We start from the raw sequence: 57,671 nt of genomic DNA, 5'->3' as shown, positions 1-57,671 counted from the left end.
GATTTTCCTGATCGATGGGGCTGAATCCACCCAGGTCGACTTTGATGCCCAAGCTGAGTCGACGTTTGAAGTGCTCGCCTTGACACCTCGACAATTTCCCGCCCCGGTTCCCAGCTACAAAATCGCAGTGACCTTGTTTGCCACCCTGGCAGATGGCACACACCAGGCATTCCCGTTACCCGAGGTCATTGATGAAAACCTGGGGGTTACTTACGTGACGATTGCCCGCGAGACCATCGGGTCGTTGGTGGGTGGTTCATTTCGGGTCTCGTTCCAGTGGTTAAAGCCCGACAGCTCGGCATTATCCGGCAGTACCACGGTTACCGTCATCGGTACGCTGGTGTTGATGCCGGCTGTCACTGTGGCGCCCATTGAGCTCGGGATGATCGACCCCGACCATGACGTGACCGTCACCCTGCCTCATTACCAACCGCACAACAAGGACTGGCTCGAGACGCTCGTCATCGAGTACCGGCAACCGGGCGGCGGCAGTGAACTTTACACGCAGCCCCAATTGGCGGACGTTCAGGGCGGCATTCGGACGGTCACCAAAGAAACGTTGCAGCGCTTCAATGGGCTGGGCACGGTGTATTTTTACTACCAGGTCAACGACGGCGCAGCCCGTGATGTTGGGAGCGGGACCCTGGAGATTCGCAAATCGCAGGAGTTTGCAGCTCAGGTGGGCGAGCGAATCGCCGAAATGCCCGTGCCCATCCTGCAAGGCGTCCAGGGGAATAACATCAACCCGGCAGATGTCCCGGGGCCGAGTGTACTCTTGACGTTGCCCTATACCGGCACACTTACCGGGGATTTGATCCACTGGAACTGCATCGGCTCAGGCATTGACGGCTCGCTCAGTAACACCATTCAGATCAATGGAGGTACCGCAGGCCAGCCCTTGGTGTTTCCAGTTGATCGACTCATTCTGGACAACAACCTCAACGGCAGCCTGCGCATCAGCTACAGCCTGCAGCGAACCGAACCGTTGCTGACGCTGCGCTCGGAAGTGCTCAACCTGACAGTAGGCATCGGTGTGCAACTGGAGCGCCCCGTAGTCGAGGAAGCCCAACCGTCATCGGATCAGCTTGATCCATTGGCTGCACTCGACGGGGCCCATGTGAGGGTGCAGTACCAGCCGATGCTGGTGACCGATTAGATTCAAGTCGAGTGGTTGGCCGCCGACGGTATTGGCAGCATAACGGTTCCCGTGCAAGGGGAGCCTGCCACGGGCGTCGTATCGGCGCTGATTCCTGCGCGTGTCGTTGCCCAGGGGCTTCGTGCGGGCGGTAATCAAGTGAGTGTTCTGTATCACTTCACCCGCGGCACCTTTCGGTACGAATCCGAGACCGTGGTTCTGAACTTATTGCCGCTCACAGGCCTGCCCGCGCCCTTCATCGAAGGCATAGGCGATGAGCAAGATCTGGTGCTGTCTAATCTGCTGGAAGGTGCACGCACCCTGACCGCACCCTGGGATTTCATTCACCCTGACAGTCGTGTCTGGATGGAATATCGGGGGACGTTTGCCGATGACCAACCTTACAGCGAAATGACCTATACCTCCCACAGACTGGGGGAAGACGATGCGCAGTTCGGGTTACGACCTCCTGCGCCGATTGAGGCGTTACAACGACTGAAAAACGCTTCGCCGCTGACTATTCAGGTAACGGTAGGTTTCAGTGAAAGCCAGGATATTGCGTTTGCGGTTCCCTTCCCCACCCGAACCTACAACATTCGAGTTGATTACTTCAGCGACCTGACAGATTTCTTCGGTTACAACTGGAATGGGTGGGCTAACGTTGTCGATGGACGAGGGGCGCTTGTCGTGGAGGGGGCGGAAAATGTGGTTTGGCGGGCTTCAAAGAGCGCTTCCGACAACCTGGAGCCTGGGGTGCAAAAAAGCTATATCGATTTAAAGGCAAACACACAGTATGAAGTCAGCTTTTATTGCAAGACGACGGGCGATGCCTCTCAAACCACGGCCAAGATTGAATTTGCAGGCGTGATAGTCCCTAAATCGGTGACGCCTGACCGAAATTGGGAGAAGTTCAGCCACACCTTCACGACGCCGGCAACGCCTCCCATCCAAAGCCAGACCGCGAAAATTTCCTTCTCAATCAATAGGGATACGACCTTCTTCATGGATAGAATCCAGGTTCGGGAGATACATTGAGCTCAAACGCAGCAATCCGGAGCGGTCTGACGGCCGCAGTGAGGCAAGCAGCGAACAGTTTGCCTCATTGGTAATATCACACCAGCCAAAGCCACGGTAAACAGCGACACGAAAATAACCCGCGATATACGCGGGTTATTTTTTCCTGTCGCCGGGTGAGGTGTATTATTTTGCGCTCGGATCGTAATGTTGATTATCCACATTGCCTCCCCATAGCACATAAGTGCCATCTGTTCGTCTTGCGGCGAAAGATGGGTCGATGGGCTCCGGTCTAGGCGGTGGCGGCGGTGGCGGCGGTGGAACGGGACGTGTCACGTATGGAAAACGCTTGATGGAATACAACTCCACCACACCACTGCGCAAGAATTCCGCTAGCTCAGGAGGAATCTCGCCCGCATCCTCCATTGCCAACGTTGCTCCCCATACAGAAACCGCTCCCTCGGTCCCGCCTTGAGTGGTAATGACCCCATAAGCGCCATTGGTGCAGTAAACGTCGCGAATCAGGCTGGCCATCAGTGTTTGATATAACGCCGTGTTCATCGTACCGCCATGAGTGGCATATCCCGTCAGCACAATCGACTTGGTTCGACCATCGTGATAACGGCCGAGCAGAAAAAAACTGACATCGTTTGCGTACAAGTTCAGATAGCCATCGTTAGTATTGACTCTGGAAGAGACGTTTCTGCGTCGTCTTTGCACGTTATTCTTATCACCCTTGCGGGGTGGGTAGCCGGGCGAGGGTTGGGCGGCCTGCAAGGCAGCTTTATATTCCCTTTTGGCTTTAGCCGGGAGCGGGGCGCCACCATAGAGAGGAGCCCCCCACGCTTGGGCTTGGCCACTTTCGTTGGCCATAATAAACGCCCACCGGGCAGCCTTGCAGATAACGATATTCCCTCTCGTCGCCAGCGCTTGGGCGCTGGCATGCATATCGCCCCCTTCAACCGCCCTGCCCCAGCTGACAGCCCGGCGTTTGTCACGGGTAATGGCACAAAATGCCGCGGTCGCGGCAATGACAGACTGTACGCCGCCGTCGTCGAGAATTCTTTGCAACCTGTCAGGTGGAATGGTACCCCCGCCTGTGGCTTGCCCCCACACGGCTATGTCCCCGAACTCATCTATTGCACAGAAGGAAACCGCCGACGCCACGATCCTCGTAATAAACATGTTATCCAGTTGTGCCCTGACATCCGCAGGAATGCTTCCGCCGTTGTTGGGCTGCCCCCACGCATAAACCTTGCCGCGTTCAGTTCGGACGGCAAATGCATCATCGGCGGTGTAGATCGCGGCGGGTGGGTCAAACCACAACGCTAGCTGGATATCGTCCGGAACCGTCGCGGCAGGATTATTTAATAGCCCAATGGCGCCAATCCTGTTCTCTCCGTCAGCAGGATTTTCGTAAATGAATGCAAACGCGCTTCGCGTGCTGTAGACCGACTTGACTCCCTGCAGAGGAGGCAGATTGGCCGGAACAGTATTACCCCAGCACAACAGTTGGTTGGAGGTGGCAACAGGTACAAGCGCGGCAAAGCTGACCTCTGAAGAAAACAGTTTTACCGCTTTGTTGTTTTTCAGGAAATTTATGATTTCAGGAGGGACCGGTAGCCCCCAGCCAGTTTGCCCCTCGAGATGAATATCGCCAGTAGGGGGATGAAGCAGTGCGAATACCCCGCCTGTGGAAACAAATATCCTGTCTGAAGGTTCAGGAATGTGGAAGGAAAAATTTCCGCGCTGCTTTAAATAGCACCATTCATTCTCCTCATCAGAGATACCTTGGAAACCTGAACTTATTAAATAGGCTTTCGAAAATACCTCGGGGCCCTGCTCGCCAACCGAGTTAACCGGAATGACAGAAAACTGCAATTGCTTATCAGCGTCGGCAGACTGGAGTTTAAAGTCGAGTTGCCCTTCATCCGTCAGCCGTTCGCCATTGATATGCCAATAGAACAGAGAGAGTCCCTCAGGATCACCTCCCTGGCTATCATAAGTGTAGAACCCGCGTACAGTCGAGCCCACATTGACGTCGCCCACTATTTCCACATCAAGGGCGACTGGGGCCAGGACTGAGGGAGCAGAGCTTTTGGTTTTTTTCATGTTTGTCATCTCTAGAGTGAGTTTCCTGCTGAAAACACAGTACGTATTTCCTGAAAGTCTGTGGGGTTCCATCCCATCAGACTTTCCTCACGTGTGATTCTGCACTAAGAAGAGGGGACGAATAACTCGTCAACCACATTAGTTCCACCACCCCATATGGCGTAACTACCATCGGCTCTTCTGGCTGCAAATGCCGAGGCGAGTCGTGAACTGGTCGGATAGGCCGGCGGCATAAATTTCATCGAGTAGAGCCCGCGCACGTCGTGCCGCAAATAGTCTGCCAGCTCCTCTGGAATTTCTCCGGCATCTTCGTTAGCGGTGCCCCCACCAAATGCGTTGACCGCGCCAGTGACGGAACCTTGAGTGCTGATGACCCCATAAGCGCCGTTAGTACAATATACAGCGGTTATTAAACTTGCCCTCAGTACTTGCCAGACATCGGTAGGAATAGTGCCGCCACCTGTCGGCTGCCCCCAACTGAATAATTCTTTGGTACTACCATCCGGCTCCTTTGCCACCATGAAAAAACTCGCATCATTGGCGTAAAAATTAATGGTTCCTCCATCAGGTAGTGTAATTTCAGATGGATTACTTCCAAGCATTGAGTCAGGCTCACAGATACATTGATGCAACGGCAGAGCCCTATTTCTCTCGTACCAACTTTCAACCTTCATTTCATTGAACAGCGTCTGGATACGTTGTTTTTGTCCACTCTGATCCAACACTTTGCCAGCATCATTTTCTTCTGCTGTACCATCTTCCAGTGTGCCGCCACCATAACCCGCCTGGCCCCAAGACTCGGACTCTCCGGCACTATTAACCATGCAAAACGCCCAAGCCGAGCCTCGACATAATAAAATATTGCCACGGGAGGCCAAATTCAGGGCCGCTTCACTCATTGTCCCGCCATAGTCTGCGCCCCCCCAGCTGATCGCTTTTCCCCGCTTTTTGGTGATAGCGCAAAAAGCATTGCGATTGGCGACTACCTGAACGACGCCATCTAGATCGAAGATTTGCTCAAGCTGTTCGGGTGGCAGGACCCCGCCTCCCACCGCGTCCCCCCAAACCACAGGGTGTTTTATCTCAGGATCCCCGTTGCCGTACGGTCCGATTGCGCAGAATGCACTTGCCGTGGCAACAATTTTTTCAACATTTATATTCTTTAAAGTAGTTTCAGCATCACCTATCACCCCACCGCCTGTAGCGCTTCCCCATGTATGAACACGGCCTTTAGATGTGAGTACCGCAAAAGCGTTTTCCGTTGCGTAGATTGCCCTAGGTGGGTCGAAGAATAAGGCTTGTTGAACTGTCGCCGGTACCAGGCCTCCATTCGCGGCATCGCCGATAGCGCCAATTTTATTACTTTCCTGTGGCGGACTGTCATAAATAAATGCAATGGCGGTACGGTTAGCATAGACAGATTTAACATTATTTAGATCAAGTTCTGGGGGGATATTGTTCATATTTTCGCCCCATAACAGCAGGCGCTTGGTGCTGCCTAAAACCGGAACTAACGCTGCGAAATCACGTTCGGTTGAAAACATTCGAGTGGCCGGGTTGTTTTTTAAGTACGTTTTAATTTCTTCCGGAGGCTCTCCGCCAAACGCCTTTAGGCCCTTGACATGGACGCTTTGCGTTGTGCCATCAGTGAGTGAAAATGCCGCAGCACTGGCAACGAAAACTCGATCTTTTGGATCGGGAGCGTAAAACGAGTACTGCCCTGTTTGTGACATAAAGCTATTACGATTTTCCTCTTCGGTAATATTCTGATAGCCGTTGAAAACATCAATTTCTAGAGAACATGTTTCTACCCCTGATTCACCACTGGCTGACATGGGCACAACGGCGAATCTGATTTTTGCGCCAGCCATGGCGGCAGTAATTGAAAAATCCAGTGAATCATTCGTAGTTAGATATTTTTTGCTGTTAATATACCAATGATATGTCGAACCTGATTCCGCTTGTGAGTGTTCATAAAAATAACTCCCCCGCACCGTACCTCCGGGCGTGGGCTCACCTATAATAGTCACATTCGTAGCGACAGGAGCTGCGCACATAATCTTGATTCCTTGAGTTGAGCCTTGCCAATCAAGACTCCTGCAAAACACCGCTTCCCTTTTATCAATTACGCTTAATCGTGCAGTGAAATCAGTGCGGGGATTTAGCATAAGTTCAATAGGGTATTAATAGTTGGCGCTGCAGAAGGACATGTGTCTACTGTCATATCTGACAGGTAGTGCCACCGTTTGTCTGTTTTTAACCGTTATATGATCCACGGTGGGAGGCCCGGCTGGTTGCCCTGACAGGCCGCAAGGTTCGCCAGAAAAGGCACCTGAAGCACTATCAGATTTAACCCGCTGCCATTGAATCGCCGGCGTGTGCGTCCGCGGCTCAATGCCTGGCTCAGCCCGCGTTACTTTCTTGTACGATCGTACCTAAAGCTCCTTGCTCCCAAGCCGATACTTCTATGAAGCTCTTAAAAAGCTGCGTCGATAATAAACGCTTCGCAAGGACCGTCCCATGCCCTCACTACGCTCCATTCAAGCTCGCTACACCTTGTTTCTCGTACTGTTCGTCCTGCTGTTATTCATCTTGACCGTGGTTGGCATCGGCCAACTTGTGGCCCCCAAGTTGCGTCACACCGAAGAACAGGTCGCCCTCAACCGCATTGCGGAAGTGGCCGAACAGATTCAGGGCGAATTGAACAAGGTCCAGTCTCAGCAACGTAGCATCACCCAGACCATCCCCCTGCTCGACAGCGATGCCATCGACAAGGTCCTGCCGGGGCTGGTGGACCAGTACGGCGAACAAAAGGTATTTGGTGGCGGCATCTGGCCCCTACCCGACCAGCGCACCCCGGGGCGCAATAAACACAGTACGTTCTGGCACCGTGATGCCTCGGGCAAGCTGATAGTCAACACTTTCTGGAACAGTGACGCGGCCCCCAACTATTACGACCAGACCTGGTACAAGGGTGGCCTGCAATCGCCTGCTGGCCAGTGCGCCTGGGCCGCGGCTTATAAGGATGACGCCAGCGCCCAGCCACGCACCAATTGCGCCATGGCCATTGCACGCGATGGCGTGCCTTACGGTGTCGCCACCATTGATGTGACGCTGGGATTCTTCAACGATCTGGTGGCCAGCAAGGAGAAAGACATCGGCGGGCAGATGCTGATCGTCGAGGGGGACGGCAAAATCATTAGCAACAGCTCGCGGATCAGCGGCCCGCAGGTGTTGAAAAACATCAGCGAACTGACGGCCACCTCGGCCTTTGCCGCGCAGGTCAGCGCTGGCCTGGCCCATCGTGATCAACCGTTGCAACGCAGTGAATTCGACAATCAGGGCGTAGCCAGCACGTTTTTCATGCGCCCCATTGAAGGTACGCCCTGGTTCCTGGCCACCGCCCTGCCCACCTCACTGATCACCGCCCAGCGCGATGATGTGCTGGGAACCCTGAGCTTGCTGCAAATCCCCATGGTCTTGTTGCTGGTGCTGCTGCAGGTCTACGCCATCCGTCAGTTAGTGCAGCGGATGAAAGCCCTGAAGACCAACATTGACGCGCTGTCTACGGGGGATGCTGACCTGACCCGACGGATCACCGTCCGCGCCGAAGATGAGCTGGGTGCCATTGGGCATTCAGTCAACCGTTTTATTATCTATCTGCAAAACATGATCGGTGAAGTGACCCAGGCCACGGGGGCCATGTCCTCGAGCCTGGCGCAATTGCAGCAGGCCTCGGTCCAGACCAATCAGATTCTGGTGCGCCACGCCTCGGAGACCGATCAGACCGTGACCGCTATCAACGAGATGAGCTCGACCGCGGATACGGTGGCTGAAAACGCCGCCGAGACGGCTGCCTTCACTCAGCGCGCCAATGAACACGCTGACCGTTCGCGGCTGGTGGTGGATGAGGCCTCGCGCAGTGTCGGAGCCTTGATCGGTGAAGTGTCCAGTGCCACCCAGACCGTGGAAAACATGCGCCAGGACGCCCAGCGCATCACTGAAACCCTGGACGTGATTGGCGCGATTGCTGGCCAGACCAACCTGTTGGCACTCAACGCAGCGATTGAAGCGGCGCGGGCCGGCGAGCAGGGACGTGGCTTTGCGGTGGTTGCCGATGAAGTGCGCGCCCTCGCCGCCCGGACCCAGGCCAGTACCTCGCAAATCAATGAAATGCTCGGCCGCCTGACGCTGGGGGTCAATTCTTCGGTGACCGCGATGGAAAACACCCAAGTCAGTTGTCAGTCGGCGGCGGACGCCACGGCGAGGGTCAATACGGGGCTGGATGAAATGGCCGGTTCGGTCAGTCACATCAATAACCTCAGTACCCAGATCGCCACCGCGGCCGAGCAACAAAGTGCAGTCACCGAAGAGATCAATCGCAGCATGGTGCAGATCCGACAGATGGTCGACGAGCTGGTCCAAAGCGGTCAAGCCGCCGCGCACAACACTCATACCCTGGTGCAGGCCAACAGCCAAGTGATCGCCCTGATGAGCCGCTTCAAGGTGCGCTGAAGATACCCGGCCGACTCCCGTGCGTTGTGCGGGAGTCGGTCTATCCTGAAAGTTCCTAGCCGTACAGGAGGTGTGTCATGAATTCAGTTGAGCACCCGGTTCGCCTTGAGCGGATCAGCCAGGAACGCTATATCCAGGCCCCTATAGAAGCCGTCTACGACTATGTGACCCAGCCGGATCGCTGGCAGGAGTGGCATCCGACGTCCTTGAGTGCCGATACCGGTACGACAGGCTCGCTGGCTGCTGGACAACGGTTCACCGAAATAATCGACTTGCTGGGCGTGCGTGTGCCCATGAGTCACCGGGTGCAAGTCGCGGTTGCGCCACGGGAGTTCCGGGTGGTGTTCACCTCGCTGGCCGTCGATGGCTGCATTCACTACCTGCTCCAGTCACAGGGCGGCGGCACTCTGTTCAAGCGGATTCTGACTTATGAGACCGAGTTGCAACTCACCAGCTTGCACGCGCGCATGATTGAACTATCGAATCAGGCGCTGGATCGTCTCAAACAGCGTCTGGAAACTTCCTGACCTGACACAATTGTCATCTCCACCTCAGTTTGCCGACAATCGCCCGAGGCTAAGCTGCAGGGATTTCGGGACTGTCCCACTTTCGTATGATTTCGAAACAAAACCTCCTCACCGATAACCCAAAAGCGCGGAGAATGCGTGCTCTCTGCAGTGTCCGTAATGGATGGAAACCTCTATGAAAAACCCTCTGCGCCTGACTTTCCTGTCAGCCCTGTTCATCAGCTCGCTGGCCCAGGCCGCCGACTTGATCGCTATTGATGTGCACCGTGATGCCAATTGCGGGTGCTGCAAGCAGTGGATCAGTCATTTGGAAAGCAACGGATTCAAGGTCAACGACCATGTTGAAGCAGACATGAGCCTGGTCAAGCAACGCCTGGGCGTTGTCCCGCGGCTGGCCTCCTGTCATACGGCGGTGATTGATGGCAAGTTCGTCGAAGGCCACGTTCCTGCCGACCAGGTAATGGCCCTGCGCAAACGCGATGACCTGCTAGGCATCGCCGCGCCCGGCATGCCGATGGGCTCACCCGGGATGGAAATGGACGGCATGAGTGAGGCTTATCAAGTCATTGGTTTGACCCGGGACGGCAAAGACGTCGTGGTGGCTGATTATCCGGCTCACTGATTGATGTGGGCCGGTTACGCGGGACTGTTTATCAGCGCTTTTGGCGCGGCAACCCTGTTGCCGTTGCAATCGGAGACGGTGCTGGTGGCCCTGCTGCTCAGTGGCGACTACTCACTGGGATGGTTGCTTGCGATCGCGACGCTGGGCAATGTCCTTGGTTCACTGGTCAATTGGCTGTTGGGCCGCTCCGTCGAGCACTTCAAGGAGCGCCGCTGGTTTCCCCTCAGTGCAACGCAATTGGAAAAGGCCCGCGGTCATTATCAGCGTTGGGGGCATTGGTCGTTATGGCTCAGTTGGATGCCCGTCATCGGCGACCCGCTCACATTGGTGGCTGGGGTGATGCGTGAACCGTTGTGGCGGTTTCTGCTGATCGTCAGTCTTGCCAAAGCCGCCCGTTATGCCGTGCTGGCCGTGTTGACCCTGCAGTGGGTCTAACCGGTTAATCCTCCCACACCGCCTTCAATCAACCCTCTCCGGAGACTTCCGATGCCTCTAGCTCGAACGTTTTACCTCACCGGCCTGCTGGCCACACTCGCCCTTCCCGCCCTCGCCGACACCGCAAACCCCACCTACGGCCCAGAGTTGCAAGGTTTCCAATACCCCTATCCGGTTGAGCATTTCAACTTTCAGTCCCAGGGCAAATCCTTGCAGATGGGTTATATGGATGTACCTGCCACGGGCAAAGCCAACGGCCGCAGCGTGGTGCTGATGCACGGCAAGAACTTCTGCGGCGCCACTTGGGACGCATCGATCAAGGCCTTGAGCGACGCTGGTTACCGTGTCATCACGCCTGACCAGATCGGTTTTTGCACCTCCAGCAAGCCCGATCATTATCAATATAGTTTCCAGCAACTGGCGCTTAACACGCACCAACTGCTGGAAAAACTCGGCATTCAAAAGGCCACGATTCTTGGCCATTCCACCGGCGGTATGCTCGCCACTCGCTACGCCCTGCTCTATCCAGACCAGACGGAACAACTGGTGATGGTCAACCCCATCGGCCTGGAAGACTGGAAAGCCCTCGGCGTGCCTTATCGCACCGTGGACCAGTGGTATGCGCGCGAGTTGAAGATGACGGCCGAAGGTGCGCGCAACTACCAGCGCAAGACTTACTACGCAGGCCGCTGGAAACCCGAGTACGAGCGCTGGATCGAGATGCTGGTGGGCATCAACAAAGGGCCTGGACAGAAACAGGTCGCGTGGAACTCGGCACTGATCTACGACATGATCTTCACCCAGCCGGTGTACTACGAGTTCAAGGATTTGCAGGTTCCGACCCTATTGCTGATTGGCACCAGTGATACCACCGCGATCAACAGCGACATTGCATCGCCGCAGGTCAAGGCGAAAGTTGGGCATTACGGCGTCTTGGGCAAGCAGGTGGCCAAGCTGATTCCCCATTCCACGCTGGTGGAATTCCCCGGTCTGGGCCATGCGCCACAGATGGAAGAGCCGGCGCTGTTCCACCAGACGTTGCTGCGAGAACTGCAAAAGCTCTAAAACTATAGCAGAGTGGCTGCTGAGCAGCCCAAGGACTGGCAAACCCTAAATGTAGGAGCGAGCGTGCTCGCGAAAAACTCATAGGCGCCGCGTTTATCCAGGAAGCACGCGCTATCGTTGAGGTTTTTCGCGAGCAAGCTCGCTCCTACATAACGATAAATCACTTCACATTAACTATGTAACCTGCTGTTTATAAACATATATTATCTCTTAATAAATCACTTTAACTGTTGCGCGCCAGTGCGGCGCACCCTTTTCGGGCACGGGTGTTGCGGTGCCCTGCGATCAGGCATCGACTTTCCAGCGGCGGAACCTGATAAAGAGCGCCGAAGCAGCGAGTCGAGCCCAAGCTCTCGCGTTTTGCGCTATCGCTTCCCTTTCAGCAAAATTTTTTTGTCCTACAAAAATTTCCCACACGCCTTACGGGGTCTAGCATCTGGCCTAGACTGCTGACCGATGGTTCTCCTTCAGAACAAAAACCCCGCAAAAAATCTAAACTTTCCACATCTGTCACAGGTCAGGTCTAGGGTGAGAAGCGCGCTGGTGTCCCACGTCGACGCCCGTCTATCCACTCAATTGATCACACCAGCACAACTGGCATAAGGCTTGCGGGTCTGTGTAGCGCTTGTACGTCTGGCCGCAGGATGCTGCCAATCTTCGCTGATGGCGTCAGGTCATCAGCTGAACAACACATGGGAGAGAATTATGATCAGTGCCGCTATAGATACTCAGGGAGAGCGTTTTAATCAGCCGGTGAGCGGGCCAACGTCGTTGGCTGAACTTTCCGGCACAACGCGGCCGGTATCGTCTCAAAAACCCAATCGTAAAAAAGTACTGTTTGTGACCTCGGAACTGGCCGACCTGGTGAAGACCGGTGGCCTGGGCGATGTCTCCGCCGCGCTGCCTCGCGCCATGGCCCATTTGCACGATGTGCGGGTGTTGATCCCCGGTTACCCGCAGGTGCTCGAGAGCGACAACCCCATTCATATCATCGGCGAGCTGGGTGGCCATGCCGCGCTGCCGCCTTGCAAGATCGGGCGCATGGACCTCAAGGACGGGCTGGTCATTTATGTCTTGATCTGCCCCGAGCTCTACGAGCGCGAAGGCACGCCTTACGGTGCGAATAATGGGCGTGACTGGCCGGACAACCATATCCGCTTCGCTCGCCTGGGCCTGGCTGCCGCCGATATCGCCGCCAATCTGGCGCACATCCACTGGCGCCCTGACCTGGTGCACGCCCATGACTGGCCCGCGGGCCTGGCACCCGCGTATATGCACTGGCGTGGTTCACGCACGCCGACGTTATTTACCATCCACAACCTCGCCTATCAGGGTGTGATCAGTCTGGCGTCGTGTCCGGAACTTGGCATTCCCGAGCATGCCTTGCAGCAGGAAGGCATGGAGTTCTACGGCAAGATGTCGTTCCTCAAGGCCGGCATGGCCTATTCCAGCCATATCACCACGGTCAGTGCCACCTATGCGCGTGAAATCACCACCCCCGAATTCGGTTGTGGCCTGGATGGTTTTCTCGCCAGCAAGACTCAGCAAGGTCTGCTCAGTGGCATTCCCAATGGCATAGATGAAAGCTGGGAATCGTCGACTGATCCACATCTGGAACACCCCTTCAACATTGGTGACTGGGAAGGCAAGGCCGTCAACGCCACCCAGGTGCGCGAGTTGTTTGGCCTTGAGCCCTCCACCGGCCCGCTGTTTGCCGTGGTGTCGCGCCTGGTGTACCAGAAAGGCCTGGACCTGACCGAGGCGGTGTCGAGTTATATCGTCGAAAACGGCGGTCAGATTGCGATCATCGGCCGTGGTGAGCCTGAAGAAGAGCAATCGATGCGCGCCCTGGCCCTGCGTTTCCCCGGCCGCATCGGCGTACGCATTGGCTTCAACGAAACCGATGCGCGTCGGATGTTCGCCGGCAGCGACTTTTTACTCATGCCGTCGCGCTACGAGCCTTGCGGCTTGAGCCAGATGTACGCCCAGCGTTTTGGTTCGCTGCCGGTGGCGCGCAACACCGGTGGCTTGGCTGACACCATCGAGGATGGCGTTACCGGCTTCCTGTTCGACGAATCCACGGTGTCCAGCTACAAAGCCGCCTTGTCCCGGGCGTTCAAGGTGTTCGCTTACCCCGGCCTGCTGAACGCCATGCGTTGCCGGGCCATGAGCGCACCGTTCAACTGGAGCCAGGCAGTCGAACCCTATGCCGAACTGTATGAACTCCTGGTAGCGAAAGCACAGGTAAAAACAGGAAAAAACTGACGAGGTCGCACTTAATGCCGTTACGGACTCTGGAAACATGGCCCCACGGCGCGAGGATCCTGGACGCGAAACATACCCGTTTCGCCTTGTGGGCGCCTGATGCATTTTATGTCAGCGTGGAATTGGAAGATGGAAGCTCGGCCGCCATGCTGTCCCGGGCGGATGGCTGGTTTGTTGTCGAATTACAGTGCCCGGCGGGCACTCGTTACCGCTACAACATCGATGGCGAACGCGATGTGCCAGACCCAGCATCGAGAGCGCAGGCTCTCGACGTGCATGGCTGGAGCCTGGTAGTCGACCCGCTCGCCTATCAATGGCGCCATCGCAACTGGCAAGGCCGTCCTTGGCATCAGGCGGTGATCTACGAACTGCATGTCGGTGCGCTGGGCGGTTACACCGAGGTTGAAAAACACCTGCCGCCCCTGGCTGAACTGGGTATCACCGCGATTGAACTGATGCCCCTGGCGCAGTTTCCCGGCGAACGGAATTGGGGCTACGACGGGGTCTTGCCCTATGCGCCGCAATCCACCTACGGCTCCCCCGAACAACTCAAACAACTGATCGATCGCGCCCATGAGCACGGCCTCGCCGTGATCCTCGATGTGGTCTACAACCACTTCGGCCCCGACGGCAATTACCTGGGCCAGTATGCCAAAGGTTTTTTCCGCGAAGACGTGCATACGCCCTGGGGGGCCGGGATCGACTTCGATCGCCGCGAGGTGCGCGACTTCTTCCTCGATAACGCGCTGATGTGGCTGCTTGAATACCGCTTCGACGGCCTGCGCCTGGATGCCGTGCATGCCATCGATAACCCCAACTTCCTCAAGGAGCTGGCACAGCGTGTGCGTCAGCAGATCGACCCTGCGCGCCATGTCTGGCTGGTGCTGGAGAACGAATTCAACCAAGCCAACCTGCTGGAGCAGGATTTCGACGCCCAGTGGAACGACGATGGCCACAATGCCCTGCACGTGCTGCTGACCGGCGAGACAGACGCCTATTACAGCGATTTTGCCGAAGACACCACCGCCAAGCTGGCGCGTTGCCTGAGCGAAGGCTTCATCTACCAGGGGCACGCCACGCGCCACGGCCACACGCGCGGCGAGCGCAGCGGGCATCTGCCGCCGAGTGCTTTCGTGCTGTTTTTGCAGAACCATGATCAGATCGGCAATCGCGCCCTGGGCGAGCGCCTGCACCAACTCTGCACGCCCGAGGCGCTCCGGGCGGCGACCGCCCTGCTACTGCTGTCGCCGATGATTCCCCTGATGTTCATGGGCGACGAAGTCAACGCTCGCGAACCTTTCCTGTTCTTCACCGATCACCACGGAGAACTGGCCGAGGCGGTGCGCGAAGGCCGGCGCAACGAGTTCGCCGAGTTTGCCGCATTTCAGGATGCCGAGCGACGCGAGCGAATTCCGGATCCCAACGCGGCGTCAACGTTCCACCAGTCGATACCGAGCTTTACCGAGAACCAGCACACCCGGCTCTACCGGCAACTGTTGAGCCTGCGCCAACGCCATATCGTGCCGCACTTGCCGGGCTGCGTGGCGCTGGGGGCGCAGGTACTGGGCCAGGGCGCAGTGTCGGCGCGCTGGCGCCTGGGCAATGGCGAGGTGTTGCAGATCGACCTGAACCTCAGCCCGGCCAGCTTCAAGCACCCGGCCGGCGCGCACATCCTGTTTGCCAGCGCTACCGACGACGCCTTACTCACGCCCTTCAGCGCCCGCGTCAGCCTGACGCCGGGCGACACCTCATCACCTGTTGGAGAGCACTCTTGAGCGACGCGCAATTGGAAATCCTGGCCAGCCGCGCCGGGCTGGCGGTTGATTGGATCGACGCCAACGGCCGTATGCAACATGTCAGTCCCGACGCTCTGCGCGCCGTGCTCAAAGGCCTGGGCCATCCCGCCGACAGCGATGAAGCCATCGCCGCCAGCCTGAAAGATCTGGAGCAAGTGCAGCAAGACAAGCACCTGCCACCCTTGCTCACCCTGGATGTCGGTATGTCTCTGGACCTGGCACGGTATTTCGCGCCGGGCACGCCTTGCCGGATCGACCTGGAAGATGGCAAGACCCGAACCCTGAAACTGAGCGCCGAGGCGGCGCTTGCGGGTGCTCTTCCCGTGGGGTACCACCTCGTACACATCGCCGAGCAACAGTTCACGCTAGCCGTGGCGCCGAGTCGTTGCTACAGCGTGGCCGACGCCGTTGACAGCCAGAACGCTCGCGCCTGGGGCCTGAGCGCCCAGTTATATGCCCTGCGCCGTAGCGGTGACGGCGGTTTCGGTGACACCCAGGCTCTTGAACAACTGGCCCGCGCGGCCGCTGAGCGTGGCGCCGATGCCCTGGCGATCAGCCCGATGCACGCGATGTTCAGCGCCGACGCCGAGCGCTACAGCCCTTACTCGCCCTCCAGTCGCCTGTTCCTTAACAGTCTGTATGCCTCGCCGGGTTGTATCCTCGGTGAACGCGCACTGCGCGACGCTATCCAAAGCAGTGGGTTGGCGGACGAGTTGCAAGAACTCGAACAACAAAGCCTGATCGACTGGCCTGCCGCGGCCAAGGCCAAGCAACGTCTGTTGCGTGCACTGTTCGATGACTTTCGCGCCGGGGAGCACCCGCAACACGCCGACTTCCTCAGTTTTCGCCAGGCCGGCGGTGAAGCCTTGGAAAACCACTGCCGCTTCGAAGCGATACAGGCCCAGCACGCCGCCAACGGCGAAAGCCTCGACTGGCGCGATTGGCCACAAGCCTGGCGCGACCCCGGCAGCCCGGAGTTGGCGCAGTTTGCCCGCGAGCATGCTGAAGAAATTGCCTTCTACGCCTTCAGCCAATGGCTGATCGCCCGCTGCCTGGAGCGCGCGCAACAAGCAGCGCGTGGCGGCGGTATGGGCGTCGGGTTGATTGCCGATCTGGCCGTCGGCGCGGATGGCGCCGGCAGTCAGGCCTGGAGCCGCCAGGATGAGTTGCTGGCTGAACTGACCGTGGGCGCGCCGCCGGACATTCTCAACCGTTCCGGGCAAGGCTGGGGGATTTCCGCGTTTTCCCCCGAAGGCCTCAAGCGCCATGGCTTTCGTGCCTTTATTGAAATGCTGCGGGCCAACTTCGCGCACGCCGGCGGCTTGCGCATCGACCATGTCATGGGTCTGCAGCGGCTGTGGGTGATTCCCAAGGACGCCTCGCCCAAGGACGGTGCCTATTTGTATTACCCGGTAGACGACCTGCTGCGGCTGTTGGCCCTGGAGTCCAGCCGTCACCAGGCCATCGTCCTCGGCGAGGACTTGGGCACCGTGCCCGATGGTCTGCGCGACAAGCTGATCGCCCGCTCGATACTCGGCATGCGCGTGTTGCTGTTCGAGCAGGATCATGCAGGCCAATTCACGCCGATCCTCGATTGGCCCGACAACGCCCTGGCCACCAGCAGCACCCATGATCTGCCGACGCTCAATGGCTGGTGGCACAGCCGTGACATCGACTGGAATATTCAACTCGGGCTCATCGATGCGCCGGCGGTCGAGCAGTGGAGCGAGCATCGCTTGCGTGAGCGCCAGGCCCTGCGCCAGGCCCTGAGCCAGGACCCGCAGAACTTCAGTGATGAAATACGCAACGAAACCGACCACATGATCGACGCCAGCGTGCGGTACCTGGGCCACACCCGTGCACCGCTGGTGCTGTTGCCCCTTGAAGATGCCCTGGGCATTGAAGAGCAAGCCAATCTGCCCGGCACCACCGACACCCATCCCAACTGGCGCCGGCGTTTGCCGGGCGAGGCCGCGAACGTGCTCGACGATGCAAACGCCGCCCGGCGTCTTGAGTTGCTGGCTGTCGCCCGCCAACAAGCCAGTGAGCGTGACCGATGAACGCAATACCTCTGCGCGCCACCCAGCGCCTGCAATTTCATCAAGGCTTTACCCTCGACGATGCGGTGCCGCTGGTGCCTTACTTCGCCGCGCTCGGCATCAGTCATGTGTACGCCTCGCCGCTGTTGCGCGCCCGCGCCGGCTCCATGCATGGCTACGATGTCGTCGATCCGACCACCGTCAACCCTGAACTGGGCGGCGAACCCGCGCTGCGCCGGCTGGTCGAGGCGCTGCGCCAGCACGACATGGGGCTGATCCTCGATATCGTCTCCAACCACATGGCCGTCGGTGGCAGCGACAATCCTTGGTGGCTGGACTTGCTGGAGTGGGGACGCCTGAGCCCCTACAGCGAGTTCTTCGATATTCAATGGCATTCACCCGACCCGCTGCTCAAAGGCCAATTGCTGATGCCTTTTCTGGGCAGCGATTACGGCGAGGCGTTGCAAAACGGCACCTTACCCCTGTGCTTCGATGCCCAGCACGGCAGTTTTTTTGTCGAACACTATGAACACCGCTTCCCGATCTGCCCCGGCGACTATGGCGACATCCTGCGCGCCGAGCCTTCTCTCAAAGACCTGGCCGACCGCTTCAGCGCCCTGGCCTATCAAACCGATGCCTATGCTCAGGCGCAGCCGCTGAAGCAAGCGTTGGCCGAGCAGGCCAGTGATCCGACGGTGCGCGGCGCTATCGATGCCAGCCTTGCACTGTTCGATTCGCGGCAACCCGAAGGTTTTGCGCGTTTGCATCAATTGCTGGAACAACAAAGCTATCGCCTGGCCAGCTGGCGTACAGCGGCGGATGACATCAACTGGCGACGCTTTTTCGACGTCAATGAGCTGGGCGGTCTGCGAGTCGAGCGAGCCGCGGTGTTCGAAGCGACCCATGGCAAGATCTTCCAATTGATCAGCGAAGGTTTGATCGATGGCTTGCGCATCGACCATATCGACGGCCTCGCCGATCCTCGCGGCTACTGTCGCAAGCTCCGGCGCCGGGTTGACGCGCTGTCGCCCCAGCGGCATCTGCCGATCTTCGTTGAAAAAATCCTCGGCGAAGGCGAAACGCTGCGTGAAGACTGGAGCGTGGACGGCACCACCGGCTACGAGTTCATGAACCAACTGTCGCTGTTGCAACATGATCCGCAGGGCTTTGAACCCTTGGCGCAACTCTGGTCCAGCCAGACCGAGCGCCCGTCGGCGTTTATCGAAGAGGCCTGGCTAGCCCGCCAGCAAATCCTCAACGGCTCCCTCGCGGGTGACTTTGAAAGTGTCGCCCAGGCATTACTGCAAGTGGCCCGCGACGACGTGATGAGTCGCGACCTGACCCTGGGCGCGATTCGTCGCGCCTTGCAGGCGCTCATCGTGCATTTCCCGGTGTATCGCACCTATATCAGTGCCTTGGGCCGCAGCGAGCGCGACGACAGGTTTTTCCTGCAAGCCCTGGCCGGTGCCCGCGGCACCTTGAGCGAGGGCGACTGGCCGGTGCTCGATTGCCTGCAACGATGGCTCGGCGGCCAGCCTTGGCGCGAGCGTCCAGTGGGACGCGAACGCAAGATGCTCAAGCATGCGTGCGTGCGCTTCCAGCAACTGACCTCCCCGGCCGCCGCCAAGGCCGTGGAAGACACCGCGTTCTATCGCTCGGCGGTGTTGCTGTCGCGCAACGACGTGGGGTTCAACACCGAACAGTTCAGTGCGCCCCTGGCAGATTTTCACGCGGTTAATCAGCAACGCTTGCACACCTTCCCGGACAATCTGCTGGCCAGCGCCACCCACGACCACAAACGCGGTGAGGACAGCCGCGCGCGCCTGGCGGTGCTCAGCGAGTGTGCCAGCTGGTACGCCGAGCAAGTCACCCATTGGCGGAGCCTGGCAGCGCCCGTGCGCAGCGATCCGGCCGCGCCGTCGGCCGCTGATGAGCTGATTCTCTATCAGGTATTGCTGGGCAGTTGGCCGCTCGACCTGGATCTTGATGCCGACGCCGACGCCCGTGACGAGTATCACCAGCGACTCTGGCAATGGCAGCAAAAAGCCTTGCGCGAGGCCAAGTTGCACAGCAGTTGGAGCGCGCCCAACGAGGTTTACGAGCAAGCTGTCGAGGCGTTCCTCGCACGCTTGTTGCTCGACGACTCAGGGACGGCGCTGCGTACGGCGCTGGGACGTGCCGCCCACGCCATCGCACCCGCCGGCGCCCTGAACGGACTGGCGCAATCCTTGCTGCGGATCAGTGTGCCAGGCGTGCCGGACCTGTACCAGGGCGCCGAGTTCTGGGACTTGAGCCTGGTGGATCCCGACAACCGTCGGCCGGTGGACTTCAATGCCCGGCAACGTGCCTTGCAAGCGCCGGACGAAATTGAAGCGTTGCTTGAACATTGGCGTGACGGGCACCTCAAGCAGACCTTGATCAGCGAGGCATTGAACCTGCGCAAGACCCATTCGGCGCTGTTCGCCAAAGGCACTTATGAACCGCTCGAGGTGGTGGGCAAATACGCCGAGCGGGTCGTCGCCTTTTGCCGCGAATATCAGGGCAAGAGGCTGTTGGTGATAGTGCCGCGCTGGTCCCATGGATTGCTTGAAAACAACGCATACCCACGGATTGACGCGCAAGTCTGGGGCGATACCCGGATCCAACTGCCGTTCGCCCCCGCGATGCAAAACTGGAAGGGACTTTTGCAAACAGACGCAGTCACACCCAACAAGGAGCTAATGGTCAGTGCGGCCCTGGGCGTTGTCCCGGTGAATATCTTGATTAATCCTGATGACCAAAAAAGCTGAAATTTTCTGCGAGGAGCATTGCGATGAATACCGAAGACAAACGCATTCGTGAGTTCGCGTATCAGATCTGGGAGTCTGAAGGTAAACCTGAAGGCCACGAGGCCCGCCATTGGGAGATGGCGCGCAAGTTGGTAGAAGCCGAGGCGTTGGCACCGACCAAGCCTAAAGCTGCGGCCAAAGCCAAACCAAAGGCCAAGGCGAAACCAGCCGCCGCTGTGGCGGCAAAACCTGCAGAAGCCAAGAAACCCAGGGCGCCGCGTAAACCTTCCAACTGAACCTGACCTAGGCAGGGCCGCGCAAACTCTACCTCCCGTTCGGCAAGGTTCAAGACGTATTGACTGTTACCCCCCCGGATTCTTACCTGGCCCTTGGCCGGCACGGCCTCTTGGCCCGAAAAAATTGCAGGAGCAACACCATGAGCAAACCCGACAAAGCCCAACCGACGCCCGCCAGCGAGCCGTCGCGGATTCGTGAAGGTTTGCCCTTCCCTCTGGGCGCCACCTGGGATGGCCTGGGCGTCAACTTCGCGCTGTTCTCGGCCAACGCCACCAAAGTCGAGCTGTGTTTGTTCGATGACAGCGGTGAAATCGAGCTGGAACGTATCGAACTGCCCGAATACACCGATGAAACCTTCCACGGCTACCTGCCTGACGCCCATCCCGGCCTGATCTACGGGTATCGCGTCTACGGTCCTTACGATCCGGCCAACGGTCATCGCTTCAACCACAACAAATTGCTGATCGATCCCTACGCCAAACAACTGGTGGGCGAACTGAAGTGGTCTGAAGCGCTGTTCGGCTACACCATCGGCCACCCCGATGCCGACCTCAGTTTTGACGAACGCGACAGCGCACCCTTTGTGCCCAAGAGCAAAGTCATCGACCCTGCGCATACCTGGGGCAATGACCTGCCGGTACGCACGCCGTGGGATCGCACCATCATTTACGAAACGCATTTGCGTGGTATCAGCATGCGTCATCCTTCGGTGCCCGAAGCCGCACGCGGTACCTGCGCCGGACTGATGGAAGATGACGTGCTCAAGCACATTCGCCAGTTGGGCGTTTCGTCGGTCGAGTTGTTGCCGGTGCATGCCTTTGTCAACGACCAGCACCTGCTGGAAAAAGGCATGACCAACTATTGGGGCTACAACAGCATCGCCTTCTTCGCGCCTGATCCGCGTTATCTGGCCAGCGGCAAGATCGCCGAGTTCAAGGAGATGGTTGCGCACCTGCACGAGGCCAAGCTCGAGGTGATTCTGGACGTGGTCTACAACCACACCGCCGAGGGCAACGAGCAAGGTCCGACGCTGTCGATGCGCGGCATCGATAACGCCTCGTACTACCGGTTGATGCCCGACGACAAACGCTACTACATCAACGATTCCGGGACCGGCAATACCCTGGACCTGAGTCACCCGTGCGTGCTGCAAATGGTCACCGACTCCCTGCGTTACTGGGCCACCGAGATGCACGTCGACGGCTTCCGCTTTGATTTGGCGACCATTCTTGGCCGCTATCATGAGGGTTTCGACGAGCGTCACAGCTTCCTGGTCGCCTGCCGCCAGGACCCGATCCTGCGCCAGGTAAAAATGATCGCCGAGCCCTGGGACTGCGGCCCCGGTGGCTACCAAGTGGGCAAATTCCCACCGGGCTGGATGGAATGGAACGACCGATTCCGTGACACCGTGCGTGCGTTCTGGAAAGGCGACGACGGACAGTTGGCGGATTTTGCCGGGCGCATGACGGCGTCGGGAAATATGTTCAACCAGCGTGGGCGCCGTCCTTACAGTTCGGTGAACTTCATCACCGCCCATGATGGCTTCACCCTCCACGACCTGGTGTCCTACAACGACAAACACAACGAAGCCAACGACGAGAACAATCAGGACGGCAGCAACAACAACCTCTCGTGGAACTGCGGGGTTGAAGGACCTACCGATGATCCTGAAATCAACGCATTGCGCCTGCGCCAGATGCGCAATCTGTTCGCCACGCTGTTGCTGGCGCAAGGCACGCCGATGCTGGTGGCCGGCGATGAGTTCGCCCGTACCCAGCATGGCAACAACAATGCCTATTGCCAGGACAGTGAGATCGGTTGGGTCAATTGGGATCTGGATGAAGACGGCAAAGCCTTGCTGCAGTTCGTCAAACGTCTGATCAAGCTGCGTCAGGCTTACCCGATCCTGCGCCGTGGGCGTTTCCTTGTCGGCGATTACAACGAAGACATCGGCGTTAAAGATGTGACCTGGTTGGCGCCGGATGGCAACGAGATGGCCACCGAGCAATGGCATGACAGTCACGGTCGCTGCCTGGGCATGTTGCTTGACGGCCGCGCCCAGGAAACCGGGATCCGCCGCCCGGGTGCGGATGCCACGCTGTTGCTGGTGGTGAATGCACACCACGACGTCGTCAACTTCCGCCTGCCACCGGTTCCGGATGGCGGCTTCTGGACATGCCTGGTCGATATCAATCAAACGGCGGTGCGCGGCCAGGAACGCTTTGACTTTGATCACGAATATGCGGTGACCAACCGCTCGTTACTGTTGTTCGAGCTGCAACAGGAAGACGAGGTGTGAAATGGCGCTGCACGCATTTCTGCAGCTTGATCGCCAGGCACCTGTGGATGCCGAGGGCCTCGGGCAAACCCTGAGGGCGATGGCCCAGCAGCGGTTGGACCAGTTGCCGCTGCCCGGTGGCGGGCAAACGCTGCAGCGTTTCAACCAGTTGGCGCGCGTGGCGGGCCATGATCTTGGGCTGTGTAAGTTGTTTGAAGGGCACACCGATGCGCTCGCGATCATGGCGGAACTCGACAGCCCCGCTCCAGCTACTGGCAGTACGTGGGGCATGTGGGCGGCTGAACCACCCACGGAGCGGGTTCGAGTCACGCGTGTGGGTCAGCGCTGGGTGCTTGAGGGGTGCAAGGCCTGGTGTTCAGGCGCCGGCGTGGTCAGCCACGGTCTGCTAACCGCCTGGGATGAACGGGACCGCCAACAACTGATTGCCGTGCCAATGCACCAGGCAGGCGTCACGGTAACGGGTGAAGGCTGGGAAGCGGTCGGCATGGGCGCCACTGCCAGTGTGCAAGTGCGGTTTTGCAACGCCGATGGCGTGGCGGTGGGCGGCCCCGGCGACTACTTGCAACGCCCTGGCTTCTGGCACGGTGGGGTCGGCATAGCGGCCTGTTGGTATGGGGCGGCACGCTGTCTGGCAGAGGTCTTGCGCGAACACTGCGCGCGCCGTGAAGAACCCCATGCGCTGGCTCACCTGGGCGCTGTGGACGTGGCCTTGTCTGCCGCGGCCGCCGTGTTACGGAGCAGCGCTGAAGAGATTGACCGGCATCCGCAGGCCAATGCGCAGTTGCTGGCGCGGCGGGCAAGGGGCGTTGTGGAGGCGGCGGCGGACCAGGTTATCGGGCATGCGGGCCGCGCCTTGGGGGCTGGGCCTTATTGCAAGGATCGGCACTTCGCCCGCTTGATCGCGGATCTGCCAGTGTATCTGCGTCAAAGCCATGCCGAACGTGACTTGGCGGCCCTGGGTCAACAACTGATCAGCCAAACCAACCAGACGTGGGCACTATGAAAGCCAATCCGATTGTCGGCCAAGGTACCCCGCTACGCCTGTGGCAAGATTCCGCCAGGCTGGCCAGCCTGCCCGTGATCAGCGTCGCAGAGCTTGTGCCGGAAGGCAGCCGCGCGGTCATCATCGCGCCCCATCCCGACGATGAAGTACTCGGCTGTGGTGGCTTGCTGCAAGGCTTGGCCGCGCTGGACCGAACACTGCAATTGATTTCCGTGACCGATGGCAGCGCCAGTCATCCCGGCTCACGCCGTTGGCCGGTGCAACGCCTGAGCGTGATCCGCCCTCAAGAGTCGGCCCAGGCCCTGCACCGCCTGGGGTTGCCACTGCATAGCCTGAAATGGCTGCGCGCCGGTTTTGCCGACAGTCAGGTGGCGGCGCGGGAGGATGAGCTGGGTGAATTCATCCAGCGTCACCTCAAACCCGCTGATGTGGTGTTCACCACGTGGCGCGAGGATGGGCATTGCGACCATGAAGCCGTCGGACGCGCCAGCGCCAGGGCCGCCCTGGCGGTGGGCGCCAGGCTGGTCGAGCTGCCAGTATGGACCTGGCATTGGGCGACGCCCGAAGATCAACAGGTGCCCTGGCACCGCGCCCGCAAGATTGCACTGACAGCCGAAGCAATCGCTCGCAAGCGCCACGCCATGCATGCCTTCGCCAGTCAGTTGGAGGGCGATCCACTGATCGGTTTGCCTCCGGTATTGGCGCCCTACGTCATCGAACGTCTGTTGCAGCCTTTTGAAGTGGTTTTCCTATGAGTGTCGCGACCGCCTACTTCGACCATTTATTTACCGAGAGCGATGATCCTTGGGACTTCCGCCAGCGATGGTACGAGCAACGCAAGCGTGCACTGACCCTGGCGGTGCTGACACGCCCCCACTATGCCTCGATTTTCGAACCTGGCTGTGCCAATGGCGAACTGAGTGCAGCGCTGGCAACGCGTTGTGACCGGCTACTGTGCTGCGATACCGCAGCGGCAGCGGTGTCGTTGGCCGAATCGCGTTTGCAGGGGTTCCCCCACGCGCAGGTGCAACAACGGCGGTTGCCGGAAGAATGGCCTGCGGGCTCGTTTGAGCTGATCGTGCTCAGCGAGTGGTGCTATTACCTGGACCACGATGATCTGGGTGCAATGCTCGATCGCGCCCTGGCCTCTCTGACGGATGATGGCCAGGTATTGGCCTGTCACTGGCGCCCGTCTATCGAAGGCTGCCCGCTCAACGCTGAACAGGTTCATGGATTGCTGGAGCAGCGGCTAGATATGCCTCGTCAGGCGCAGATGCACGACAACGATTTTTTACTCGATCTGTGGGGTCGCCAAAGCGCCTCGGTCGCCACGCTGGAGGGCCTGCGATGATCGGCATTCTGATACCGGCACATAACGAAGAAGCGCTACTACCCGAATGCCTCAAAACGGCGATTATTGCGGCAAACCACCCAGCGTTGCTGGGGGAAGAGGTGCGGATCCTGGTCGTCCTCGACAGTTGTACGGATCGCAGTGCAGCCATCGCACAGGGCTATCAAGTAGAAAGTCTCACGGTACAGGCGCGCAATATCGGACAGGTGCGCGGCATCGGTGCCCGTCACTTGCTCAACCAAGGCGCGCGCTGGATTTCCTGTACGGATGCCGACAGTCGGGTTGCGCCTGACTGGCTGGTGGCGCAATTGGCGCTGGGGGTGGATGCGGTCTGTGGAACAGTCAACGTCGACGCCTGGAGCGAGGACTTTGATTGCAACGCGCAAATGCGCTACCAGCAAGCCTATCAAGCGTGTGACGATCACCGGCACATCCACGGTGCCAATCTGGGATTCAGCGCGAGTGCCTACCTGCGCGCAGGCGGTTTTGAACCCTTGGCTTGTCACGAGGACGTGCTGTTGGTACGGCAACTGGAGCGCAGTGGCGCGACGATTGCCTGGAGCCACGACCCTCAAGTAACGACCAGCGGTCGTCTGGAGTGCCGCGTTCAGGGTGGTTTTGGCGATTATTTGAAAAGTCTGACGCAGGTTTCCTGAGCACCGCCCGAGGCTGCTGGAGCGGATGCGCGAGCCCAGGACAGTGTTTTCGTGCAATACGAACTCACTCGTCCATAGCTGTCAGCCGCTACGAACGGTTACTAACGTGGTGAGGGGGCGCCTTTTTGTAGGAGCGAGCTTGCTCGCGAAAAACCTCAACGACACCACGTGCATTCAGGCTAAACGCGGTGCCTTCGAGTTCTTCGCGAGCAAGCTCGCTCCTACAATGTGTGGGGGACACCCCCCCAGCTATTGGGTATTCAAGCTTCTGGAGTCTCAGGTCGCAAGATCAGTACCCCCAGCGGTGGCAGGTTGAGAGACAGTGACACCGCTTGCCCATGGTTCGGCTCATCGACGGTAAATACCCCGCCACTATTGCCATAGTTGGAACCGGCATACGTATCGGCATCACTGTTGATCATCTCGCTCCAGCGACCGGCAAACGGTACGCCGACCTTGTAGGCTGCACGCGGCACCGGCGTAAAGTTGGCCACCACCAGCACCGGCCTGCCCTCCTTGCTCCAGCGCAGCCAGGCGTAAACGCTGTTGATCGCGTCGTCGCCGATCAACCACTGGAAGCCCTGCGGCGCATCATCTTGATCGTGCAACGCCGGCTCTTCGCGGTACAAGCGGTTAAGGTCACCCACCAGTTTCTGCACGCCCTGGTGTTCAGGGTATTGCAGCAAGTACCAATCCAACTGCTGGTCGTGATTCCACTCGCGCCATTGGCCGAACTCGCAGCCCATGAACAACAGTTTCTTGCCCGGATGCGTCCACATGAAACTCAGGTAGGCGCGCAGGTTGGCGAATTTCTGCCAACGGTCGCCGGGCATCTTGTCAATCAGCGAGTGCTTGCCATGCACCACTTCGTCGTGGGAAATCGGCAGGATGAAACGTTCTGACCAGGCATACACCAGGCCAAAGCTCAGTTCGCTGTGATGATGGGCACGGTACACCGGGTCTTGCTGCATGTAGTGCAGCGAATCGTGCATCCAGCCCATGTTCCACTTGTAGTTGAAGCCCAGACCGCCCTGCTGGGTACTTTGGCTGACGCCGGGCCAGGCGGTCGATTCCTCGGCAATCACCAGCGCGCCAGGCGCCTCCAGGGCGACCACGTCATTGAGATGACGCAGGAAGTCGATGGCTTCGAGGTTCTCCCGACCGCCGTGGCGATTGGGCACCCATTCGCCGGCCTTGCGCGAATAGTCGCGGTACAACATCGACGCCACGGCATCCACCCGCAGACCGTCAATGTGGAAGTGTTTCAACCAGTGCAACGCCGAAGCGAGCATGAACCCATGGACTTCGGTGCGTCCCAGGTTGTAGATCAGCGTATCCCAGTCCTGGTGAAAGCCTTCCAGCGGGTTGCCGTATTCGTACAGGGCGGTCCCGTCAAATTGCGCCAGGCCGTGGGTATCGGTGGGAAAATGCGCCGGTACCCAGTCGAGAATCACCCCGATGTCGGCCTGATGACAGGCGTTGACGAAGGCGGCAAAGTCATCCGACGAGCCATAGCGGGCGCTCGGGGCGAATTGCGACAGCAACTGATAGCCCCAGGAACCGCCGAAAGGGTGCTCCATGATCGGCATCAGCTCAATATGCGTGAAGCCCAACTGCTGTACATAGGGAATCAAGCGTTCAGCCAACTCCTGCCAACCATATTGCCGAGACACCTCGCCCGCCTCGTCGAGCTCGCACTGCCATGAACCGACGTGCAATTCATAGATCGACAATGGCGCACTGGATCGCTGGCGTTCGCCACGGGCCTGCATCCAGGCGTCGTCGTGCCAGTCGACGTGCATTGGCGCGGCGACTTTCGAGGCGGTGTCGGGTGGCAATTGGGTGGCCAGGGCCATGGGGTCGGCCTTGAGGGGCAGGATCCCATGGGCGCCGAGAATTTCGTATTTATACGCCGCCCCCGGTTGTAGGCGCGGAATAAAGATTTCCCATACCCCCGCCGGATGACGCAGGCGCATCGGATGACGGCGACCGTCCCAAATATTGAAATCGCCGACCACCGAGACGCGACGGGCATTCGGTGCCCATACGGCAAAGCGCACACCCTGGACGCCGTCGACATGGGTCACTTGTGCGCCCAGGCAACTGCTCAGGTCACGGTGATTGCCTTCGGCAAACAGGTAGAGGTCCATTTCCCCCAGCAGCAATTGGTTGAAGCTGTAGGGGTCTTCGGTAATCTGTTCGCCACCGGCCCACTGGATTTTCAACAAGTAATCCTGGCGCGTGGTGAAGTGCCCGGCAAACAGCCCCGGCGCCGACGTGGTGTCCAGGCGGCCGATCAGCTCGCCGCCATCACGGGCCAGCACTTCGACACTCAAGGCTTCCGGCAGGAAGGCGCGAATGAACTGGCCGCCCTGCTCGTCGTCGTGTGGCCCCAGAATCGAGAACGGATCAGGATGCTCGGCACGTACCAGCGCCTCTACGTCCTTGGGTGCCGGCATTGCGGTTAATGTTGGCTGCAGCGGTTCATTGTGCGTGAAACTCATGACGTTTTCCCTCTGCGTGCCGTTTTAGGTAGTGCTTTCAAGCCGCCAAGCAACCCGTGCAAACCCTGCAAGGGCACCGGCAGCCAGGCAGGACGATTCTCCGCTTCATAGGCCACCTCGTAGGCAGCCTTCTCCAGGCTGAACAACGCGAGTGCTGCGTCAGCCCCCTTCGCATCTTGCCAATCATGCGCCAGTGTAGCCGTAGCCTCTTGATACGCCTGGATAAATGCCTGGCGCGCTTCAGTCACGTAGCGGTCCGCTACCCGTTGCCGCGCGGCATCGGTTTCGGGCGAGTGATCCAGCCCTTGCCCCTGCACATTCAACGCCAGGGCCGCGGCGTAATCGAACGAACGCAGCACGCCCGTCACGTCTTTATACGGACTGTGTTTGCCACGGCGTTCGTGTAACGGACGCGCGGGTTCGCCTTCAAAGTCGATCAGATAAGCATCGCCCTTGACCACCAGGACCTGGCCCAGGTGCAAATCACCGTGCACGCGAATCCGCCAGCCGCCGATGGTAGCCTTGGCCAGCGCCTGGACGTGGCTGGCGATGGATTTTTTCTGCGCCAGCAAATCACTGACCAACACTTGGTCCGCCGGGTTCAACTCACTCTGATGCTGCTTGAGCAAGCGCAGGGCCTGGTCCAACTGAGTCCCGACCTGCTTGGCCAGGGCTTGACTATCCTTGACCGACGTTACCTCTGGCGCGAAGTCCGGGTCGTCGGTAGGCGCGGCCAGCACTTGGTGCATTTCGCCCAGGCGTTGCCCCAACATCGCAGCAAAATCCTGCAGTTCGCCGAGGGCGTTGTAGTGTTGTTCCTGTTCGGAAATCGCTTCCGCCAGTTCGTCGCGGATCGCCCGTTCCAGGTTGTTCTGGGTCCAGGCCCACGCGTCGCCCTGATTGCTCAGGTAGCCCTGGGCAATCATCAGCAAGTTGTCCTGTCCTTCGGCATCCCGGCGAATCACCGAGCCCAGCAGCGGCGAAATATGTGCGTAGCCGGCTGCGGTCAGGTAAGCGCTCATTTCCAGTTCCGGGTGCACGCCCGAGCTGATTTTGCGGATCAGCTTGAGCACCAGGCTTTCGCCGACCACCACCGAACTGTTGGACTGCTCCGCCGCCAGGTAACGTACCTCCAACTCCTCGGCCGGTAGCCGCTGGGCCAGTTGCGCGGTGGGTTCGAAGCGGATCTCGCCGTCGCTGGCGTGGAGCACGGTATTGGCCTGCATCGCCTGGATGACCGCACGCACAAAGCTATCGAGGCTGAAGGCGTCGGTGATCAACCCGACCTGCCGTACGCGTCGCACCCGCGCCAAGGCCAATTGTTGAGGCAGGGCACTGGTGAATTGGTCTTCACCGAGCAAACCGAACGGCAGTTGATAGCGGCTCACTTGCCCGCCGCTGCTGACCTCGATTTCACTGAACAGCACCGGATGCTGCGGATCGCCAAAGCGCACGCCATACGCGATGTGCACAGTGTCGATCGGCGAATCCTTGCCGGCAAACCAGCGGCGCTTGGGCAGCCATTGCGGCAACGAAGTCTGCTCCAGCGTCGTACGGCTTGGCGCTTCGAGCAATTCTTCGAGGCGCTTTTTCAGGACCAGTGTGGTGAAGTCCGGAATGCTCTGCGCAGGCTCCACGTGCCAGCTCGGCATCTGGTTTTCCGTGGCCAGCACGAACCAATAGAAGCCGTAAGGCGCCAGCGTCAGCAGGAAATTCAGCTGGCCGATGGGCGGGAAGGCATTGCCGCCGAGCATTTCCACCGGAACCATGCCGGCAAACGCTGACAGGTCCAGCTCGGCCGCCTGGGCGGTACGCGAGACGTTGGCTACGCAGAGGATGATTTCCTGTTTGCCATCGGCGCCGGTGTACTCACGGGTATACGCCAGAATCCGCCGATTGCTCGGCGACAGCATTTTCAGGCTGCCGCGCCCGAAGGCCTTGGATTGCTTGCGGATCGCCAACATGCGCCGCGTCCAGTTCAGCAGCGAGTGCGGGTCCTGGGCCTGAGTTTCGACATTGACCGACTGGTAGCCGTAGAGTGGGTCCATGATCGGCGGCAGTACCAGGCTGGCCGGGTCAGCGCGCGAGAACCCGCCGTTGCGGTCAATCGTCCACTGCATCGGTGTCCGCACGCCGTCGCGGTCGCCGAGATAAATGTTGTCACCCATGCCGATTTCGTCGCCGTAGTATAAGGTCGGCGTGCCCGGCATCGACAGCAGCAGGCTATTGAGCAGTTCGATACGGCGACGGTCGCGTTCCATCAACGGCGCCAGACGCCGGCGGATACCCAGGTTAATGCGTGCGCGGCGGTCGGCGGCGTAGTAGTTCCACAGATAGTCACGTTCCTTGTCGGTGACCATCTCCAGGGTCAACTCATCGTGGTTGCGCAGGAAGATCGCCCATTGGCAGTTAGCCGGGATTTCCGGGGTCTGGCGCAGGATGTCGGTGATCGGGAAGCGGTCTTCCTGGGCCAGGGCCATGTACATGCGCGGCATCAGCGGGAAGTGGAAGGCCATGTGGCATTCGTCGCCGTCATCGCCCTTTTTGTCTCCAAAATACAATTGCGTGTCTTCCGGCCACTGATTGGCTTCGGCCAGCAACATGCGGTCCGGATAGTTGGCGTCGATCTCGGCGCGGATTTGCTTGAGGACGTCGTGGGTTTCCGGCAGGTTTTCGTTGTTGGTGCCATCGCGTTCGATCAAGTACGGGATAGCGTCCAGGCGCAGGCCGTCGATGCCCATGTCCAACCAATAGCGCATTACCGACAACACGGCTTTCATCACTTGCGGGTTGTCGAAGTTCAGGTCCGGCTGGTGGGAATAGAAACGGTGCCAGAAGTATTGGCCGGCCACCGCATCCCAGGTCCAGTTGGATTTTTCCGTGTCGAGAAAGATGATCCGGGTTCCGTCGTATTTCTGGTCGTCGTCGGACCACACGTAGAAATCCCGCGCACTGGAACCGGGCTTGGCTTTGCGGGCGCGCTGGAACCAAGGATGCTGGTCGGAGGTGTGATTGATCACCAGCTCGGTGATGACCCGCAATCCGCGTTTATGCGCCTCGGCGATAAAACGCTTGGCATCGGCCATCGTCCCGTAATCGCTGTGTACGCCACGGTATTCGGCAATGTCGTAGCCATCGTCGCGCCGTGGTGAGGGATAGAACGGCAGCAACCAGATGGTGTTCACCCCGAGGTCGGCAATGTAATCGAGTTTGCTGATCAGCCCGGGGAAGTCACCGATGCCGTCGTTGTTGGAGTCGAAATAGGATTTGACATGAACTTGGTAGATCACCGCGTCCTTGTACCAGAGCGGGTCTTTGATAAAAGTGGCAGCCTTGGGCTTCTTCGCCATGGTTCAACTCCTGAAAAATTCTGAAAAACCGGTCTGAATAAACACGCCTGTCCCGCTATCTCGCAGCACCTGCGCCCGGTGTGATGGTCAGGACACCGTGATCCGCCAGATTCCGAATGGCTGGTTCCAGGGTTCGATACGCATGAACTGTGTTTTGCCATGCCACGTCCAGCGGTGGCCGTTCATCAAGTCTTCGCCCTGGGTCTGGGCGTCGTCCGGCAGGCCCAGCTCCCACAGCGGCAGTTCAAAGTGGGCTTCCTGGGCATTGAACGGATCAAGGCTCACGGCGACGAGAACGAAGTTGCTGCCGTCCTCGCTGCGCTTGCCGAAATACACAATGTTGTCGTTCCAGGCGTTGTAGAACGTGAGCCCCAGGTGCGTCTGCAGTGCAGGGTTTTGCCGGCGAATGCGGTTGAGTTGAGCGATTTGCGCAATGATGTTGCCGGGGATGCTGAAATCCCGTGGGCGGATCTCGTACTTTTCCGAGTCCAGGTACTCTTCCTTGCCCGGAACCGCTGCCGACTCGCACAATTCAAAGCCCGAGTACATGCCCCACAGCCCCGACCCCATGGTCGCCAGTGCGGCTCGAATCAGAAAGCCGGCGCGTCCGCACTGGTGCAGAAACCCCGGGTTGATGTCGGGCGTATTGACGAAAAAATTCGGTCGATAACATTCGCGCCATGGCGACTGGTTCAACTGTGTGAAGTATTCACTCAACTCGGCTTTGGTATTGCGCCAAGTGAAATAGGTATAGCTCTGGGAGTAACCGACCTTACCCAGGCGCGCCATCATCGCCGGCGTGGTAAAGGCTTCGGCCAGGAAGATCACTTCAGGGTGTTCGGCTCGCACATCACTGATCAACCATTGCCAGAACGGCAGCGGTTTGGTGTGGGGATTGTCGACGCGGAACGTCTTGACGCCCTCCTGCACCCAGCCCACGACGATGTCCCGCAGTTCCATCCACAGCCCCGGGATCGCATCGGCGGCGTAGAAGTCGACGTTGACAATGTCCTGGTATTTCTTCGGCGGGTTCTCGGCGTATTTGATCGTGCCGTCGGGACGCCAGTTGAACCAGCCAGGATGTTGTTTGAGCCACGGATGGTCCTGGGAGCATTGGATCGCAAAGTCCAGGGCGATTTCCAGGCCATGCTCCGCGGCGGCGGCAACCAGGCGCCGGAAGTCCTCACGGCTGCCCAGTTGCGCGTGAATCGCTTCGTGGCCGCCCTCCTCGCTGCCAATCGCGTACGGGCTGCCCGGATCATCGGGACCGGCGGTCAGGGAGTTGTTCTTGCCCTTGCGGTGGCTGCGGCCGATGGGGTGGATCGGCGGGAAGTACAGCACATCGAAGCCCATGTCACGGATCATCGGCAGACGCGAGTGCACATCGTTAAATGTGCCGTGGCGTGCAGGATCATCGGTGATCGAGCGGGGAAACAGCTCGTACCAGCTGGCAAACAGCGCTTGTCGGCGTTCCACATCAATCGGGTAAATCGGGCTGGTGCTCAGATAGGGGCGCAAGTCGGCCTGGGCCATCAGCTCTGCACTGTCTTCGTGCAGGAAACGTGCGACCTGCTCGGTCTCCAGCAACCCCGAGAGTTCCTGGTGCAACTGTATCAAGCGCTGATGCAGCTCGCCCTCGTTGCGTTCGGCCGCGTGCAGCACCTGATTGCGGCCTTCCTGCAGTTCCAGGCTGACCGGCACGCCGGCCGTGTGTTTTTTGCCCAATTCGTAGCAGAAGCTGGCGAACTGATCGATCCACGCCTCGATGCAATAATGATGAGGACCTTGTGCCTGCACGGTAAAGCTGCCGTCCCAGGCGTTGTTGCCCAATTCAGTCATGGTCACGCTGTGCCAGTGTTCTTCGCGGGCGGAGCGCCAGCGGATGCGTACCGCCAGTCGGTCGTGACCGTCGGCGAAGACGTTACTGGTGACATGAATGCGCTCGCCTTCCACCGCCTTCACCGCGAAGTCACCGCCGTCAATCACGGGCGTGGTGTCCTCAATGGCGATCCTGGGCAGCAACAACGCCTGCGATAGCGGCAAGGGTGAAGTTGAATCGTTCTGTTTGGTTAGTGCCTGTTGCAGTAATTCAGCAGTCATCGAGCATCACCTCTACGCCCCAAGGACGCTCTTTTGCTTGATCGTAATGGTGCATTGGCCCCGGCTGTTCCTGAGTCGGGTCGCTTAAGGTCCGAGCCCGTCCGTCGCCGGAAAGTTCAGGTGGATGTGCCGCCATCCAGCGGGAATCAATCAGCCATCGTCGTTGTCCACCGCTACAGCAAAGCATGAAGGAGGCCATACCGATGAATATCCCGATCCCGGCTGAAACCCCTGATCCCAATATAGACAAACCGACCTTGCCGCCGACCGAGCCTGAGCCGGTTCCTGAGCAGGAGCCGCCGGAGAACGAGCCGCCACCGGTGGAAGAGCCACCCGCCAGCATGCCGCCAGTGATTGTCTGAACGAACGATCAGGGCTTTTCGAAAATCCCTACGATCCTCGGCATTACGCTGAACACCACCAAGGCGAGTACCGTGCTCAGCACGGCTGTCGATTCCTTGCCGAGTCCCGCCGCTATTCCGATGGCGGCAGTCATCCATAATCCGGCAGCGGTGGTCAGCCCTTTTACGTCCTGTTCATGCTCTTCTGACCGGCCCTTGAGAATGGTCCCGGCTCCCAGAAAGCCGATCCCGGCAATCACGCCCTGCACCACGCGGCTCATCGCGTCTTCCTCGGCGCCGGACATCTGTGGCACCAGCACGAACAACGCCGCGCCCATCGCCACTAACATATGCGTACGTACCCCGGCGGCTTTGCCTTTGTGTTCGCGCTCAAAGCCCAGAACGCCGCCGAGCAGGGCCGCGATCAGCAGGCGCAGGGTAATTTGCGTCACGTGTTGCGCATTGCCGATATCGCTGAATTCGGTTTGCAGGGTTAGCCAGACTTCATGCCACCAGGCGTCCATGGTCCGTTCCTTCTCAAGGGGGGATAAAGGATGGACAGCGGCGACCGCCAGTCAGTTGCCCCGAACCATCATTGACCTGGCGGTCACTAACCTACAGGCCTACCCACAAGGAGAACGTCATGCCCGTACGCATCGAACATCAGACCTGTTACTTCAAGATCGACGATACCGGCCAGGAAACCAGCCGTGCGGCTAGTGCGGTAACGGTTGTCACTGACAGCGAGAAAGCTATGTCGGCGGTCGACCTCGACGGCCAGCGGGTTTACATCACCGAGGCTGAGGCCGACGCGTTGACAGTTGCCGGTGCGAGGGATGGACGCAAGCACCTGAAAGCCACCGACGGTGATTCGGTGATCTGATTGACCTGGATCAGCTCAGTTTAGAGGCGCTGGGTCCAGGCCCGCGCTACAAGGCGCACGAGGTGTAGCAGAACGTCGCAGGAGCGGCTCAGAACTCCATCTGATCCGCTTTTTATGGTTTTACCTGAGTCTGTTATGCAAACAGTGCGCCGCGCATAGTTCATCCGCCTGATGGAGGCTGATGAGCGAAAGACCATGAGCGATAGAATCCCCGTCCAGTTAGTAGAGACATTTGCGCCTGCCCATCCACAGAAGATGAAGGCCAAATCCACCGACAGCCTGATCCACACCCGCAGTTTCACGGGTCTGTTTCGCACCTTGCGCGTGAGCGGCGCGGGCTTTCTGTTCCTCGCCTTCTTCGGTACCGTATGGCTGAACTGGGGCGACCGCCAGGCGGTGTTATGGGACCTCGCTGAAAGCAAATTTCATATTTTTGGCGCGACCTTCTGGCCTCAGGATTTCATTTTGTTGTCGGCGCTGCTGATCATCTGTGCCTTTGGCCTGTTTGCGATCACGGTCTTTGCTGGCCGGGTGTGGTGCGGCTATACGTGCCCACAAAGCTCGTTTACCTGGCTGTTCATGTGGTGCGAGAAAGTCACTGAAGGCGAACGCAACCAGCGGATCAAGCTGCAGGCTGCGCCGTGGAACCTGAACAAGCTGTTCCGGCGTTCGGCCAAACATACGCTTTGGCTGGTCATCAGCGTGCTTACCGGGCTGACATTTGTCGGCTACTTCACGCCGATCCGGCCCCTGACCGAAGCATTGCTGAGCTGGCAAATCGGCGGTGCCAGCCTGTTCTGGGTGCTGTTTTTCAGCGGTGCCACCTACCTCAACGCCGGCTGGCTGCGCGAAGCGGTGTGCATGCACATGTGCCCGTATGCGCGGTTCCAGAGCGTGATGTTCGACAGGGACACCCTGACCATTTCCTACGACGCCGCCCGTGGCGAACGCCGTGGCCCGCGTAAACGCGACGTGAAGGCGGCCGATGCAGGCCTCGGTGACTGCATTGACTGCTACCTCTGCGTGCAGGTCTGCCCGACCGGCATCGACATTCGCGATGGCCTGCAGATGGAGTGCATCGGCTGCGCGGCCTGTATCGATGCCTGTGATTCAATCATGGACAAAATGGGCTACCCGCGCGGCCTGGTCAGCTACACCTCTGAACATCAACTGCAAGGTGGCAAGACTCATCTGCTACGGCCGCGACTGATCGGCTACAGTGCGGTGCTGCTGGTGATGATCGGCGCGTTGGTGGCGGCGCTGGTCGAACGTCCGATGGTTTCTCTGGACGTGACCAAGGATCGCGGGATGTTTCGCGAGAACAGCGACGGCTTGATCGAGAACATCTATAGCCTCAAGGTCATCAACAAAACCCAGCAGCGCCAGGATTATCGTCTGGAGCTGGTAGACGCCGATGGATTCCAGTTGCAAGGCAAGACCCGGATCAGCTTGGCGCCCGGCGAGATAACCGATGTACCCGTGTCGGTCGCGATGACAGCCGACAAACCGTCGAGCAGCTCGCAAACCATCAGTTTCAAGGTGACTGACGAAGATCAACCGGCTATCCACACCGTCGCCAACAGCCGCTTTGTAGCACCGCTGAATCGCTGAAGTAGCGTGCGTAAGCTGCGTGCGCAATTTGCGCTTGCTCGATGCGGTTCAAAACGCTATCAACGGCTTGATTTCCAACAGCAATCTATTGCACCAGGACCCCGATGAAACGCTACGAAAAATTTGCCGAAGACATCGCGCAACTGATCCGCTCCGGCGTCCTCGGCCCTGGCCAGCGGGTACCTTCGGTGCGTTATGCCAGCCAGACCTACTGCGTCAGTCCATCCACGGTGTTCCAGGCGTATTACCTGTTGGAGCGGCGTGGACTGATTCGCGCACGGCCGCGTTCGGGCTATTTCGTCAATGCCCATGCGCCGAGCCCGTTTTCCGAGCCGGTGGTGAGTAGCCAGGTGCATGACTCCACTGAAGTCGACGTCAGCGAACTGGTGTTTTCGGTGCTCGATTCGATCAAGGATCCGCAGACCGTACCGTTTGGCTCGGCGTTCCCCAGCCCGACGCTGTTTCCCTTGCAGCGTCTGGCCCGTTCCCTGGCCCGTACGAGTCGGGACATGGACCCGCGCATGGTGGTCACCGACATGTCGCCGGGCAACCCACAACTGAGGCGGCAAATTGCCTTGCGTTATATGGTCGGTGGGCTGATGTTGCCCATGGAAGAACTGCTGATCACCAATGGCGCCCTGGAAGCCCTGAATCTGTGCCTGCAAGCCGTGACTGAGCCGGGTGACCTGGTGGCCATCGAAGCCCCGGCGTTTTATGCCTGCCTGCAAGTGCTGGAGCGCTTGAAACTCAAGGCGGTGGAAATCCCGGTGCATCCCCGGGATGGCATTGACCTCAAGGTACTGGCGCAAAGCCTGCAGCGCTACCCGATCAAGGCCTGCTGGTGCATGACCAGCTTCCAGAATCCCATGGGCGCAACCATGCCCGAAGCCAAGAAGCAAGCGCTGGTAGAGCTGTTACGGGCTCATCAGGTGCCGCTGATCGAAGATGATGTGTATGCCGAGTTGTACTATGGTCAACAAGCGCCCAAGCCGGCCAAGGCCTTTGATACCGAAGGTCTGGTGATGCATTGTGGCTCCTTCGCCAAGAGCCTGGCGCCCGGCTACCGCGTGGGCTGGGTCGCGGCGGGACGCTATGCGACGAAGATCGAACGGCTGAAGTTGATGACCTCGTTATGCGCGTCAATGCCGGCCCAGGCGGCCATTGCCGACTACCTGCAACATGGCGGATACGATCGGCATCTGCGTAGACTGCGCGATGCCCTGGAAGAGCAACAACGCTCGATGCTGGCCGCCATTGCACGTTACTTTCCCGCGCAAACCCGGGTCAGCCAACCCGCCGGCGGGTACTTTTTGTGGCTGGAACCGCCGGAGCCAATCGACTCACTGAAACTCTTCCAGATGGCGCTGGCCCAAGGCATCAGCATCGCACCGGGGCCCATCTTCTCGCCGACCCAAAGGTTCAGGAACTGTATTCGCTTGAACTACGGCAGCCCCTGGGATGAAGCCAGTGAGCAGGCGATGGACACGCTGGGGCGTATCGTGCGGTCGTTCTAATGCGCCTCAGCGACCGCCGCCCAGATCGACAAAGGTCCCGGTGGAATAGGATGCCTTGTCCGACAACAACCAGATAATCGCCTCGGCCACTTCATCCGGGCGCCCTCCCCGCGCCATGGGAATGCCTGACTCCAGCTTGCTGACCCGCTCCGGGTCGCCGCTCAAGGCGTGAAAGTCAGTGAATATATAGCCAGGGCGCACTGCGTTCACACGAATGCCCTCGCCGGCCACCTCTTTCGACAGCCCGATGGTAAAGGTGTCCAGCGCGCCTTTGGACGCTGCATAGTCGACGTATTCACCCGGTGAACCGAGACGCGCCGCCACCGACGAGACATTGACGATGCTGCCGCCTTGTCCGCCATGCCTGGGCGACATGCGCAGGACGGCGTGCTTGGCACAGAGAATCGGGCCGAGGACGTTGGTTCTGATGATCTTCAGAATGCGCGACTCGGACATTTCATCGACCCGCGACTTATGGCCGACGGTGCCCGCATTGTTTACCAGCGCCGTGACTCGGCCCAATTCGCTATCGACACGCTGGAACAGGCTGATCACTTCATCTTCGATGCTGACATCGGCACGCACCGCGATGGCTTGTGCGCCAAGCGCACGCACGTGTTCCAGTACCTGGAGCGCGGCGTCTTCGTCAGACTGGAAATTGATACAGATGCGATAACCCTGGCGAGCCGCCAACAACGCAGTGGCGGCGCCGATCCCACGACTACCGCCGGTGATGATGACGACTTTGTCCATGGCTGTTGTCTCCTGTAGGACCTTGGAACCGTTGGATCCAAGAATACCCGCGACAGACCTGTTTTGCATGGACTCACATCAAGGAGTTGTCACGCCAGTTGGCGGCGGGCCGGACTGGTATTGCTCGACTCTGCTGAGGGGGGCGGGATGCGCGGTCAGTCGATAGCCACCGACGATCAACACGCGTCCGTCAGTCAGGCAAGCGGCGCTGTGGCCGTAGCTGCCATCGTTCAACTCGCCGGTCAGCAGCCATTGATTGGCGGATGAGATAAACACCTCGGCGCTGCGGCCGCTGCCCGGATTGCCCATGGAACTGTCGCCGACCAACAACACCTCGCCGCTCAACAGACGCGTAGCGCTGTGGCCTTTGCGAGGCAGGTTCATTTGCGTTGACGCCCAGGTGTCGGCGCCCGCGTCATAAATAAAGCCGGCGGCCTGGGCGATACCAAACGGTTCAACACTGCCGCCGGCGATCAATACACGTCCGTCCTCGAGTAAGGTCGCGGTGTGCTGCATGCGCGGCTGTGGCAGTGGACTGACTGCACGCCAGTGATCACTTGCGGGGTCATACATGCACACCTGAGTCAACGCGGCGCCTGTAGGCCCCGAGTAGCCGCCGACCACCAACACCTGCCCGGTGGCTAGCAGGGTCGCGGTGTGATCCATGCAATCTGTCGGTAGCGTCGTGGCCAGGCGCCACTTCCCGGTGGCCGGATCATAACGTTCTGCGCTGTCCTGCACCTGGCCACCGTTCGATTGCAGATTGTTGCCTCCCGCGACCAGCACTTCACCGCTAGCCAGCAGCGTAGTGCTATGGCTAAAGCGTGGAAACGTCATCTCATCGATCGATGTCCACTGGTCAATCGTCGGGCCATACAACAGCGCACTCCCGTATGAATGGCCGTTACCACTGCCGCCTACCGCCAACACTTGGCCTGATGCCAGCAGCGCCGCTCCACAGGCAGAGCGAGGCTCCGGCAGGGACGCCAGTTGCCGCCAAAGCCCGGTACGCTGATCGAACTGCTCCACGCCGGTCTTCGCACCGCGGCTAGGCAGCCAGGATTGCCAGGTCCTGGGGACAATCTGCTCGTGGAAGGCATCATAGAGCCGGTAGTCTTGCCGCACCGTTGCATCGCTGCCGCCGATCACCAGGAGTCTGCCGTGCGTCATCGCCACACTGCTGTGAAAAGCCCTGGGCTGATGCATGGCGTTAACCGCTATGAATTCCCCTGGATTCGTCGTCATCATGACCCTCGCCTTCGGGCTCTTACCCGTGCTTCTGCGCGACCGTGCAGATGTCAGGCTACAACGCCAGAGGCGTGGGTTCTACTGTCAGAATTAACAGGTCGATAACGCGATGATCAGCACCGCCAGTGCAGTTACCACGTTAACCCTGCCGGTCAAGCCAGGCTCAGGGTTGTTCGTCTGGCCGCATCTGTCCATCCCAACCGCCACCCAGTGCGGCGATCAGTTGCACACTCGCCACCAGCCGGGTTTGCAACAACGTCAGTACGGTACGTTCGTTGCTCAGCGCGGTGGTCTGGACATTGACTACATCGAGGTAGGCGATCATCCCGGCCTTGTATTGGTTTTGGGTCAGGCGCAGGGATTCACGGGCCGAATCCAGGGCTTCATTGCTGACAACCGCTTCGTCTTCCAGCACCTTGAGTTGGACCATGTAGTTTTCCACTTCACGGAAGCCGTCCAGCACCGTCTGGCGGTATTTGGCCACGGTTTCATCGTAGGACGCCTCGGCCCGGTCGACTTCGGCGGAGCGTTGGCCGCCATCGAACAGGGTCATGGCCAGTTTGGGCCCCACCGACCAGAAACGGTTGGGCAGACTGATCCAGTCGGTATAAGTGCTACTGGAGTAACCGCCGGCCAAACTCAGGGTCAGGTCCGGGTAGTAGGCGGTTTTGGCCACGCCGATGTTGGCGTTCGCGGCGATCACCGCGCGCTCTGCCGAGGCGATATCGGGGCGTCGTTCCAGCAGTTGCGATGGCAGGTTGGCCGGGATCTGCGGCAGCGTCGGAATGTCCTTGCGCACGGCCAGGTCGAAATGTGCTGGGGGGATGCCGATCAGCACGGCAATCGCGTTTTCCAATTGCGCGCGCTGCCAGATCAGATCGATCAGGCTGGCCTGGGTGCTTTTGAGCTGGGTCTGGGCCTGGGCCACCGCGTCCTTGCCGGCGACCCCCGCACGGTACTGGTTCTGCGTCATTTCCAGGGAACGCTGGTAAGCCTCGACGGTGGATTGCAGCAGGCGGGTCTGCTCGTCCATCACCCGTAATTGCAGATAGTTCTGGAGCAGTTCCGATTGCTGGCTCAAGCGCATCGCGGCAAGATCGGCGGCGCTGGCTTCGGCGCTGGCTTCACTGGCCTCTAGGCCTCTACGCAACTTACCCCAGATATCCGCTTCCCAACTGACACCCAGTTGGGCATTGAGGGTGTCACGAATACCACTGCTGGAACTGCTCAAGCTGGCATTGCTGCTGCCCGTGCCTTGGCTGGCGCGGGTTTTTCCGACACTCAGGTCAACGCTTGGATAGAACGCGCCACGGGAGCTGCGCGCCGTGGCCTGGGCCTGGCGATAGCGTGCTTCGGCCTGGGCGACGGTCTGGTTGGCATTGTTGAGCTTGTCCACCAGCTCGTTGAGCTGTGCGTCGCCGTATAGCTCCCACCAGGCACCCCGAGCCAAGGCGTCGCTGGGCGTGGCCTGGCGCCAGCCCTGGGCTTGTTTGTATTGCGCAGGCTCGCTCACCTGCGGACGTGTGTAGTCCGGTCCAACGGCGCAAGCACTGAGCAGAAGCCCGATAAGCACGATACCGGCTGTAGGAGCGAGCTTGGTTGCGAAGACCGCAAGGACGCCGTGTCGAGTCAGGCCGGCCGCGTTAGGGGGGAACGTTGAATCAGTCATAGCGGAGTGTCCAGAGCAGCGTCGGTACGCACACCGCGCCAGCCGTTGAAACGGTGGCGCAGGCGGTCGAGATAAAGGTAAACCACCGGGGTGGTGTAAAGCGTCAGGATCTGACTGAACACCAGCCCGCCGATGATCGTCAGGCCCAGGGGTTGGCGCATTTCCGCGCCTTCCGCGGTACTCAGCAGCAACGGCAAGGCACCGAGGATCGCGGCCAGGGTTGTCATCAGGATCGGCCGCAACCGCAGCAGGCAGGCGCTGCGAATCGACTCCAGCGGTTGCATGCCCTCCTTGCGCTCCAGCTGCAGCGCGAGGTCGATCATCAAGATGGCGTTTTTCTTCACCACGCCAATCAGCAGGAACAGTCCCAGCAGCGAGATCAGGCTGAACTCGCCGCCCAGCACGTAGATCGACAGCAATGCGCCGACGCCGGCCGAAGGCAGCGTCGAGAGAATTGTCAGCGGGTGGATATAGCTTTCATACAAGATCCCCAACACCAGATACACCGCCATCAGCGCTCCGAGGATCATGAACGGCTGGCTTTTCTGGGTGGCGGCGAACGCGTCGGCGGTACCGGCCATCTTGGCAATCACGTCCTCCGGCAAGCCGACCTTGGCAATGGCGCGCTCGATCGCGGCCATGCCCTGCTCCACCGTGACGCCGGGCGCCATGTCGAAGGCAATGTCTTCCGAGGCGAACTGTCCTTCGTGGCTGACGCGGTCGTCGGCCAGACTGTTTTCGTAGTGCGCGATGGTCGACAGCGGAATCCGCGCACCGTCTGCGGTAATCACCTGCACCTGCTTGAGGGTGATCGGGTCCTGAGCGTATTTCGGGTTGACCTCCATCACCACCTGATACTGGTTGAGGCTGTCGTAGATGGTGGAAATCTGCCGCTGGCTGTAGGCGTTGTTCAGCACCGAGGTGACCATATCCATGTCGACCCCAAGGCGTTTGGCCTGGTCGCGGTCGACCACCAGCGTCACTTGTTGCGCACCACGACCTTCACGGGCATCGATGGCAGTCAGTTCCGGTAGTTCACGCAGGGCGGCGACCACTTTCGGGTACCACAGGCGCAAAGCCGTCAGGTCACCGCTTTGCAGGATGTAGGAATACTGCGAAGAGGTCTGGTCGCGACTGCCGCCAAACTGCAGGTCCTGGTCGGCCATCAGCATCAAGCGGCCTCCGGGCACCAGCGGCACGTTCTTGCGCAGGCGTTCGATCACGGCCTGGGCGGACAGCTTGCGTTCCTTGATCGGCTTGAGGCGCACCAGCATCATCGCGTTGTTGGTGCCGCTGTTGCCGCCGATAAAGCCGGCCACACTTTCGACCGCAGGGTCTTGCAGCACGGCCTTGCGGAAGATTTCCATCTTCGGCTGCATGACCGTGAATGACAGCCCGTCATCACCGCGCACAAAACCGATCAGTTGCCCGGTGTCCTGCTGCGGCATGAAGGTTTTTGGCACCACCACATACAGCGCGACATTCACGCCGATGGTCAGCAACAGGCTGAGCAAGGTCAAGCGCTTGTGCTTGAGCACCCAGTCGAGACTGCGCGCATAACCGGCCACCATGCGGTCATTGACCTTCTGGCTCCAGCGCTGCAAACCGGTTTCCTGGCCTCTGACATGGGGCTTGAGCCAGCGAGCACAGAGCATTGGGGTCAGGGTCAGCGAGACTAACAACGACACAATGATCGCCGCCGCCAGGGTAATGGAGAACTCACGGAACAGACTGGTGACAATCCCACCCATAAACAGGATCGACAGAAATACCGCCACCAGTGACACGTTCATCGACAACAAGGTGAACCCGACTTCCTTGGCCCCCAGGTAAGCCGCTTTCATCGGCGGGATCCCGTCGTCGATATGCCGGGAAATGTTTTCCAGCACCACGATGGCATCGTCCACCACCAACCCGGTCGCGAGAATCAACGCCATTAGCGATAGGTTGTTCAGGGAAAAACCGTACAGGTACATGATGGCAAAGGTGCCCACCAGCGACACCGGCACCGCCAATGTGGGGATCAGTGAGGCGCGAAAGTTGCCGAGGAACAGGTACACCACCAGGATCACCAGGGCGACGGCGATCAACAGGGTCATTTCGGCTTCATGCAACGTGGCGGTGATGACCGGCGAACGGTCCATGGCCAGATTGAGCTTGACGCTGGACGGCAACACCGCCTGCAACGCCGGCAATTGGGCCTTGATCTGTTTGACGGTCTCGATGATGTTGGCGCCTGACTGGCGGTTAATCACCAGCAATACCGCCGAATCGTTGTTGAAAAAACCACTGTTGTAGCGATCTTCAACGCCGTCGGTGATCTTTGCCACGTCACTGAGGCGCAAGGCGGCGCCCTCCTGGTAACGGATCAGCAGCGGCTCATAGTCCTTGGCCTTTTCCAGTTGGTCATTGGCCTGGATCTGCCAATGGCGCTGACCATCCTCTACCGACCCCTTGGGTCGGCGCACGTTGGCATTCGCAATGGTGTCGCGCACGTCATCCAGGGCCACGCCATAGTGTTCCAGGGCCTTGGGTTCAAGCTGGACGCGCACCGCAGGCAAGGAGCTGCCGCCGATCTGCACTTCGCCCACGCCCGGCACCTGGGACAGGCTCTGGGACAAGATGGTCGAAGCCAGGTCGTAGAGCTGGCCCTTGGGCAACACATCCGAGGTCAGCGACAGCACCATGATCGGCGCCTGGGACGGGTTGATCTTCTTGTAGGTGGGCATGCTGCGCATGCCGCTGGGCAACAGGTTGCGCGAGGCGTTGATGGCCGCCTGCACTTCGCGCGCCGCGCCGTTGATATCGCGGTCGGAGTCGAAGGCCAGGATCACTCGCGTCGAACCCTGGCTGGAGGAACTGCTGAGGGTGGTGACACCGGCGATCGAGCCAAACGAGCGTTCCAGCGGCGTGGCCACGCTGGACGCCATGACCTCGGGACTGGCGCCGGGCAGGTTGGCGGACACCACGATCACTGGAAAGTCGATCTGTGGCAGAGGCGACACCGGCAGCAGATTGAAGCTGACGCCGCCCAGCAGCATGATCGCCAGGCTCAGCAGCATGGTCGCTACCGGCCGGCGTATGAACGGTCCGGACAGGTTCATCGCTCAACTGGCTCCAGCACTTGCGGGCTTTTACGCCAGCGGCGGCCAAGGCGATCGAAGTACAGGTAGATCACCGGGGTGGTAAACAGCGTCAGCACCTGGCTCAACAGCAAGCCGCCGACCATCACCAGGCCCAGCGGTTGACGCAGCTCGGCACCGGAACCGCTGGCGAGCATCAACGGGACTGCGCCAAACAGCGCGGCCAGGGTGGTCATCAGGATTGGCCTGAAGCGCAGCAAGGCGGCTTGATAGATCGCCGTCTGCGGATCCAGTCCCTGGTTGCGTTCGGCATCCAGGGCAAAGTCGATCATCATGATCGCGTTTTTTTTGACGATACCAATCAGCAGGATGATGCCGATGATAGCGATCATCCCCAGGTCATTGCCGCTGAGCAGTAACGCGAGCAACGCTCCCACCGCTGCCGAGGGCAAGGTCGAGAGAATGGTGATCGGGTGGATGTAGCTCTCGTAGAGCACGCCGAGCACGATGTACATGGTCACCACTGCCGCCAGGATCAGCAGCAAGGTGCTCGACAACGAAGCCTCGAATGCCTGGGCCGCGCCCTGGAACTGAGTCTGCACGCCCACCGGCATGCCGATGTCTTTCTGCGTCTGGTTGATCAGCTCCACACCGGTGCCCAGCGCCACGCCAGGCGCCAGGTTGAACGACATCATCACCGCCGGGAACTGGCCGATATGGGCAATCGCCAACTGCGCCTGGCGTTGTTCGACGTGCGCCAGGCTCGACAAGCGAACCTGCCCACCGTCGCTGGTCTTGACGTGAATCTGGTTCAGCGCCTCGGGTCCGAGGGTTTCCCCGGACTGGGCCTGCAACACCACACGGTATTGGCTGGCTTGGGTGTAAATGGTCGAAATCTGCCGTTGACCAAAGGCGTCATACAACGCGTCGGTAATGTTCGCCACCGACACGCCCAGGCGCGAGGCGGCGTCGCGGTCGATCACCATATACACCTGCAAGCCTTTATCCTGCAGGTCGCTGGCGACATCGGTGAGTTCCGGCAACTGGCTCAATGCCTGTACCAGCTTGCCGCTCCACAACGCCAGCGGCTCGGCATCCGGCGAAGACATGCTGAACTGGTACTGAGTACGGCTGACCCGGTCTTCAATGGTCAGGTCCTGCACCGGCTGCATGAACAGGCGAATGCCCACCAGCTTATCCACCGCCGGTTGCAAGCGACTGATCACCTCGGTGGCGCTCAAGTCCCGCTCCCCGTGTGGCTTGAGGTTGATCAGCAGGCGACCGCTATTGAGGGTGGCGTTGTCACCGTCCACGCCGATGTAGGACGACAGGCTTTCGACCGCCGGGTCTTCGAGAATGATCTTCGCCAGCGCTTGCTGACGCTGGCTCATCGCCGTAAAGGAGATCGACTGTGGCGCTTCGGAAATGCCCTGAATCACGCCGGTGTCCTGCACCGGGAAAAAGCCCTTGGGCACCACCATGTACAACACGACGGTCAGGCCCAGGGTGGCGATGGCCACCAACAGGGTCAACGGCTGGTGCTTGAGCACCCATTGCAACTGGCGACCGTACGCGGCAATCAGCCAGTCGATCCAGGCACCGCTGGCTTTGTAGAAGCGTCCCTGTTCTGCTGCCTTCGGCTCACGCTTGAGCAAGCGCGCGCACATCATCGGCGTCAGGGTCAACGAGACCACCAGGGAAATCAGGATCGCCACCGCCAGGGTGATGGCGAATTCGCGGAACAGCCGTCCCACCACATCGGCCATGAACAGCAGCGGAATCAGTACCGCGATCAACGACAGCGTCAGGGACACCAGGGTAAAGCCGATCTGCTTGGCGCCCTTGAGCGCCGCGGCCATTGGCGTCTCGCCTTCCTCGATATGGCGGGAAATGTTTTCCAACATGACGATGGCGTCATCCACCACAAACCCAGTGGCGATGGTCAAGGCCATCAGCGTCAGGTTGTTGATGGAGAAACCGGCCAGGTACATCACGCCAAAGGTGCCCACCAACGACAGCGGCACGGCAATCGAGGGGATGATCGTAGCACTGAAACGGCGCAGGAACAGGAACGTCACCATCACCACCAGGGCGATTGCGATCAGCAACTCGTGTTGCACGTCGGTGACCGAAGCGCGAATGGTCTGGGTACGGTCGGTGAGCACCGTCACATCCAGGCCGGCCGGCAGGTTGTCGGTAATACTGGGCAGCAACGCCTTGATGCGATCGACCACTTCAATCACGTTGGCCCCCGGCTGGCGCTGGATGTTCAGCAGCACCGCCTGATTTTCATTGGCCCAGGCCGCAAGGCGTTCATTCTCGGCGCCGCCGACGATCTGCGCGACATCCTTGAGGCGCAGCGGCGCGCCATTGTTGTAGGCGAGGATCAGTTCGGCGTACTGCTCGGGCGACACCAACTGGTCGTTGGCATCCAGCATCGAGACTCGGGTCGGCCCGTCGAAATTGCCCTTGGGCTGGTTGACGTTGGACGCGGCAATCAATGCCCGCACATCCGACAGGTTCAAACCGTTGGCCGCCAGCGCTTCGGGGTTGACCTTGATGCGTACCGCCTGACGCTGACCGCCGGCGATGCTGACCATGCCGACGCCACTGATCTGAGCGATTTTCTGCGCCATGCGCGTATCGACCAAGTCGTTGAGCTTGGGCAAGAGCATGGTCCTGGACGTGATCGCCAGGGTCAGTACGGGCGTGTCAGCCGGATTGACCTTGTTGTACACCGGCGGCGCCGGCAGGTCATTGGGCAAGAGATTGCTGGCGGCGTTGATGGCCGCCTGGACCTGCTGTTCGGCGACGTCCATGTTGACGTCCAGATTAAACCGCAGGGTCAACACCGACGCGCCGCCGGAACTGGTAGACGCCATCTGCGTCAAACCGGGCATTTGTCCGAACTGGCGTTCCAGGGGCGCGGTCACCGCACTGGTCATCACGTCCGGGCTGGCGCCGGGGTACAGGGTCATGACCCGAATGGTCGGATAGTCCACCTGCGGCAAGGCCGAGACCGGCAGCAGGCGATAGGCGATCAGGCCGGCCAGGACAATAGCCAGCATGCTCAGGGTGGTGGCGACGGGCCTGAGGATGAACAGCCGTGAGAGGTTCATGCGCTGGCCTTTTGCGCCTTGCTGGCCGCCGGGCTGCTGTCATCGCTGGTCGCGGGCTTGCCCTGCAGGTGTTGGGTCGGTGTGGTAGGAACTTCAGTACTGTCGTTGACCACTTCCACTTCGGTTCCATCCTTCAGGCGGTCGGTGCCTTCCAGCACGACGCGGTCGCCAGCGGCGAGGCCTTCTTTGATCACCGTGTTCTCGCCGTCGGTGTCCCCAATCACCAGTTGACGAATCTTGACCTTGTCGTCGCCATCCAGGGCGTAGACAAACGTACCGTTGTTACCGAACTGGATGGCCGCCGAGGGTGCCAGCACCACATTTTTCAAGGTGTCGGCCAACAGTCGCACGTTGACGAACTGATTGGGGAACAGCACTTGATCCTGGTTATCGAAGCGGGCCTTGAACTTCAAGGTACCGGTGGTGACGTCGATCTGGTTGTCCAGACTTTGCAGCACGCCGCGTGCTTGCAGTTTCACATCACCACGATCCCAGGCTTCCACCGGCAGCTTATTGCCACCGCGATAACGCGCGAGCACGGTCTGCAAGGCGGTTTCCGGCAGGGTAAACGCGACGCTGATCGGTTGAGTCTGGGTGATCACGGCCAGCGCGGTGGTGTCATTCGCCGCGACCAGGTTGCCGACGTCGATCTGACGCAGGCCTACGCGCCCGCTGATCGGTGCGCGGATGCGGGTGAATTCGAGGTTGAGTTTGGCGTCGTCGACCGCGCCCTGATTGGTCTTGACCGTGCCCTGGTACTGCATGACCAGCGCGGCGGCGGTGTCTAGTGTTTGTTTGGCGATACTGTCTTGTGCATACAGGCCGCGATAGCGCTCAAGGTCGACCTGGGCGTTTTTCAGTTGGGCCTGATTCTGCAGCAGTGTGCCTTGCGCCTGGAGCAAGGCATTCTGATAGCTGCGCGGATCAATTTCCGCCAGCAGATCGCCCGCCTTGACCATTTGCCCCTCCTCAAAGGCAATCTTGACCAACTCGCCCCCTACCCGGCTGCGCACATTGATGGTGTTCAATGCCGTCACCGTCCCCAAGGCCTTGTAATACACCGGGAAATCTCCCTGCACCGCAGGCGCTACACGCACCGGGACCGGGCCGGCAGCGCCGCCGAAACCCGGACGCATCATCCCGGTTTTGCTGGTGCGGTTCGCCGGGGCTTCTTTATCCTCGGCACCTGTGGGCCAGAACATCCAGCACAGGCCGGCAATAACCAACAGAACGAGCAGGCCAAAAAGCCAGCGGCGGGAGTTGCGGGGAGAGGATTGCATGGATTGATCAACCATTGGGGACAAGAGCTTCTTCTTCGGGAGGCTGAAAGATAAGCACTGGAGCGTTTTAAGAAAAGCGCCTTTACCGGCTATTTACTTTCGGACTTACACTTCTTCACTGACGACCCAACAGCTTCGGATCCTTGGGCTAAGCCGCTGAAGCGTAAATGAAAACGGCCTGGACTAGGCCAGGCCGCAATCATGCATCACACGTGTTACTGCAAAACGACAGTCACGGGCCTGGATGATTACTTCAGCACCGCCAGGGCCGCTTCATAGTTCGGCTCTTCGCCGATCTCCTTGACCAGCTCGCTGTGCAGCACGTTGTCATTTTCATCCAGCACTACCACGGCGCGAGCAGTCAGGCCTTTGAGTGGTCCATCGGCAACGGATACACCGTAGTCGACGGCGAACCCGGCGCTGCGGAAATCCGACAGGCTCTTGACGTTTTCCAGGCCTTCGGCACCGCAGAAGCGCGCCTGGGCAAATGGCAGGTCGGTGGAAATGCACAGCACGACGGTGTTGGCCAGGTCATTGGCCCGGGCGTTGAAGGTGCGAACCGAGGTGGCGCACGTCGGGGTGTCGACGCTTGGGAAGATGTTCAGCACTTTGCGCTTGCCGGCGAAAGAGGCCAGGGTTACGTCCGACAGATCGCCGGCGGTCAGGGAAAAGTCGGGAGCCTGCGTATCGGTTTGCGGCAACTGGCCTTCAACCTGGACAGGGTTACCACGGAGGGTGACTTGAGCCATGAAAGGAATCCTTATGTTGGGTTTAGTGAAACGAATTCGAGAGGCGGAAGTTAACCACAAAGCGGAGTGAGCACCTACGCCTGGACATAAATTGTCATGACGGCCACTGCTTCACAGCTGTGGTTTAATTGCGCGGTTTTCATCCTGCCCTTGAAGGAATCCGTCGTTGAAGAATCCACCTGTTACGCGCGTCCTGGTCATCGGTTATGTATGGCCGGAGCCACGGTCCTCAGCCGCAGGTGGGCATATGATGCAGATTCTCGAAACTTTTCTTACGCAAGATTGGGACATTACTTTCAGCAGCCCTGCCGCTATTGGCGAACACAAGGCCGACTTGGCCGCGCTCGGTATCCGCGAATGCAGCATCGAACTCAATAGCAGCAGTTTCGACGATTTTATTCGCGAGCTGGCCCCGGATATCGTGCTGTTCGACCGGTTCATGATGGAAGAACAATTTGGTTGGCGCGTGGAGAAGCACTGCCCGCAGGCGTTGCGCGTGCTGGAAACCTCTGACCTGCAGAGCTTGCGAGACGCGCGTCAGCAACGCCTCAAGGACTACTTGAAACAGCAACCGGATGCCGATGACTTCACGCCCCTGTTTGCCCCGGCGCTGGATGAAGAGTTCCAGTTGATGGCCGGGACCGACCTGGCCAAGCGCGAGATCGCGGCCATCTATCGTTGCGATATCAGCCTGATGATTTCCGACGTCGAGATCAGACTGCTCACCGAGCAGTTCCATGTGCCGCCCGCCCTGCTCCACTGGTGCCCGTTACTGATCGAGCCGCCCACGCGAGCCTTCGTGCCGTATGACGAACGGGCGCACTTTCTGAGTATCGGGAATTTCCGCCACGCGCCAAACTGGGATGCCGTGCTGTGGATGAAGAACAGTCTCTGGCCGCTGATTCGCCAGCGCTTGCCCGGCGCCCAATTGCATGTCTATGGCGCCTACACGCCGCCCAAGGCCACGGCGCTGCACAATCCTGCCCAAGGATTCCATGTGATGAACTGGGCCGAAGATGCCCTGCAAGTAATGACGGCGGCCAGGATCTGTCTGGCGCCATTGCGCTTTGGAGCCGGGATCAAGGGCAAACTGGCCGATGCCATGCTGTGTGGCACCCCGAATATCACCACGCCCATCGGTGCCGAAGGCATGACGGACGAGCAACCTTGGCCGGGGCTGATCGGCCAGAGCGCCAGCGTCCTGGCCGATGCCGCTGTGACCTTGTATCAAGACCGGCAAGCCTGGACCCAAGCCCAGGAAAACGGACGCCAGCTGCTTGCCGAGCGCTATGCGCCCGCGTTTCATGGGCCTGAATTGGTGCGACGCCTGACACAATGCCGTAGCGAACTGAGTCAACAGCGTCGCGCCAACTTCACCGGCAGCATGCTGCGCCACCATCTGCATAAAAGCACTCAGTACATGGCGCAGTGGATCGAGGCGAAAAACCGCACGCTTTAATCCCAAGCGCTGGCGAGGTGACGCGCAAGGGGGCATTATCGCTTGCGCGCCCCTGATAAAAGCGACGGCAAGATGACCCGAGCAGCGAGAATCACCGACCCTTCCTACGAGTTGATGGACGATCACAACGGTCTGTCCATCATCTATCGCCAGCACGGCTTCCCCTGCCCGCTGGTGCGCTGGCATTTCCATAAGGAATACGAACTGCACTTGATCGTCGCCAGCTCCGGCAAAGTGTTTATTGGTGACTACATCGGTAACTTCTACCCCGAAAGCCTGTTTCTCACCGGCCCCAACCTGCCCCATAACTGGATCAGCCAGGTGGCCGAGGATGAAGTAGTGCCCAAGCGCGACATGCTGGTGAACTTCACCGACGAGTTGTTCGACAGCGCAAATCCCGTGTTCAACGAGCTCAAAGCCCTGGCGCCGTTGCTGGAGCGGGCCAAGTACGGCATCGAGTTCCGTTGCAAGCACACCATCGCCCAGGCAATGACGTTGATGCAGCGCATCGAAGACGCCAGGGGCGTGGCGCGACTTGGGCATTTTCTGATCTTGCTGGAAGTGCTCAGCGCCTGCGAGGATTATCAGTTGCTGTCCGGCGTCACCACGCCGCAGCTGGCGGATGAACACAGCGTCGACCGCACCAACCGCGCGGTGGATTACATCTTCGCCCACTACGCCCGTGAACTGCCCTTGGAAGAGGTGGCGGATTACCTGGGCATGAAGCCCACCTATTTCTCCCGAGTATTCAAACAAGCGACCGGCCGGACGTTTATCGAGTTCGTCAATCGGCTGCGGATCAGCAAGTCCTGTGAGTTGCTGGCCGATGGCGACAAGGCCGTCACCGACGTGTGTTTTGAGTCTGGCTTCAACAATATCTCCAACTTCAATCGACGCTTTCAGCAGCTTAAAGGCATGACGCCTTCCCATTACCGGCGGCTGGCGGTGCAACGCCTGACCGAGCAAAACCTGGCCTGAACCTTACCGAGCAAGCGAGAAATGGCCTACGGGAGAGTTAGCACCTTACGCTTGCTGGGTGCAGTTCAAGATCGCGTACGAAGGAATCGATTCAGCTGTGGGTCCATGCAGTGCAAAAAAGTATCAGTCCAAGTGCTCCCAAGGATTTGTCACCGCGTGTTTAGAAGGCTGTAATCAACGCACACTCTTCCAGTCGTCAGGGAAGACACAACAACAATAACTGTCCTTCTGTCGCCGCCGGGCGCAGAAACGGAGTGCGCGATGAATTTCCCAGTAAAAGCACTGCTTGCCTGTACCTGCATGACCCTCAGCGCTGTCAGCCTTGGCGCGCAAACGTTGACCATTGCCACGGTCAACAACAGCGACATGATTCGCATGCAAAAGCTCTCGAAAACCTTCGAGGCCGAGCATCCCGAAATCAAGTTGAACTGGGTGGTACTCGAAGAAAATGTCCTGCGCCAGCGTCTGACCACCGACATCGCCACCCAAGGCGGACAGTTCGACGTGCTGACCATCGGCATGTACGAAGCCGCACTCTGGGGCGCCAAGGGTTGGCTGGAGCCGATGAAAGATCTGCCGGCGTCCTACGACCTGGAAGACGTCTTCCCCTCGGTACGTGACGGCCTTTCCGTCAAGGGCACGCTGTATGCCCTGCCGTTCTACGCCGAAAGCTCCATCACCTATTACCGCACGGACCTGTTCAAGGACGCGGGGCTGACAATGCCCGAGCATCCGACCTGGACGCAGATCGGCGAGTTCGCCGAGAAGCTGACTGACAAGAACAAGGAACAATACGGCCTATGCCTGCGGGGCAAGGCTGGCTGGGGCGAGAACATGGCGCTGATCACCACCTTGGCCAACGGCTTCGGTGCGCGCTGGTTCGATGAAAAGTGGCAACCGGAGTTCAACGGGCCTGAATGGAAGGACGCGCTGAATTTCTACGTCACCAACATGAAAAAATCCGGCCCACCGGGCGCCTCCAGCAATGGTTTCAACGAAAACCTGGCACTGTTCAACAGCGGCAAATGTGCAATTTGGGTCGACGCCAGCGTCGCCGGCTCGTTTGTCACCGACAAGACCCAGAGCAAGGTCGCCGAACATGTCGGTTTCACCTTCGCCCCACACGAAAAAACTGACAAGGGCACTTCCTGGATGTACTCCTGGTCGCTGGCAATTCCTGCCAGTTCCAAAGCCAAGGATGCCGCCAAGACCTTCAGCGCCTGGGCTACGTCCAAGGAATACAGCGCGCTGGTGGCCAAGACCGACGGTATCGCCAACGTGCCGCCGGGTACTCGCACTTCGACTTACAGCGAGGAGTACATGAAGGCCGCACCGTTCGCCAAGGTGACATTGGAGTCGCTGAAAGTCGCCGATCCGACTAAACCAACCCTTAAGCCGGTGCCGTATATCGGCATTCAGTTGGTGACCATTCCCGAGTTCCAGGCGATTGGCACGCAAGTCGGCAAGTTCTTCGCAGGCGCGCTGACCGGCCAGCAGTCGGTTGACCAGGCGTTGGCTGCGGCCCAGAACACCACCGAACGTGAAATGAAGCGGGCGGGCTATCCCAAGTAACCCTCAGTACTTGCAGGAACGAGCTTGCTCGCGAAGGTATTCCTCTGGCGCATAGCAGCGTCGAATGTACCTTTTTTCGCGAGCAAGCCGGCTCCTGCAAGGGTTTCGCGTACTCGTCTCTAACCGGTCTTGATCATCATGAATACCACCACTACCCAAGTGCTAACTGCTCCGGAAAAGGTGCGCAAAAGCCGCCTGAGCAACCCCGGCTGGTTCCTCGTCAGCCCTTCGGTGGCCTTGTTGCTGCTGTGGATGATCGTGCCGCTGGGCATGACCCTGTACTTCTCACTGATCCGCTACAACCTGCTGTATCCCGGCGAAAACCAGTTCGTGGGCCTGGAAAATTTCAGCTACTTCGTGACTGACTCCGGGTTTCTGCCGGGCGCGACCAATACCTTGTTGCTGGTGGGCAGCGTGCTGCTGATCAGCGTGGTACTGGGGGTGTTGATCAGCGCTCTGCTTGAGGCCAGCGAGTTTTTTGGTCGCGGACTGGTACGGGTGCTGTTGATTTCACCGTTTTTCGTCATGCCCACCGTCGGCGCGCTGATCTGGAAAAACCTGATTTTCCACCCGGTCTCCGGTGTGCTGGCGGCGGTTTGGAAGGTGTTTGGCGCCCAGCCGGTGGATTGGCTGGCGCACTATCCGTTGCTGTCGATCATCATCATTGTGTCCTGGCAGTGGCTGCCCTTCGCGATCCTGATCCTGATGACGGCCATGCAGTCTCTGGACCAGGAACAGAAAGAAGCCGCGCGCCTGGACGGTGCCGGGCCCATCGCAATCTTCTGGCACCTGACCCTGCCCCACCTGGCCCGGCCTATCGCAGTGGTGGTGATGATCGAGACCATTTTCCTGCTTTCGGTATTCGCGGAAATCTTCACCACCACCAATGGAGGCCCCGGCTACGCCTCGACCAACCTCGCCTACCTGATCTACAACCAGGCGCTGGTGCAATTCGATGTCGGCATGGCATCGGCCGGCGGCTTGATTGCCGTGGTCATTGCCAATATCGCGGCGATCATCCTTGTCCGGATGCTCGGCAAAAACCTGACTGACAAGCCTTGAGGCCCGCGCCATGACCCTTCAACAATCTCGTCGCCTGCAAAGCCTGCTGCTCGGCACCCTGGCCTGGGCCATCGCCATCGTGATTTTCTTCCCGATCTTCTGGATGGTGCTCACCAGCTTCAAGACCGAAATCGATGCATTTGCCACGCCACCGCAGTTCATCTTCACGCCGACGCTGGAGAACTACCTGCACATCAACGAGCGCAGCAACTACTTCAGCTTCGCCTGGAACTCGGTGGTGATTTCCTTCAGTGCCACGGCTTTGTGCCTGCTGATTGCGGTGCCGGCGGCCTACTCCATGGCGTTCTACGAAACCCAGCGTACCAAGGGCACGCTGTTGTGGATGCTGTCGACCAAGATGTTGCCGCCGGTGGGCGTGCTGATGCCGATCTATCTGCTGGCCAAGAGCATGGGCCTGCTGGATACGCGGATCGCGCTGATCATCATCTACACCCTGATCAACCTGCCGATTGTGGTCTGGATGATTTACACCTATTTCAAAGACATTCCCAAGGACATCCTCGAAGCCGCACGCCTGGACGGTGCAACCCTATGGCAGGAAATGGTTCGGGTGCTGCTGCCTATCGCCAAGGGCGGCCTGGCCTCCACGGTATTGCTGTCGCTGATCCTGTGTTGGAACGAGGCTTTCTGGTCGCTGAACCTGACCTCCTCCACGGCGGCGCCGCTGACCGCGCTGATCGCTTCCTACTCGAGTCCCGAAGGCTTGTTCTGGGCCAAATTATCCGCCGTGTCGACCCTGGCCTGTGCGCCGATCCTGATCTTTGGCTGGATCAGCCAGAAACAGCTGGTGCGTGGTTTGTCCTTCGGCGCCGTGAAATAACGCCACCTTATAAAAATTTCAATGTGGAGGCCCAGCATGGCCAACCTGAAAATCAACAATCTGCAAAAAGGCTTCGAAGGTTTTTCCATCATCAAGGGCATTGACCTGGAAGTGAACGATAAGGAATTCGTGGTGTTCGTCGGTCCGTCTGGCTGTGGCAAGTCCACGCTGTTGCGCCTGATCGCCGGCCTCGAAGAAGTCACTGAAGGCACCATCGAACTGGATGGCCGCGACATCACCGAAGTGCCGCCGGCCAAGCGCGACCTGGCGATGGTGTTCCAGACTTACGCCTTGTACCCGCACATGAGCGTGCGCAAGAACATGTCGTTTGCCCTCGACCTGGCGGGCGTCGACAAAAAACTGGTCGACAGCAAAGTCAGCGAAGCGGCGCGGATCCTCGAACTGGGCCCTTTGCTGGAGCGCAAGCCCAAGCAACTGTCCGGCGGCCAGCGCCGGCGCGTCGCCATCGGCCGCGCCATTGTGCGCAACCCGAAGATCTTCCTGTTCGACGAGCCGCTGTCCAACCTCGACGCGGCATTGCGGGTGCAGATGCGCCTGGAGCTGGCGCGCCTGCACAAAGAACTGCAAGCGACCATGATCTACGTGACCCACGACCAAGTGGAGGCCATGACCCTGGCCGACAAAGTGGTGGTGCTCAACAGCGGCCGCATCGAACAAGTCGGCTCGCCCCTGGAGCTGTACCACCAGCCGGCCAACCTGTTTGTCGCAGGCTTTCTGGGTACGCCGAAGATGGGCTTTCTCAAGGGCAAGGTCACGCGGCTTGAATCCCAGGGCTGCGAGGTGCAGTTGGACGCTGGCACGCTGATCAACTTGCCACTGAGCGGTTCCACCCTGAGCGTGGGCAGCGCGGTGACCCTGGGTATTCGTCCGGAGCACCTCGAAATCGCCGCTCCGGGTGATACCACCTTGACGGTTACCGCCGATGTCGGCGAGCGGCTGGGCAGCGACACCTTTTGCCACGTCATCACCGCCAGCGCTGAGCCACTGACCATGCGTATTCGTGGCGACATGGCCAGCCAGTACGGCGAAACCCTGAACCTGCACCTCGACCCGGCGCACTGCCATCTGTTTGATACTGATGGTGTTGCGGTCGCCCGTCCACTGCGCGCTGCCGCCTGATCTTGCGAGAATTGCCCGATGAAACTGAACACACAACATCTCACGCAACTGGCGCCCGAGGTCCAACTGCCACGCTATGCCATTGCTGATACCCGCCAAGGGATCGCGCATATCGGCGTCGGCGGTTTCCATCGTGCCCACCAGGCGTATTACACCGATGCGTTGATGAGCACCGGGAGTGATCTGGACTGGAGTATTTGTGGTGTTGGCCTGCGTGCCGAGGACCGCAAGGCACGAGACGACCTGGCAGGTCAGGATTATCTGTTTACCCTGTACGAATTGGGCGACTCCGATGACACCGAAGTACGGGTGATCGGCTCCATCAGCGACATGCTCCTGGCTGAAGACAGTGCCCAGGCGCTGATCGACAAGTTGGCCAGTCCCCAGATTCGCATCGTTTCGCTGACCATCACCGAAGGTGGCTACTGCATCGACGACAGCAACGGCGAATTCATGGCTCACCTGCCGCAGATCCAGTACGACCTCGCTCATCCCGACACGCCGACCACCGTATTC

General features: G+C 59.4%; 41 protein-coding genes (2 of these 41 only partly in view). 28 read left to right on the top strand and 13 right to left on the bottom strand.

All coding sequences use genetic code 11. The annotated features are described in order from the left end of the window. Nucleotides 1-1,156, top strand: the 3' portion of a protein-coding gene (locus BLU75_RS09890; RefSeq protein ID WP_084376757.1) for a hypothetical protein. It extends 851 nt beyond the left edge of the window; the window shows 1,156 of its 2,007 coding nt (coding positions 852-2,007); its start codon lies beyond the left edge, outside the window; its stop codon occupies nucleotides 1,154-1,156. A gap of 15 nt (nucleotides 1,157-1,171) precedes the next feature. Next, nucleotides 1,172-2,170, top strand: coding sequence for a carbohydrate binding domain-containing protein (locus BLU75_RS09885; protein WP_084376758.1), 999 nt, complete (start codon nucleotides 1,172-1,174; stop codon nucleotides 2,168-2,170). Nucleotides 2,171-2,335: 165 nt separating this feature from the next. Here the strand turns inward: BLU75_RS09885 and BLU75_RS09880 are convergent, their stop codons facing one another. Both BLU75_RS09880 and BLU75_RS09875 read right to left on the bottom strand, forming a co-directional pair. Continuing rightward, a complete protein-coding gene (locus BLU75_RS09880; RefSeq protein WP_130909193.1) occupies nucleotides 2,336-4,261 on the bottom strand; it encodes an RCC1 domain-containing protein in 1,926 nt (641 codons plus the stop codon). Between the two features lie 104 nt (nucleotides 4,262-4,365). Further along, on the bottom strand, nucleotides 4,366-6,291 hold the full coding sequence (locus BLU75_RS09875) for an RCC1 domain-containing protein (RefSeq protein ID WP_172832070.1): 1,926 nt from the start codon (nucleotides 6,289-6,291) through the stop codon (nucleotides 4,366-4,368). Between the two features lie 490 nt (nucleotides 6,292-6,781). Here BLU75_RS09875 and BLU75_RS09870 point away from each other — a divergent pair, with 490 nt between their 5' ends. From BLU75_RS09870 to BLU75_RS09800, 15 genes are all read left to right on the top strand, one after another. Continuing rightward, nucleotides 6,782-8,776 carry a methyl-accepting chemotaxis protein gene (locus tag BLU75_RS09870; RefSeq protein ID WP_084376761.1) on the top strand — a complete coding sequence of 665 codons (1,995 nt, stop codon included), beginning with the start codon at nucleotides 6,782-6,784 and terminating at the stop codon, nucleotides 8,774-8,776. A 77-nt stretch (nucleotides 8,777-8,853) separates the two neighbouring features. Then, entirely contained in the window at nucleotides 8,854-9,303 is a 450-nt protein-coding gene (locus BLU75_RS09865; RefSeq protein ID WP_084376762.1) for an SRPBCC family protein, read from the top strand. A gap of 175 nt (nucleotides 9,304-9,478) precedes the next feature. After that, on the top strand, nucleotides 9,479-9,925 hold the full coding sequence (locus BLU75_RS09860; RefSeq protein WP_084376763.1) for a DUF411 domain-containing protein: 447 nt from the start codon (nucleotides 9,479-9,481) through the stop codon (nucleotides 9,923-9,925). A 3-nt stretch (nucleotides 9,926-9,928) separates the two neighbouring features. Then, nucleotides 9,929-10,360 (top strand): YqaA family protein, encoded by a 432-nt coding sequence (locus BLU75_RS09855; protein ID WP_084376764.1) that lies wholly within the window; start codon nucleotides 9,929-9,931, stop codon nucleotides 10,358-10,360. Between the two features lie 51 nt (nucleotides 10,361-10,411). Next, entirely contained in the window at nucleotides 10,412-11,425 is a 1,014-nt protein-coding gene (locus tag BLU75_RS09850; protein WP_084376765.1) for an alpha/beta fold hydrolase, read from the top strand. Nucleotides 11,426-12,130: 705 nt separating this feature from the next. Beyond that, entirely contained in the window at nucleotides 12,131-13,690 is a 1,560-nt protein-coding gene (glgA, locus tag BLU75_RS09845) for a glycogen synthase GlgA (RefSeq protein WP_084376766.1), read from the top strand. 14 nt (nucleotides 13,691-13,704) lie between these two features. Further along, a complete protein-coding gene (gene treZ, locus BLU75_RS09840) occupies nucleotides 13,705-15,465 on the top strand; it encodes a malto-oligosyltrehalose trehalohydrolase (protein WP_084376767.1) in 1,761 nt (586 codons plus the stop codon). Then, nucleotides 15,462-17,546, top strand: a complete 2,085-nt coding sequence (gene malQ / locus BLU75_RS09835) for a 4-alpha-glucanotransferase (RefSeq protein ID WP_084376768.1) — start codon at nucleotides 15,462-15,464, stop codon at nucleotides 17,544-17,546. The genes treZ and malQ overlap by 4 nt, the downstream gene beginning before the upstream one ends. Next, nucleotides 17,543-20,314 (top strand): malto-oligosyltrehalose synthase, encoded by a 2,772-nt coding sequence (locus tag BLU75_RS09830; RefSeq protein ID WP_084376769.1) that lies wholly within the window; start codon nucleotides 17,543-17,545, stop codon nucleotides 20,312-20,314. Before malQ ends, BLU75_RS09830 begins: the two co-directional genes overlap by 4 nt. Before the next feature lie 23 nt (nucleotides 20,315-20,337). After that, the gene (locus tag BLU75_RS09825; RefSeq protein ID WP_084376770.1) at nucleotides 20,338-20,589 is read left to right on the top strand and encodes a DUF2934 domain-containing protein; all 252 of its coding nucleotides are present in this window, start codon (nucleotides 20,338-20,340) and stop codon (nucleotides 20,587-20,589) included. 140 nt (nucleotides 20,590-20,729) lie between these two features. Beyond that, nucleotides 20,730-22,889 carry a glycogen debranching protein GlgX gene (glgX, locus tag BLU75_RS09820; protein WP_084376771.1) on the top strand — a complete coding sequence of 720 codons (2,160 nt, stop codon included), beginning with the start codon at nucleotides 20,730-20,732 and terminating at the stop codon, nucleotides 22,887-22,889. Between the two features lies 1 nt (nucleotide 22,890). Next, nucleotides 22,891-23,892: an acyl-CoA dehydrogenase family protein gene (locus tag BLU75_RS09815; protein WP_090221439.1), complete on the top strand. Its 1,002-nt coding sequence runs from the start codon at nucleotides 22,891-22,893 to the stop codon at nucleotides 23,890-23,892. Further along, nucleotides 23,889-24,647 (top strand): PIG-L deacetylase family protein, encoded by a 759-nt coding sequence (locus tag BLU75_RS09810; RefSeq protein WP_084376773.1) that lies wholly within the window; start codon nucleotides 23,889-23,891, stop codon nucleotides 24,645-24,647. Before BLU75_RS09815 ends, BLU75_RS09810 begins: the two co-directional genes overlap by 4 nt. Beyond that, complete coding sequence (locus BLU75_RS09805; RefSeq protein WP_084376774.1) at nucleotides 24,644-25,243, top strand: SAM-dependent methyltransferase; 600 nt, start codon at nucleotides 24,644-24,646, stop codon at nucleotides 25,241-25,243. Before BLU75_RS09810 ends, BLU75_RS09805 begins: the two co-directional genes overlap by 4 nt. Next, nucleotides 25,240-25,899: a glycosyltransferase family 2 protein gene (locus tag BLU75_RS09800; protein WP_090221438.1), complete on the top strand. Its 660-nt coding sequence runs from the start codon at nucleotides 25,240-25,242 to the stop codon at nucleotides 25,897-25,899. The genes BLU75_RS09805 and BLU75_RS09800 overlap by 4 nt, the downstream gene beginning before the upstream one ends. Before the next feature lie 260 nt (nucleotides 25,900-26,159). Here the strand turns inward: BLU75_RS09800 and glgB are convergent, their stop codons facing one another. The 3 genes from glgB to BLU75_RS09785 all read right to left on the bottom strand — a co-directional run bounded on the left by glgB (nucleotide 26,160) and on the right by BLU75_RS09785 (nucleotide 33,853). Further along, nucleotides 26,160-28,403, bottom strand: a complete 2,244-nt coding sequence (gene glgB / locus BLU75_RS09795; RefSeq protein ID WP_084376776.1) for a 1,4-alpha-glucan branching protein GlgB — start codon at nucleotides 28,401-28,403, stop codon at nucleotides 26,160-26,162. Continuing rightward, nucleotides 28,400-31,753: a maltose alpha-D-glucosyltransferase gene (gene treS / locus BLU75_RS09790; RefSeq protein WP_084376777.1), complete on the bottom strand. Its 3,354-nt coding sequence runs from the start codon at nucleotides 31,751-31,753 to the stop codon at nucleotides 28,400-28,402. The genes glgB and treS overlap by 4 nt, the downstream gene beginning before the upstream one ends. Nucleotides 31,754-31,840: 87 nt before the next feature. After that, nucleotides 31,841-33,853 (bottom strand): alpha-1,4-glucan--maltose-1-phosphate maltosyltransferase, encoded by a 2,013-nt coding sequence (locus tag BLU75_RS09785; protein ID WP_084376778.1) that lies wholly within the window; start codon nucleotides 33,851-33,853, stop codon nucleotides 31,841-31,843. A 203-nt stretch (nucleotides 33,854-34,056) separates the two neighbouring features. Between BLU75_RS09785 and BLU75_RS27455 the strand changes: the two genes are divergently transcribed. Beyond that, nucleotides 34,057-34,215 (top strand): hypothetical protein, encoded by a 159-nt coding sequence (locus BLU75_RS27455; protein WP_165447432.1) that lies wholly within the window; start codon nucleotides 34,057-34,059, stop codon nucleotides 34,213-34,215. Nucleotides 34,216-34,223: 8 nt separating this feature from the next. On the opposite strand, the gene BLU75_RS09780 is transcribed toward BLU75_RS27455, so the two are convergent. Then, nucleotides 34,224-34,718 carry an MgtC/SapB family protein gene (locus BLU75_RS09780; protein ID WP_084376779.1) on the bottom strand — a complete coding sequence of 165 codons (495 nt, stop codon included), beginning with the start codon at nucleotides 34,716-34,718 and terminating at the stop codon, nucleotides 34,224-34,226. Nucleotides 34,719-34,837: 119 nt separating this feature from the next. Here BLU75_RS09780 and BLU75_RS09775 point away from each other — a divergent pair, with 119 nt between their 5' ends. From BLU75_RS09775 to mapR, 3 genes are all read left to right on the top strand, one after another. After that, nucleotides 34,838-35,077, top strand: coding sequence for a DUF3203 family protein (locus BLU75_RS09775; RefSeq protein ID WP_084376780.1), 240 nt, complete (start codon nucleotides 34,838-34,840; stop codon nucleotides 35,075-35,077). A 195-nt stretch (nucleotides 35,078-35,272) separates the two neighbouring features. Next, nucleotides 35,273-36,688, top strand: a complete 1,416-nt coding sequence (gene ccoG, locus BLU75_RS09770) for a cytochrome c oxidase accessory protein CcoG (protein WP_084376781.1) — start codon at nucleotides 35,273-35,275, stop codon at nucleotides 36,686-36,688. A 104-nt stretch (nucleotides 36,689-36,792) separates the two neighbouring features. Next, the gene (gene mapR / locus BLU75_RS09765) at nucleotides 36,793-38,202 is read left to right on the top strand and encodes a GntR family transcriptional regulator MpaR (RefSeq protein ID WP_090221437.1); all 1,410 of its coding nucleotides are present in this window, start codon (nucleotides 36,793-36,795) and stop codon (nucleotides 38,200-38,202) included. A 6-nt stretch (nucleotides 38,203-38,208) separates the two neighbouring features. On the opposite strand, the gene BLU75_RS09760 is transcribed toward mapR, so the two are convergent. The 7 genes from BLU75_RS09760 to tpx all read right to left on the bottom strand — a co-directional run bounded on the left by BLU75_RS09760 (nucleotide 38,209) and on the right by tpx (nucleotide 50,103). After that, nucleotides 38,209-38,955: an SDR family oxidoreductase gene (locus tag BLU75_RS09760; protein WP_084376783.1), complete on the bottom strand. Its 747-nt coding sequence runs from the start codon at nucleotides 38,953-38,955 to the stop codon at nucleotides 38,209-38,211. A 78-nt stretch (nucleotides 38,956-39,033) separates the two neighbouring features. Further along, nucleotides 39,034-40,203, bottom strand: coding sequence for a Kelch repeat-containing protein (locus tag BLU75_RS09755; protein ID WP_090221436.1), 1,170 nt, complete (start codon nucleotides 40,201-40,203; stop codon nucleotides 39,034-39,036). Nucleotides 40,204-40,366: 163 nt separating this feature from the next. After that, on the bottom strand, nucleotides 40,367-41,872 hold the full coding sequence (locus tag BLU75_RS09750; protein ID WP_084376785.1) for an efflux transporter outer membrane subunit: 1,506 nt from the start codon (nucleotides 41,870-41,872) through the stop codon (nucleotides 40,367-40,369). Next, on the bottom strand, nucleotides 41,869-44,976 hold the full coding sequence (locus tag BLU75_RS09745; RefSeq protein WP_084376786.1) for an efflux RND transporter permease subunit: 3,108 nt from the start codon (nucleotides 44,974-44,976) through the stop codon (nucleotides 41,869-41,871). Before BLU75_RS09745 ends, BLU75_RS09750 begins: the two co-directional genes overlap by 4 nt. Continuing rightward, nucleotides 44,973-48,074, bottom strand: coding sequence for an MdtB/MuxB family multidrug efflux RND transporter permease subunit (locus BLU75_RS09740; RefSeq protein WP_090221435.1), 3,102 nt, complete (start codon nucleotides 48,072-48,074; stop codon nucleotides 44,973-44,975). Before BLU75_RS09740 ends, BLU75_RS09745 begins: the two co-directional genes overlap by 4 nt. Next, entirely contained in the window at nucleotides 48,071-49,369 is a 1,299-nt protein-coding gene (locus BLU75_RS09735; protein WP_090221434.1) for an MdtA/MuxA family multidrug efflux RND transporter periplasmic adaptor subunit, read from the bottom strand. The genes BLU75_RS09740 and BLU75_RS09735 overlap by 4 nt, the downstream gene beginning before the upstream one ends. A gap of 233 nt (nucleotides 49,370-49,602) precedes the next feature. Then, complete coding sequence (gene tpx / locus BLU75_RS09730) at nucleotides 49,603-50,103, bottom strand: thiol peroxidase (RefSeq protein ID WP_084376789.1); 501 nt, start codon at nucleotides 50,101-50,103, stop codon at nucleotides 49,603-49,605. 247 nt (nucleotides 50,104-50,350) lie between these two features. Between tpx and BLU75_RS09725 the strand changes: the two genes are divergently transcribed. From BLU75_RS09725 to BLU75_RS09695, 7 genes are all read left to right on the top strand, one after another. Beyond that, nucleotides 50,351-51,562 (top strand): glycosyltransferase family 4 protein, encoded by a 1,212-nt coding sequence (locus BLU75_RS09725; RefSeq protein WP_231982635.1) that lies wholly within the window; start codon nucleotides 50,351-50,353, stop codon nucleotides 51,560-51,562. A 72-nt stretch (nucleotides 51,563-51,634) separates the two neighbouring features. Then, a complete protein-coding gene (locus BLU75_RS09720; protein ID WP_084376791.1) occupies nucleotides 51,635-52,540 on the top strand; it encodes an AraC family transcriptional regulator in 906 nt (301 codons plus the stop codon). Between the two features lie 261 nt (nucleotides 52,541-52,801). Next, nucleotides 52,802-54,112, top strand: a complete 1,311-nt coding sequence (locus tag BLU75_RS09715; protein WP_084376792.1) for an ABC transporter substrate-binding protein — start codon at nucleotides 52,802-52,804, stop codon at nucleotides 54,110-54,112. Nucleotides 54,113-54,250: 138 nt separating this feature from the next. Then, nucleotides 54,251-55,174 carry a carbohydrate ABC transporter permease gene (locus tag BLU75_RS09710; RefSeq protein ID WP_084376793.1) on the top strand — a complete coding sequence of 308 codons (924 nt, stop codon included), beginning with the start codon at nucleotides 54,251-54,253 and terminating at the stop codon, nucleotides 55,172-55,174. A gap of 10 nt (nucleotides 55,175-55,184) precedes the next feature. Further along, nucleotides 55,185-56,015 carry a carbohydrate ABC transporter permease gene (locus tag BLU75_RS09705; RefSeq protein WP_084376794.1) on the top strand — a complete coding sequence of 277 codons (831 nt, stop codon included), beginning with the start codon at nucleotides 55,185-55,187 and terminating at the stop codon, nucleotides 56,013-56,015. 36 nt (nucleotides 56,016-56,051) lie between these two features. Beyond that, nucleotides 56,052-57,155: an ABC transporter ATP-binding protein gene (locus tag BLU75_RS09700; RefSeq protein WP_084376795.1), complete on the top strand. Its 1,104-nt coding sequence runs from the start codon at nucleotides 56,052-56,054 to the stop codon at nucleotides 57,153-57,155. Nucleotides 57,156-57,173: 18 nt separating this feature from the next. Beyond that, on the top strand, nucleotides 57,174-57,671 hold the 5' end (the start) of the coding sequence (locus BLU75_RS09695) for a mannitol dehydrogenase family protein (RefSeq protein WP_084376796.1). It continues 984 nt past the right edge of the window; the window shows 498 of its 1,482 coding nt (coding positions 1-498); the start codon lies at nucleotides 57,174-57,176; the stop codon falls past the right edge of the window.

It is taken from the genome of Pseudomonas mucidolens (assembly GCF_900106045.1).
Classification (GTDB): Bacteria; Pseudomonadota; Gammaproteobacteria; order Pseudomonadales; family Pseudomonadaceae; genus Aquipseudomonas; species Aquipseudomonas mucidolens.
This window is presented reverse-complemented; position numbering and strand designations above follow the sequence as displayed.

Excerpts from the sequence above, each read along its gene's own strand:
- BLU75_RS09880 (WP_130909193.1), bottom strand. The coding sequence starts at position 4,261 with ATGAAAAAAACCAAAAGCTCTGCTCCCTCAGTCCTGGCCCCAGTCGCC.
- BLU75_RS09870 (WP_084376761.1), top strand. The coding sequence starts at position 6,782 with ATGCCCTCACTACGCTCCATTCAAGCTCGCTACACCTTGTTTCTCGTA.
- BLU75_RS09865 (WP_084376762.1), top strand. The coding sequence starts at position 8,854 with ATGAATTCAGTTGAGCACCCGGTTCGCCTTGAGCGGATCAGCCAGGAA.
- BLU75_RS09860 (WP_084376763.1), top strand. The coding sequence starts at position 9,479 with ATGAAAAACCCTCTGCGCCTGACTTTCCTGTCAGCCCTGTTCATCAGC.
- BLU75_RS09855 (WP_084376764.1), top strand. The coding sequence starts at position 9,929 with ATGTGGGCCGGTTACGCGGGACTGTTTATCAGCGCTTTTGGCGCGGCA.
- BLU75_RS09850 (WP_084376765.1), top strand. The coding sequence starts at position 10,412 with ATGCCTCTAGCTCGAACGTTTTACCTCACCGGCCTGCTGGCCACACTC.
- glgA (WP_084376766.1), top strand. The coding sequence starts at position 12,131 with ATGATCAGTGCCGCTATAGATACTCAGGGAGAGCGTTTTAATCAGCCG.
- treZ (WP_084376767.1), top strand. The coding sequence starts at position 13,705 with ATGCCGTTACGGACTCTGGAAACATGGCCCCACGGCGCGAGGATCCTG.
- BLU75_RS09830 (WP_084376769.1), top strand. The coding sequence starts at position 17,543 with ATGAACGCAATACCTCTGCGCGCCACCCAGCGCCTGCAATTTCATCAA.
- BLU75_RS09825 (WP_084376770.1), top strand. The coding sequence starts at position 20,338 with ATGAATACCGAAGACAAACGCATTCGTGAGTTCGCGTATCAGATCTGG.
- glgX (WP_084376771.1), top strand. The coding sequence starts at position 20,730 with ATGAGCAAACCCGACAAAGCCCAACCGACGCCCGCCAGCGAGCCGTCG.
- BLU75_RS09815 (WP_090221439.1), top strand. The coding sequence starts at position 22,891 with ATGGCGCTGCACGCATTTCTGCAGCTTGATCGCCAGGCACCTGTGGAT.
- BLU75_RS09810 (WP_084376773.1), top strand. The coding sequence starts at position 23,889 with ATGAAAGCCAATCCGATTGTCGGCCAAGGTACCCCGCTACGCCTGTGG.
- BLU75_RS09805 (WP_084376774.1), top strand. The coding sequence starts at position 24,644 with ATGAGTGTCGCGACCGCCTACTTCGACCATTTATTTACCGAGAGCGAT.
- BLU75_RS09800 (WP_090221438.1), top strand. The coding sequence starts at position 25,240 with ATGATCGGCATTCTGATACCGGCACATAACGAAGAAGCGCTACTACCC.
- glgB (WP_084376776.1), bottom strand. The coding sequence starts at position 28,403 with ATGAGTTTCACGCACAATGAACCGCTGCAGCCAACATTAACCGCAATG.
- treS (WP_084376777.1), bottom strand. The coding sequence starts at position 31,753 with ATGGCGAAGAAGCCCAAGGCTGCCACTTTTATCAAAGACCCGCTCTGG.
- BLU75_RS09785 (WP_084376778.1), bottom strand. The coding sequence starts at position 33,853 with ATGACTGCTGAATTACTGCAACAGGCACTAACCAAACAGAACGATTCA.
- BLU75_RS27455 (WP_165447432.1), top strand. The coding sequence starts at position 34,057 with ATGAATATCCCGATCCCGGCTGAAACCCCTGATCCCAATATAGACAAA.
- BLU75_RS09780 (WP_084376779.1), bottom strand. The coding sequence starts at position 34,718 with ATGGACGCCTGGTGGCATGAAGTCTGGCTAACCCTGCAAACCGAATTC.
- BLU75_RS09775 (WP_084376780.1), top strand. The coding sequence starts at position 34,838 with ATGCCCGTACGCATCGAACATCAGACCTGTTACTTCAAGATCGACGAT.
- ccoG (WP_084376781.1), top strand. The coding sequence starts at position 35,273 with ATGAGCGATAGAATCCCCGTCCAGTTAGTAGAGACATTTGCGCCTGCC.
- mapR (WP_090221437.1), top strand. The coding sequence starts at position 36,793 with ATGAAACGCTACGAAAAATTTGCCGAAGACATCGCGCAACTGATCCGC.
- BLU75_RS09760 (WP_084376783.1), bottom strand. The coding sequence starts at position 38,955 with ATGGACAAAGTCGTCATCATCACCGGCGGTAGTCGTGGGATCGGCGCC.
- BLU75_RS09755 (WP_090221436.1), bottom strand. The coding sequence starts at position 40,203 with ATGATGACGACGAATCCAGGGGAATTCATAGCGGTTAACGCCATGCAT.
- BLU75_RS09750 (WP_084376785.1), bottom strand. The coding sequence starts at position 41,872 with ATGACTGATTCAACGTTCCCCCCTAACGCGGCCGGCCTGACTCGACAC.
- BLU75_RS09745 (WP_084376786.1), bottom strand. The coding sequence starts at position 44,976 with ATGAACCTGTCCGGACCGTTCATACGCCGGCCGGTAGCGACCATGCTG.
- BLU75_RS09740 (WP_090221435.1), bottom strand. The coding sequence starts at position 48,074 with ATGAACCTCTCACGGCTGTTCATCCTCAGGCCCGTCGCCACCACCCTG.
- BLU75_RS09735 (WP_090221434.1), bottom strand. The coding sequence starts at position 49,369 with ATGGTTGATCAATCCATGCAATCCTCTCCCCGCAACTCCCGCCGCTGG.
- tpx (WP_084376789.1), bottom strand. The coding sequence starts at position 50,103 with ATGGCTCAAGTCACCCTCCGTGGTAACCCTGTCCAGGTTGAAGGCCAG.
- BLU75_RS09725 (WP_231982635.1), top strand. The coding sequence starts at position 50,351 with ATGATGCAGATTCTCGAAACTTTTCTTACGCAAGATTGGGACATTACT.
- BLU75_RS09720 (WP_084376791.1), top strand. The coding sequence starts at position 51,635 with ATGACCCGAGCAGCGAGAATCACCGACCCTTCCTACGAGTTGATGGAC.
- BLU75_RS09715 (WP_084376792.1), top strand. The coding sequence starts at position 52,802 with ATGAATTTCCCAGTAAAAGCACTGCTTGCCTGTACCTGCATGACCCTC.
- BLU75_RS09710 (WP_084376793.1), top strand. The coding sequence starts at position 54,251 with ATGAATACCACCACTACCCAAGTGCTAACTGCTCCGGAAAAGGTGCGC.
- BLU75_RS09705 (WP_084376794.1), top strand. The coding sequence starts at position 55,185 with ATGACCCTTCAACAATCTCGTCGCCTGCAAAGCCTGCTGCTCGGCACC.
- BLU75_RS09700 (WP_084376795.1), top strand. The coding sequence starts at position 56,052 with ATGGCCAACCTGAAAATCAACAATCTGCAAAAAGGCTTCGAAGGTTTT.